General features: G+C 31.1%; 53 protein-coding genes, 1 tRNA gene, 1 other RNA gene and 1 riboswitch (1 of these 56 running past the window's edge). Of the genes, 46 read left to right on the forward strand and 9 right to left on the reverse strand.

All coding sequences use genetic code 11. The features are described 5' to 3' along the window. The first annotated feature begins 138 nt into the window (after nt 1-138). Entirely contained in the window at nt 139-1,485 is a 1,347-nt protein-coding gene (locus tag AB9Q04_RS05010) for a DUF438 domain-containing protein (protein ID WP_410024276.1), read from the forward strand. A 47-nt stretch (nt 1,486-1,532) separates the two neighbouring features. Here AB9Q04_RS05010 and AB9Q04_RS05015 read toward each other — a convergent pair whose 3' ends face one another. After that, nucleotides 1,533-2,387 (reverse strand): AraC family transcriptional regulator, encoded by an 855-nt coding sequence (locus AB9Q04_RS05015; RefSeq protein ID WP_410024277.1) that lies wholly within the window; start codon nt 2,385-2,387, stop codon nt 1,533-1,535. A gap of 224 nt (nt 2,388-2,611) precedes the next feature. Between AB9Q04_RS05015 and AB9Q04_RS05020 the strand changes: the two genes are divergently transcribed. From AB9Q04_RS05020 to AB9Q04_RS05070, 11 genes are all read left to right on the forward strand, one after another. Further along, nucleotides 2,612-3,298, forward strand: a complete 687-nt coding sequence (locus tag AB9Q04_RS05020) for a DeoR/GlpR family DNA-binding transcription regulator (RefSeq protein ID WP_410024278.1) — start codon at nt 2,612-2,614, stop codon at nt 3,296-3,298. Continuing rightward, entirely contained in the window at nt 3,298-4,203 is a 906-nt protein-coding gene (gene pfkB / locus AB9Q04_RS05025) for a 1-phosphofructokinase (protein WP_410024279.1), read from the forward strand. The genes AB9Q04_RS05020 and pfkB overlap by 1 nt, the downstream gene beginning before the upstream one ends. Beyond that, the gene (locus tag AB9Q04_RS05030) at nt 4,193-6,112 is read left to right on the forward strand and encodes a PTS fructose transporter subunit IIABC (protein ID WP_410024280.1); all 1,920 of its coding nucleotides are present in this window, start codon (nt 4,193-4,195) and stop codon (nt 6,110-6,112) included. The genes pfkB and AB9Q04_RS05030 overlap by 11 nt, the downstream gene beginning before the upstream one ends. Nucleotides 6,113-6,232: 120 nt before the next feature. Further along, nucleotides 6,233-7,903, forward strand: a complete 1,671-nt coding sequence (gene dnaG, locus AB9Q04_RS05035) for a DNA primase (RefSeq protein WP_410024281.1) — start codon at nt 6,233-6,235, stop codon at nt 7,901-7,903. After that, the gene (rpoD, locus tag AB9Q04_RS05040; RefSeq protein ID WP_410024282.1) at nt 7,896-9,716 is read left to right on the forward strand and encodes an RNA polymerase sigma factor RpoD; all 1,821 of its coding nucleotides are present in this window, start codon (nt 7,896-7,898) and stop codon (nt 9,714-9,716) included. Before dnaG ends, rpoD begins: the two co-directional genes overlap by 8 nt. After that, nucleotides 9,716-10,399: a tRNA (adenine(22)-N(1))-methyltransferase gene (locus AB9Q04_RS05045; RefSeq protein ID WP_410024283.1), complete on the forward strand. Its 684-nt coding sequence runs from the start codon at nt 9,716-9,718 to the stop codon at nt 10,397-10,399. The genes rpoD and AB9Q04_RS05045 overlap by 1 nt, the downstream gene beginning before the upstream one ends. Beyond that, a complete protein-coding gene (locus AB9Q04_RS05050) occupies nt 10,390-11,160 on the forward strand; it encodes a Nif3-like dinuclear metal center hexameric protein (RefSeq protein ID WP_410024284.1) in 771 nt (256 codons plus the stop codon). The genes AB9Q04_RS05045 and AB9Q04_RS05050 overlap by 10 nt, the downstream gene beginning before the upstream one ends. A gap of 42 nt (nt 11,161-11,202) precedes the next feature. After that, nucleotides 11,203-11,540, forward strand: an RNA gene (gene rnpB, locus AB9Q04_RS05055) — RNase P RNA component class A. Nucleotides 11,541-11,779: 239 nt separating this feature from the next. Beyond that, complete coding sequence (locus tag AB9Q04_RS05060) at nt 11,780-13,612, forward strand: NlpC/P60 family protein (protein ID WP_410024285.1); 1,833 nt, start codon at nt 11,780-11,782, stop codon at nt 13,610-13,612. Nucleotides 13,613-13,657: 45 nt separating this feature from the next. After that, the gene (locus AB9Q04_RS05065; protein WP_410024286.1) at nt 13,658-14,443 is read left to right on the forward strand and encodes a tetrahydrofolate dehydrogenase/cyclohydrolase catalytic domain-containing protein; all 786 of its coding nucleotides are present in this window, start codon (nt 13,658-13,660) and stop codon (nt 14,441-14,443) included. Between the two features lie 9 nt (nt 14,444-14,452). After that, nucleotides 14,453-15,439, forward strand: a complete 987-nt coding sequence (locus AB9Q04_RS05070; protein WP_410024287.1) for a lipid II:glycine glycyltransferase FemX — start codon at nt 14,453-14,455, stop codon at nt 15,437-15,439. 32 nt (nt 15,440-15,471) lie between these two features. On the opposite strand, the gene tpx is transcribed toward AB9Q04_RS05070, so the two are convergent. Beyond that, nucleotides 15,472-15,993 (reverse strand): thiol peroxidase, encoded by a 522-nt coding sequence (gene tpx, locus AB9Q04_RS05075; RefSeq protein WP_410024288.1) that lies wholly within the window; start codon nt 15,991-15,993, stop codon nt 15,472-15,474. 126 nt (nt 15,994-16,119) lie between these two features. On the opposite strand from tpx, the gene AB9Q04_RS05080 reads away from it, so the two are divergent. From AB9Q04_RS05080 to AB9Q04_RS05105, 6 genes are all read left to right on the forward strand, one after another. Next, the gene (locus AB9Q04_RS05080; RefSeq protein WP_410024289.1) at nt 16,120-16,776 is read left to right on the forward strand and encodes a 50S ribosomal protein L25; all 657 of its coding nucleotides are present in this window, start codon (nt 16,120-16,122) and stop codon (nt 16,774-16,776) included. 68 nt (nt 16,777-16,844) lie between these two features. Continuing rightward, complete coding sequence (gene tmk / locus AB9Q04_RS05085) at nt 16,845-17,468, forward strand: dTMP kinase (protein ID WP_410024333.1); 624 nt, start codon at nt 16,845-16,847, stop codon at nt 17,466-17,468. Beyond that, complete coding sequence (locus AB9Q04_RS05090) at nt 17,469-17,798, forward strand: cyclic-di-AMP receptor (RefSeq protein ID WP_410024290.1); 330 nt, start codon at nt 17,469-17,471, stop codon at nt 17,796-17,798. Next, nucleotides 17,795-18,580, forward strand: a complete 786-nt coding sequence (locus AB9Q04_RS05095) for a DNA polymerase III subunit delta (RefSeq protein WP_410024291.1) — start codon at nt 17,795-17,797, stop codon at nt 18,578-18,580. The genes AB9Q04_RS05090 and AB9Q04_RS05095 overlap by 4 nt, the downstream gene beginning before the upstream one ends. Further along, on the forward strand, nt 18,580-19,395 hold the full coding sequence (locus AB9Q04_RS05100) for a PSP1 domain-containing protein (RefSeq protein WP_410024292.1): 816 nt from the start codon (nt 18,580-18,582) through the stop codon (nt 19,393-19,395). Before AB9Q04_RS05095 ends, AB9Q04_RS05100 begins: the two co-directional genes overlap by 1 nt. A 114-nt stretch (nt 19,396-19,509) precedes the next feature. Continuing rightward, nucleotides 19,510-19,683 (forward strand): indolepyruvate ferredoxin oxidoreductase subunit alpha, encoded by a 174-nt coding sequence (locus AB9Q04_RS05105; protein WP_262122347.1) that lies wholly within the window; start codon nt 19,510-19,512, stop codon nt 19,681-19,683. A gap of 149 nt (nt 19,684-19,832) precedes the next feature. On the opposite strand, the gene AB9Q04_RS05110 is transcribed toward AB9Q04_RS05105, so the two are convergent. Further along, nucleotides 19,833-19,908, reverse strand: a tRNA-Thr gene (locus AB9Q04_RS05110). Between the two features lie 103 nt (nt 19,909-20,011). Between AB9Q04_RS05110 and AB9Q04_RS05115 the strand changes: the two genes are divergently transcribed. The 15 genes from AB9Q04_RS05115 to AB9Q04_RS05185 all read left to right on the forward strand — a co-directional run bounded on the left by AB9Q04_RS05115 (nt 20,012) and on the right by AB9Q04_RS05185 (nt 37,129). Continuing rightward, entirely contained in the window at nt 20,012-21,214 is a 1,203-nt protein-coding gene (locus tag AB9Q04_RS05115; protein ID WP_410024293.1) for a hypothetical protein, read from the forward strand. A gap of 1 nt (nt 21,215) precedes the next feature. Continuing rightward, nucleotides 21,216-21,989 carry a TraX family protein gene (locus AB9Q04_RS05120; protein WP_394011613.1) on the forward strand — a complete coding sequence of 258 codons (774 nt, stop codon included), beginning with the start codon at nt 21,216-21,218 and terminating at the stop codon, nt 21,987-21,989. Nucleotides 21,990-21,996: 7 nt separating this feature from the next. Then, nucleotides 21,997-24,078 carry a Tex-like N-terminal domain-containing protein gene (locus AB9Q04_RS05125; protein WP_410024294.1) on the forward strand — a complete coding sequence of 694 codons (2,082 nt, stop codon included), beginning with the start codon at nt 21,997-21,999 and terminating at the stop codon, nt 24,076-24,078. A gap of 158 nt (nt 24,079-24,236) precedes the next feature. Then, nucleotides 24,237-25,982 (forward strand): proline--tRNA ligase, encoded by a 1,746-nt coding sequence (locus AB9Q04_RS05130; protein ID WP_410024295.1) that lies wholly within the window; start codon nt 24,237-24,239, stop codon nt 25,980-25,982. A 15-nt stretch (nt 25,983-25,997) separates the two neighbouring features. Further along, the gene (gene fba / locus AB9Q04_RS05135) at nt 25,998-26,864 is read left to right on the forward strand and encodes a class II fructose-1,6-bisphosphate aldolase (protein ID WP_394018054.1); all 867 of its coding nucleotides are present in this window, start codon (nt 25,998-26,000) and stop codon (nt 26,862-26,864) included. A gap of 62 nt (nt 26,865-26,926) precedes the next feature. Further along, entirely contained in the window at nt 26,927-28,231 is a 1,305-nt protein-coding gene (rho, locus tag AB9Q04_RS05140; RefSeq protein WP_410024296.1) for a transcription termination factor Rho, read from the forward strand. 68 nt (nt 28,232-28,299) lie between these two features. Then, nucleotides 28,300-28,503: a 50S ribosomal protein L31 gene (gene rpmE / locus AB9Q04_RS05145; RefSeq protein ID WP_410024297.1), complete on the forward strand. Its 204-nt coding sequence runs from the start codon at nt 28,300-28,302 to the stop codon at nt 28,501-28,503. 36 nt (nt 28,504-28,539) lie between these two features. Next, nucleotides 28,540-29,334, forward strand: a complete 795-nt coding sequence (gene prmC, locus AB9Q04_RS05150; protein WP_410024298.1) for a peptide chain release factor N(5)-glutamine methyltransferase — start codon at nt 28,540-28,542, stop codon at nt 29,332-29,334. Nucleotides 29,335-29,336: 2 nt separating this feature from the next. Then, nucleotides 29,337-30,407, forward strand: coding sequence for a peptide chain release factor 1 (gene prfA / locus AB9Q04_RS05155; protein ID WP_410024299.1), 1,071 nt, complete (start codon nt 29,337-29,339; stop codon nt 30,405-30,407). Between the two features lies 1 nt (nt 30,408). After that, nucleotides 30,409-31,404 carry a cation diffusion facilitator family transporter gene (locus AB9Q04_RS05160; protein ID WP_410024300.1) on the forward strand — a complete coding sequence of 332 codons (996 nt, stop codon included), beginning with the start codon at nt 30,409-30,411 and terminating at the stop codon, nt 31,402-31,404. Beyond that, on the forward strand, nt 31,385-32,422 hold the full coding sequence (locus AB9Q04_RS05165; protein WP_410024301.1) for an L-threonylcarbamoyladenylate synthase: 1,038 nt from the start codon (nt 31,385-31,387) through the stop codon (nt 32,420-32,422). Before AB9Q04_RS05160 ends, AB9Q04_RS05165 begins: the two co-directional genes overlap by 20 nt. 8 nt (nt 32,423-32,430) lie before the next feature. After that, on the forward strand, nt 32,431-33,063 hold the full coding sequence (upp, locus tag AB9Q04_RS05170; protein WP_410024302.1) for a uracil phosphoribosyltransferase: 633 nt from the start codon (nt 32,431-32,433) through the stop codon (nt 33,061-33,063). Nucleotides 33,064-33,074: 11 nt separating this feature from the next. Then, the gene (gene murA / locus AB9Q04_RS05175; RefSeq protein ID WP_410024303.1) at nt 33,075-34,349 is read left to right on the forward strand and encodes a UDP-N-acetylglucosamine 1-carboxyvinyltransferase; all 1,275 of its coding nucleotides are present in this window, start codon (nt 33,075-33,077) and stop codon (nt 34,347-34,349) included. Nucleotides 34,350-34,353: 4 nt separating this feature from the next. Then, the gene (gene recD2 / locus AB9Q04_RS05180; protein ID WP_410024304.1) at nt 34,354-36,510 is read left to right on the forward strand and encodes an SF1B family DNA helicase RecD2; all 2,157 of its coding nucleotides are present in this window, start codon (nt 34,354-34,356) and stop codon (nt 36,508-36,510) included. Then, entirely contained in the window at nt 36,500-37,129 is a 630-nt protein-coding gene (locus AB9Q04_RS05185; RefSeq protein ID WP_410024305.1) for a ComF family protein, read from the forward strand. Before recD2 ends, AB9Q04_RS05185 begins: the two co-directional genes overlap by 11 nt. On the opposite strand, the gene AB9Q04_RS05190 is transcribed toward AB9Q04_RS05185, so the two are convergent. The 4 genes from AB9Q04_RS05190 to AB9Q04_RS05205 all read right to left on the reverse strand — a co-directional run bounded on the left by AB9Q04_RS05190 (nt 37,126) and on the right by AB9Q04_RS05205 (nt 40,732). Further along, a complete protein-coding gene (locus tag AB9Q04_RS05190) occupies nt 37,126-37,623 on the reverse strand; it encodes a hypothetical protein (protein WP_410024306.1) in 498 nt (165 codons plus the stop codon). The two genes, AB9Q04_RS05185 and AB9Q04_RS05190, sit on opposite strands and share 4 nt — an antisense overlap. A 96-nt stretch (nt 37,624-37,719) precedes the next feature. Beyond that, complete coding sequence (gene scfB / locus AB9Q04_RS05195; protein ID WP_410024307.1) at nt 37,720-39,105, reverse strand: thioether cross-link-forming SCIFF peptide maturase; 1,386 nt, start codon at nt 39,103-39,105, stop codon at nt 37,720-37,722. Between the two features lie 79 nt (nt 39,106-39,184). After that, on the reverse strand, nt 39,185-39,334 hold the full coding sequence (gene scfA / locus AB9Q04_RS05200; protein WP_203126650.1) for a six-cysteine ranthipeptide SCIFF: 150 nt from the start codon (nt 39,332-39,334) through the stop codon (nt 39,185-39,187). 69 nt (nt 39,335-39,403) lie between these two features. Further along, a complete protein-coding gene (locus AB9Q04_RS05205) occupies nt 39,404-40,732 on the reverse strand; it encodes an aminotransferase class V-fold PLP-dependent enzyme (RefSeq protein WP_410024308.1) in 1,329 nt (442 codons plus the stop codon). A gap of 76 nt (nt 40,733-40,808) precedes the next feature. Here AB9Q04_RS05205 and AB9Q04_RS05210 point away from each other — a divergent pair, with 76 nt between their 5' ends. From AB9Q04_RS05210 to AB9Q04_RS05245, 8 genes are all read left to right on the forward strand, one after another. Beyond that, nucleotides 40,809-41,327 (forward strand): adenine phosphoribosyltransferase, encoded by a 519-nt coding sequence (locus AB9Q04_RS05210; protein WP_410024309.1) that lies wholly within the window; start codon nt 40,809-40,811, stop codon nt 41,325-41,327. Between the two features lie 158 nt (nt 41,328-41,485). Further along, on the forward strand, nt 41,486-42,403 hold the full coding sequence (locus tag AB9Q04_RS05215) for a DnaJ domain-containing protein (RefSeq protein WP_410024310.1): 918 nt from the start codon (nt 41,486-41,488) through the stop codon (nt 42,401-42,403). 3 nt (nt 42,404-42,406) lie between these two features. Then, nucleotides 42,407-44,992: an ATP-dependent chaperone ClpB gene (gene clpB, locus AB9Q04_RS05220; RefSeq protein WP_410024311.1), complete on the forward strand. Its 2,586-nt coding sequence runs from the start codon at nt 42,407-42,409 to the stop codon at nt 44,990-44,992. A gap of 144 nt (nt 44,993-45,136) precedes the next feature. Then, nucleotides 45,137-47,257: an anaerobic ribonucleoside-triphosphate reductase gene (nrdD, locus tag AB9Q04_RS05225; protein WP_410024312.1), complete on the forward strand. Its 2,121-nt coding sequence runs from the start codon at nt 45,137-45,139 to the stop codon at nt 47,255-47,257. Next, nucleotides 47,254-47,751: an anaerobic ribonucleoside-triphosphate reductase activating protein gene (nrdG, locus tag AB9Q04_RS05230; protein WP_410024313.1), complete on the forward strand. Its 498-nt coding sequence runs from the start codon at nt 47,254-47,256 to the stop codon at nt 47,749-47,751. Before nrdD ends, nrdG begins: the two co-directional genes overlap by 4 nt. A 27-nt stretch (nt 47,752-47,778) precedes the next feature. Continuing rightward, a complete protein-coding gene (locus tag AB9Q04_RS05235) occupies nt 47,779-48,372 on the forward strand; it encodes a LemA family protein (protein ID WP_410024314.1) in 594 nt (197 codons plus the stop codon). Nucleotides 48,373-48,383: 11 nt separating this feature from the next. Beyond that, complete coding sequence (locus tag AB9Q04_RS05240) at nt 48,384-49,241, forward strand: TPM domain-containing protein (RefSeq protein ID WP_410024315.1); 858 nt, start codon at nt 48,384-48,386, stop codon at nt 49,239-49,241. Between the two features lie 9 nt (nt 49,242-49,250). Next, nucleotides 49,251-49,757 carry a nucleoside 2-deoxyribosyltransferase gene (locus tag AB9Q04_RS05245; protein ID WP_410024316.1) on the forward strand — a complete coding sequence of 169 codons (507 nt, stop codon included), beginning with the start codon at nt 49,251-49,253 and terminating at the stop codon, nt 49,755-49,757. A gap of 19 nt (nt 49,758-49,776) precedes the next feature. On the opposite strand, the gene AB9Q04_RS05250 is transcribed toward AB9Q04_RS05245, so the two are convergent. Next, on the reverse strand, nt 49,777-50,307 hold the full coding sequence (locus AB9Q04_RS05250) for a folate family ECF transporter S component (RefSeq protein WP_410024317.1): 531 nt from the start codon (nt 50,305-50,307) through the stop codon (nt 49,777-49,779). Nucleotides 50,308-50,326: 19 nt separating this feature from the next. Beyond that, nucleotides 50,327-50,420, reverse strand: a riboswitch (THF riboswitch). A gap of 46 nt (nt 50,421-50,466) precedes the next feature. Here AB9Q04_RS05250 and AB9Q04_RS05255 point away from each other — a divergent pair. The 3 genes from AB9Q04_RS05255 to AB9Q04_RS05265 all read left to right on the forward strand — a co-directional run bounded on the left by AB9Q04_RS05255 (nt 50,467) and on the right by AB9Q04_RS05265 (nt 52,753). Then, a complete protein-coding gene (locus AB9Q04_RS05255) occupies nt 50,467-51,078 on the forward strand; it encodes a DNA-3-methyladenine glycosylase (RefSeq protein ID WP_410024318.1) in 612 nt (203 codons plus the stop codon). A gap of 167 nt (nt 51,079-51,245) precedes the next feature. After that, nucleotides 51,246-51,926, forward strand: coding sequence for a thiaminase II (gene tenA, locus AB9Q04_RS05260; protein ID WP_410024319.1), 681 nt, complete (start codon nt 51,246-51,248; stop codon nt 51,924-51,926). 128 nt (nt 51,927-52,054) lie between these two features. Next, nucleotides 52,055-52,753 (forward strand): cysteine hydrolase family protein, encoded by a 699-nt coding sequence (locus AB9Q04_RS05265; RefSeq protein WP_410024320.1) that lies wholly within the window; start codon nt 52,055-52,057, stop codon nt 52,751-52,753. A 396-nt stretch (nt 52,754-53,149) separates the two neighbouring features. On the opposite strand, the gene AB9Q04_RS05270 is transcribed toward AB9Q04_RS05265, so the two are convergent. Continuing rightward, nucleotides 53,150-53,911: an NADPH-dependent oxidoreductase gene (locus AB9Q04_RS05270; RefSeq protein WP_410024321.1), complete on the reverse strand. Its 762-nt coding sequence runs from the start codon at nt 53,909-53,911 to the stop codon at nt 53,150-53,152. 65 nt (nt 53,912-53,976) lie between these two features. Here AB9Q04_RS05270 and AB9Q04_RS05275 point away from each other — a divergent pair, with 65 nt between their 5' ends. Then, nucleotides 53,977-56,328 (forward strand): ATP-dependent DNA helicase, encoded by a 2,352-nt coding sequence (locus AB9Q04_RS05275; protein WP_410024322.1) that lies wholly within the window; start codon nt 53,977-53,979, stop codon nt 56,326-56,328. Then, nucleotides 56,309-57,671, forward strand: partial view of a 23S rRNA (uracil(1939)-C(5))-methyltransferase RlmD gene (rlmD, locus tag AB9Q04_RS05280; protein ID WP_410024323.1) — the 5' portion only. It continues 5 nt past the right edge of the window; 1,363 of the gene's 1,368 nt are visible here — the first part of the coding sequence; the start codon lies at nt 56,309-56,311; its stop codon lies beyond the right edge, outside the window. The genes AB9Q04_RS05275 and rlmD overlap by 20 nt, the downstream gene beginning before the upstream one ends.

Below are 57,671 nucleotides of genomic sequence, written 5' to 3' on the forward strand. Positions count from 1 at the left end.
GTTCGTTCAACTCACTTAAGTGAACAAACAAAAAACTGTAGTAAAATTTTACTACAGTTTTATTTTTTTGAATTTTTGTAACAATTGTTACTGATAATGATATTCTTTATATGTTAAGATAATTGTGGAGGATGAACTATGAGAATAGATATAAATGAAAACATTGCTAAGTTAATAGATTCTAATGAAACTTTAAAAAATGATTTAATAAATATTGGATTTATCGGTTTAGATAATCCATTGATGATAGAAAATATGGCAAGTAAAATGTCAATAAAGCGTGGAGCTAAGTTACTAGGAATTTCAGATGTTGAATCAAAGCTTGAAAGTCTTGGCTATGAGGTTATGGATTCATCCATGAATGATGAAGTTGTAGAAAGACAAAAATTAATTAAATCTTATATAAGAAGATTATCAGATGGGGAAGATATCGAAAAAGTCAGAAAAGATTTTAAAGAGAATTTTGATGGTGTATCCTCATCTGAAATTATGGATGCTGAGCAAGCGCTATTAAGCGAAGGTATGGATAAAGAAGAAGTAAGAAAACTGTGTGATGTCCATTCAGCGCTTTTTCACGGAATGACTAAAAATGAAAATATCACAAAAACCTATGAAAATGATGTTTTAAAATATTTTAACCATGAAAATAACAATATCAAGAAAGCCTTGAAAAAATACGAAGAATTATCTTTGGAAGAAAAATTTACAGAAAGTAAAGAATTAAAAAAATTATTAAATAGTCACTATAGGAAAAAAGGTGATTTAATCTATCCTCTGCTTAAATCAAAATATAATAAGCCAGGTCCTTCAGAAGTAATGTGGGGTGTGGATTATGAAATCTTAAAAAGTTTTAGTAAGGCTATAAAAAATAAAGATTTAGATTTATTAGAAAATACTCTTGCTAGGGCAGAGGAAATGACCTATAAAGAAGAAAATATATTGTTCCCATTATTAGAGGAAAATCTATCTGATGAAGATTATTCAAATATATATAACGATTTAAGTGAATATGACCAAAATATAAACATCAATCAGGCTGAAGATTCTAATAAAGTATTAAAACAAGAAGATGAAAATACAGATGGTTATATATATTTTTCAAAAGGAAAATTAAGAGTGGATCAACTTGAAGCGCTGCTAGATACAATGGACATTGAAATAACCTTTGTAGATGAAAAAGATATAAACTCATATTATAATGATCATAATGGAGATAAAGTTTTTAAAAGACCAAAGTCCTCTTTAGGTAGAGAGGTGTACTCTTGCCATCCACCTCAAGCTGAACGCAAGGTTAGAAAAATTATTGCTGATCTTAAATCAGGAGCTAGAGATAAAGTTGTAGTGATAAGAGATATAGCTGGCAGTGATTATACAGTAACCTACTATGGTGTTTGGGATAAAAATGGTAATTACAAGGGAATATTAGAAACTGTACAGAACGTGGACTTTTACAAAAATTATCTAAAAAAATGGAATAAGATGTAGCTAAATAAAAAGTCGAGTATTTAATTACTCGACTTTTATCTGTTAGATTACAATCTATGTTTTTTTCTAAATTGGGATGGAGTTTGTCCGACTTTCTTTTTAAATACCTGGTTAAAATAAGATTGGGAATTAAAACCTACTATTGATGAAATTTCCTCCATAGAATGATTAGTAGAAATTAGTAAATTTTTAGAAATTTCAATTCTTTTAAGAATCAAATATTCGATAGGGGTGACCCTATACGATTGTTTAAATTCTGATATTAAGTGAAATTTATTCATATAAGCCATTGCTGATAATTGCTCTAACTTGATATCCTCAGAATAGTTACTATCTATATAGTTTTTTATATAGTCAATCTGCCTATTAACTTTCCTGTCATGTTTTACAGTAATAATATTTTCAAATTTTCTTAAAAACTCTATTATAAATATTGCAGCCTTTGAATTGGCCATAGCTTTTGAAAATATTTTTTCAGAATGAAATTCATCAAAAATTTCATCAAAATATGTTGCATCTAGCTTGTTTTCCTCAATATTTGCTGAAAAAAAGTTAGTAGACTCAACTTTCCCATTTTTCTTATTTATTTTGGATAAAGATAACGATTCAACTCCAAAACCTATTATTTCACAAGTACCACATGCACCATCCACGTAAATTGTATGACCTATATTAGAATTAATCACAATTATATCATTTTGGTGAACACTTAAAGTTTCGTTTTCTACAGAGAGCTTTCCAAATCCTTGTTTGACATAGTAAAAATAAGTAAAAGGGTGAAACTGAATCCTTGAAGAATAATTTCTGCTGTAAATATTTTTTTGAGCATCTAAAACCTTTATATCTACATTTGATATGTCATTTTCTTGTTCTATATCTCTAAAATAAGTGTTTTCAATCATAATATTAGTTTCCTTTAATTCCATCCTTTATTAACATTATAATATATCTAATTACATTTTTAAAGTCATTTTAATAATTAGATATTTTTTCAATTTATTATTAAATTAGTTAAATATATTTATACCCAATAAATTCTTATAAAAATTTACTTTCGTTTAATAAATATTTAACAATTATGACTGTTTTTGATTGATAATGATTGAATCTGAAGTATATTATTTTTATGATTCTAGAAGAAAGATTAAATCTTATAAGAAATATACTAAAAAAAGAGGGAACAGTTTCTAATTCTCTTTTATTAGAAGAGCTAGATATAAGCGAATCAACATTAAGGCGAGACTTAGTTTATCTTCAGGATAAGGGAGAAATAAGACGAGTCCATGGAGGGGCTACCTTAAATAAGCTGCTTGAAGAGACAAACTTTCATTTTAATGAAACAACTAATATTGAAGCAAAGAAAAATATTGCAAAAAAAGCAAGTCTATTAATTGAAAATGGTGCTTATATATTTTTAGATGCTGGAACTACCACTCATAGCTTGATTGACTTCCTACATGATAAAGATGTCACAGTGGTAACAAATGGTCTGATGCATTTAGAAAAATTAAGTGCTCTAGCTATTCCTACGATTTTACTAGGAGGCAAATTAAAGGCATCTACATTTATAAGTTACGGTGAGCAGACTTTAAATGAAATAAACGATTTGAATTTTGACTTAGCATTTATAGGTGCCAATGGCGTAGAAAATAAAACTTATACTACTGCCGATATAAATGAAGCTTTGATAAAAAAAGCAGCCATAAGGCAAGCAAATAAAGCTTTTGTTCTAGCTGACTCTTCGAAAATAGATAAAAAATATTTTGCTAATATATGTACTTTTGAGCAAGCGAAACATATTAAGGAGGATTAATGATTTATTCACTCACATTAAATCCATCTATAGATTACATCATGAAACTTGATGAGTTTAAAGATGGAGCAACAAATAGGAGTTATGAAGACAAAAAATTCCCAGGTGGTAAGGGAATAATGGTTGCAAAACTTCTTAAAAATCTAGGGGAAGATCCTATAAATTTAGGTTTTATAGGTGGATTTACCGGTTCATATATTGTAGATTCGTTAGATAAACTTGGTATAAAAGAAGAATTTACTAAAATAGATGGGGACTCACGTATAAATGTAAAGCTCAAATACGATGAAGAAACTGAAATAAATGCTGGTGGGCCAGATATTAATGAAGATGAAATCAATAGATTTTTAGAAAAAATATCTGAACTTAATTCCACAGATACTTTAATACTATCAGGATCAATTCCAAAATCGCTTGGCCTAGACTTTTATAAAAAAATTCTGGATAAGAAAAATCTAGAATTTACTATAGATATAGGCGGCAAAGAATTGCTAGATTATTTATCTTATAAACCCTTATTAGTAAAACCAAATATCGATGAACTTGAGGCAATATTTGAAACTAAGATTGATGATAGAAACATTTTAACCTATGCTAAGAAGCTTTATGAACTTGGTGCTAAAAACGTAATTATTTCACTAGGGAAAGATGGATCTATTTTTGTAAGTGATGATATTAGTTTAAAGGCTAAACCTATTGAAGGAAAATTAATAAACTCAGTAGGAGCTGGCGATAGTATGGTGGGTGGTTTTATCTATGGTATAAAAAATGGTTTATCTAAAGAAAAAGCCTACAAACTTGCAGTAGCTTGTGGAACAGCAACTGCCTTTAGCGAAGATATAGCAAGTAAAGATTATATTTATGAAATATTAGAAAAAGTAGAGGTAAATGAATATGGAAATTAAAGATCTACTAAAAAAAGAGCTAATGATTCTAGATTTAAAGGCTGATAATAAAAAAGGTGCTATAGAAGAATTAGCTAGTAAATTTTATGAACACGGATATGTAAATTCTAAAGAAGAATTTGCAGATGGTTTAAGAGATAGAGAAGAACAAGGCTCAACAGCCCTAGGAGATGGAGTAGCTATTCCTCACTCAAAAAATAAAACTGTTAAAGAACCTGCAGTTTTATTTGCTAGAAAAAATGATGGACTAGACTACGAAGCCCTTGATGGTGAAGATACCTTTATATTTTTTGCCATTGCAGCTCCAGATGGAGAAAATAACCTTCATGTAGAAACTCTAGCAGAATTATCAAAAATGATAATGAAAGCTGGTTTTGTAGATGATCTTAAAAAAGTAAATAGCCCAGATGAAGTATACCAAGTAATAGATAAATATTCTGAAAATAAAGAAAAAACTGTTGTAGAAAATACCTATACATCAGAAACTACTACATCAAAAACTGAAAAAATATCAAATGAATCACCAAAAGATTTAATAGTAGCCGTAACTGCTTGTCCAAATGGTATAGCTCATACTTATATGGCTCAAGAAGGTCTTGAAGAAGCTGCAAGAAAAGCCGGAGTTGATATAAAAGTAGAAACAAATGGATCAGATGGTATCAAAAATAAATTAACTGATGAAGATATAAAAAATGCCAAGGCTGTAATAATAACTGCTGATAAAAAAGTAAAAACTGACAGATTTGATGGTAAAAAAGTAATCCAAAGACCAGTATCTGACGGTATAAGAAAAGCTGATGAATTAGTAGCTCACGCGATAAAAGGAGATGCAAGTATCTTCCATAGCCAAAATAATACCAGTAAAGATCACGCAAAAAGTTCTGATGATTCTCAAACCCTATGGCAAAAGATATATGGCGATGTGATGAATGGTATTAGTCACATGCTTCCATTTGTTATAGGTGGGGGGATACTGCTAGCAATTTCTTTCTTATTTGAAAGATTTATGGGAGATAGTTCACCAGTATTTACAGTTTTAAATGATCTTGGCTCTGATGCTATGAGCTTCCTAATACCAATTCTTGCTGGATATATAGCAATGTCTATTGGAGATAGACCAGCATTAATGCCTGGTATGGTTGCAGGACTTATGGCAAGTCGTGGAGCTGGATTTATAGGTGGGTTAATCGGTGGTTTTGTCGCAGGTTATATAATTAATTTTATTAAAAAAATCACTAAAAATTTACCAAAATCAGTTGAAGGTCTAAAACCTATGTTAATTTACCCAGTATTAGGTTTACTATTAACAGGACTTGTAATGTATCTAGTAGTAGACCCTATATTTACTGGAATAAATACAGCAATAAATAATTGGTTACTAAACTTAAGTGGGTCAAATAGAATCTTACTTGGAGCATTACTTGGTGCTATGATGGCAATAGATATGGGTGGTCCAATAAATAAAGCTGCTTATGCCTTTGCTATTGGAGTTTTTACAGATACAGGTATTGGATCATATATGGCAGCTGTAATGGTTGGAGGTATGGTGCCACCAATTGCTATAGCCCTAGCATGTACTTTATTTAAAAATAAATTTACAGATAAAGAAAAAGAAACAAAAATTACAAACTTTATCTTAGGACTAAGCTTTATTACAGAAGGGGCTATTCCTTTTGCGGCTAGTGAACCACAAAGTGTTATTCCTTCAGTTGCAATAGGATCAGCAATAGCTGGTGCTATAGTCGGAGCCTTTAATGTACAATCGCCTGCCCCACACGGAGGAGTATTTGTCCTTCCTGCTATGAGTAGCTTAAACCAAGCCTTGTTCTTCCTTTTAGCAGTAGCTGCTGGATCAATAGTAGGAGCATTAATTTTAGGAAAACTTAAGAAAAGACCAGAAGAAAAATAGCATAAATTATTCATAAAAGAGATTTTACAAAATAAGATTGTAGAATCTCTTTTTATTTTGAAGGTCTAAAATTGATTACAAAATTATTATAAGTATAATTTAGGTAATAGAGGTGATTATATGGCTATGATTTCAGAGCAAAAAATTGATGAAATTAGAGCAAGTTCTAACATTGTAGATATCATTGGAGAATATGTTGATCTCAAAAGAGCAGGTTCATCATATAAGGGCTTATGTCCCTTCCACAATGAAAAAACACCTTCTTTTACTGTTGATGAAAAGAAACAATTATTTCACTGCTTCGGCTGCGGAGTAGGAGGAGATGTTGTTTCTTTTATTATGCAAAAAGAGGGTTTATCATATCCTGAAAGTTTGGAATATCTAGCAAATAAAGCAGGTATAAGAATGGAATATTCTAATAACTATGAGGCCAATCCTAGAAACAAAGAACTTTATGAAATTAATAAAGATATTATGATGTTTTATTATAAGAATTTATTGACTAACAAAGAAGCTATTAACTACCTAAAAAATAGGGGACTTAGCGGTAAAATTGTCAATAGATTTATGCTAGGGTTTGCTAAAAATAGCTGGCAAGACTTGTGTGATTATATAGAATATAGGGGCTATGATAAAAAGGATTTAGAAGATATAGGACTTATAAAAAAATCTAGCAAGGGCAACTATTATGATAAATATAGAAATAGGATAATTTTTCCGATTATAAATCACTATGGTAATGTAATAGGTTTTGGTGGTAGGGCCATAGGTGATGAGATGCCAAAATACCTTAATTCACCAGAATCAGATATTTTTAAAAAAAGATTTAATCTTTATGGTCTAAATATTTATAAAAAGCAAAAAGGGACTGATATTATCCTTGTAGAAGGCTATATGGATGTAATTGCTCTAAATAATTTTGGTATCGATTATGGTGTTGCAAGTCTAGGAACAGCCCTTACACCTGATCAAGCTAAACTTATAAAACGTTATGCAGAAAATATTTATATCTGCTATGACAGAGATAGCGCTGGAATAAATGCAACTAATAAGGCCATAGAAATTTTTTTAGATGCTGGTGTTAAACCAAAGATAATCACCTTGGAAGAAGGGCTAGATCCTGATGACTTTATAAAAAAATATGGCAAGGAAGCCTTTCTAGAAAAAAAAGAAAATGCTTTGGATGCCTATAATTATAAGTATAATCAGATATTGGATTTATATTCAAAGGCCAATCCAAATGAAAAATATGAAAAACTTGATTTATTCGTAGAGTTTCTTGCAAGTATCGATTCAGATCTTACTCGTGAAATATTTACAAATAATGTATCGACTCTATTTAAGATAGACAAAAGCACTTTAAATCAAGCAGTCGACAAGTATAATACTAATATTAATGAAAAAGAAAGCCGCAAGAATTATTATAAGCAAAAAAATGATTCTAAGGTTATAGTAAAAAGCAATCCTCAAAAATTTAATTTCCTTGAGCTAGAAGTTTTAAGACTAATTTTTAATCAAAAAGAAGATTATTTGAAAAATCAGGAAATTTTTGATAAAAGTCTTACAAATTCTAAGCTTATAGATATGAAAGACTTTATTGTAGATAAAAATCTAGAAAAGTTTAATAAAAATGATGAGGATCATATATACATTTTAAATTATATAAGAGATAATACTAATCCTATTTATCCAAGTGAACTAGTCGATAAGATAGAATACTATGAAAAAATTAAAAAGCTGGATAAGTTAAGGTCTCTTAAAAATGAAGCTAAGGGGAGTTTTAATGAGTAGCGATAGCGATAAACTACTTGATGAAGATGTTTTAAATGAGATAATAGAAGAATTTCAATCTATCAGTGAATCTCAAGATGGAATGATTACCTATAGTCAAGTATATACATTTGAAACATTTAAAGAAATAGAAGATGATGGCAAAAAATATGTTATCTCACAAATAATCAGCAGGGGAATCGAGATAGTCGAAAAATCTGAGGCAAGCACTGATGATGATATAGAAGATGACAAAGATTTAAAAGATGATTTAGATGATGATATATCAGAAGAAGAGGATATCGACGAATCAAAAATTGAGGAAGAAGTAGTCGATGATGATGTCGATAATATATCAGGTATAAAACTAGATGACCCTGTAAAAATGTACCTAAAAGAAATTGGTAAAGTCTCTTTACTAACAGCTAAAGAAGAAATTCACCTAGCGCGCCAGATGGAAATGGGAGAAATAGCTAGAAAAAAATTAGAAGGTACTAATCTTAATAAGCAAAACAAAATGAAATTATCAAATGATATTTTCTTTGGAAACCTAGCTAAAGTTATAGAAATAGCCAATGATGAACTAGTAAATAGTGGTAGAATATCAGAAAGTTCTATAAATAATCTAGATGGTATTATTGCCATGGGCAAATTATTTGATGAAATAATGGTTGAAAATCCAGATGTAGAAAAAATTGAGGAACTAAAGGCCAAGGTTTTAATTTGTAAGATAGCTAGCCAATCTATAGAAGAAAAAGAACTATCAATAAGTGATGCAAACTCCTTATGTGATCTTTTTGATTCTTTTGATCATTTGATAAACTTAAATGAAAATGAAGAAGTTGTAACCTATAACTATGAGTTTTTTACAGACTTATTATCTACAGCTGCTAACAATGAATATATAAAAACCAACGATAGGATGATTATCGATAATTTTAAAGAGGCGGCAGCAGTTTCTCAAAGTATAAAAGATGGCAAAGAAGTAAATAACGAGTTTGAAAAAGATATAAAAATATATTTAGCTGATAGCAACCTAGCTCACATGATTTTAAGGTCTGATCAAATAAGCAGTGAAGATGAACTAAATCTAAAAAGAGCTATTTTAAAGGCTAAGAGAGCTAAGCAAAAATTAGCAGAAACAAACTTAAGATTAGTAGTATCTATTGCTAAAAAATATGTAGGGCGTGGTATGAGTTTCTTAGATCTTATTCAAGAGGGTAATATGGGTCTTATGAAAGCAGTTGATAAATACGATTATAATCGTGGTTTTAAATTCTCAACCTATGCTACATGGTGGATAAGACAAGCAATCACCCGTGCCATAGCTGACCAAGCCAGAACTATAAGAATACCAGTTCATATGGTAGAAACTATAAATAAACTCGTAAGGACTCAAAGACAACTTGTCCAAGACCTAGGACGTGACCCAACAAACGAAGAAATAGCAGAACAAATGGGTATAGAAGTTTCTAAAGTTCAAGAAATCAGAAAAATTGCCCAAGAACCTGTTTCTTTAGAAACACCAATTGGTGAAGAGGAAGATTCTCACTTAGGAGACTTTATAGAAGATGAAACAGCAGTTAATCCTGATGATGCGGCAAATTATACCATGTTACGTGAACAGTTAAATGATGTTTTATCATGTCTTGGCCAAAGAGAAAAAAGAGTTTTACAATTAAGATTTGGTCTTATAGACGGTACTCCTCGCACCCTAGAAGAAGTAGGTAAAGAATTTGATGTAACTCGTGAAAGAATTCGTCAAATTGAGGCCAAGGCCTTAAGAAAACTAAAATCACCAAACAAAAGCGAATCACTGAAAGACTTTTTATAATGAATGATAAAAAAAGATTAATGGAAATTGTAAATATAATTGACAGCGGAAAAAGTGTCATAGATGTAGGAACCGATCATGGATTGGTTCCTTTATATTTGGCAAAAAATGAAATAAGCACAGATATATTAGCAACAGATATATCAGCCCCATCCTTACAAAAACTAGAAGATAAACTAGATGATGATTTAAGGAAAATAATCAAAACGAGGGTAACTGATGGTTTTAAGGGTATAGAAAAAAAAGAAAATCAAGTCGCAATTATTGCTGGTATGGGTGGCAATACTATTATAGACATAATAGATGATAGCCTAGACTTTGTAAAAACTCTAGATTATATGGTACTGGCTTCAAACATTGCTACTGAAAAGCTTCGTTCATATTTAAATCAAAATAATTTTGAAATAACTAGAGATTTTCTAACCTTTGAGCATGGTAAATATTATGATGTTATTAAAGTATCTTACGGTAAAGCCCAAGACCTTTCCCTCGCGGACTTATATTATGGATACGAAAATATTGATAAGAGAAGCAAGCTATTAGAAGAAAAATTAGCTATTGACTACAAAAAAAATCTATCATTTAAAGAGGATATTATAAAAAAATCAGCTAATAATGATGGGCTTGATAAGATAAATAAAAGGCTAGAAGCTATAGATGAGGTATATAAAAGATGGAAATAAGAGATTTAATTTATAAACTAAATGAAAAATACCCCCTAGATCTTCAGGAAAATTGGGATAATTCAGGATTACAAATTGGAAATTTAAATAATGAATTAAAAAACATCCTAGTTAGCCTTGATTTAGAGGATGAGGGAGTAGATTTAGCTATTAAAAATAATTGTAATCTAATAATAACTCATCACCCATATTTATTTAATGGCACAAAGTCTATAGATTTATCTGATCAATTTTATAAGCGCTTAGAAAAAGTAATTAAAAATGATATTACAGTTTTTGCTATGCATACTAACCTTGATATAGCAGATGATGGATTAAATGATAATCTATGTAATATTCTAGAGATAAAAAATCCTAGAGTTTTAGAAGTAGGCAATGAAGTAGGACTTGGTAGATTTGGGGAAATAAATCCAACTCAGGCTAAAAATTTTGCAAGTATTGTTAAAGAAAAATTAAAAGCAGAAGAATTAATCTACTATGGGGATATGGAAAAAACCATTTCTAAAATTGCAGTTTGCGGTGGGTCTGGTTCTTCACTTTTAGATGACGCCCTTGAGCATAGCTGTGATCTTATGCTTACAGGTGATGTTTCTTATCATATGGCTATGGATTACTCAAATAGAGGTCTTATTATAATAGATGCAGGTCATTTTGCTAGCGAAAACCATGTTATTTATAAATTGAAAGATGTAATAGCAAGTATGACAGAAAAAGATGTATACACTTATTCTAAAGAAGATAGTTTTAGAACCTTTATCTAATATAGATTTTACAAAAGTTTAATAAACGGTAAAATAAAGCATGGAGTAAATCAGACAATCGCGGCTAAGTACGAGGAAAGTCCGTGCACCACAGAGCAAGGATGCTTGATAACGTCAAGTAGGAGTGATCTTCAGGCTAGTGCAACAGAAATATACCGCCGAGTTTACTCGGTAAGGTTGGAAAGGCGAGGTAAGAGCTCACCAGCTATATGGTGACATATAGGCTATGTAAACCCCATCCGGTGCAAGAACGAAGGGATGATAAACAAAGCTTGCTCGGCTTTGATCCAGAATGGTTGTTCGCTTGAGCTTATTGGCAACAATAAGCCTAGATAGATGATTGTCTAATACAGAACACGGCTTATAGATTTGCTCCTTACATAAATATTACAAAATGTAATTATTTTGTTTATCATATTATAAAATCTTACACTTTTAATTTGTTTTTTTAGTTATATTTATAATGTATAAGATATTTTTACAATATAGCTAAATATTCCACTTAAAAGTGTAATTTTTTTGTAACTTTTTCTTGACACATTTGTTAAGTTAGTATAAAATTAACACAGATTTAATTTCAGGACTATTTAATACAGTAAAGAAGGGAATCTATTTACCAATGAATAAGAAGAAAATTGGAGCAGCTTTTTCTTTAGTTGCTGCAGTAACTGCAGGAGCTACAGCCTATGCTTCAACTATAAATAATTTAGAATCAGACAGAAATACTAACGCTATGTTTACACCAAACTATAGTGATAATACATATGATTACAACTTAGTAAAATCAGATTATACAAATGATCTAAAAAATACTGCTATTGCAAACGAAACACGAGTAGTACAAAATACAGCTGAAAAAGAAGAAGCTGTTGCAAAAGTAGAAGAAAATGCAAAAGAGATACTTAAAACTTCTGTAATCAATGTTGTTGCTAAAGAATCTGTAGAAGAAGAATCTCAAGATGTTAGAGCAGATGAAGAAACAGAATCAGAAGAAACAACAGAAGTAGCTGATGAAGAATTAAACACTTCTGATGATGAAGTTATTTTATACGATGACTCTAATTTACCAGAAGTTGATGAAGAAAATACTGAACTTGCAAGCACTGAAAAAACAGAGGAAGAGCAAACAAGTGAGGAAGTAGTAGATGATCAAGGCGATGAAGTTTTAGCCTATGATGATACCAAGCTAGATGAAGCTTTATCTGACCAAAATGAAGAAGATTTAGAAGTAGCTGAAGCTGACGATGAAGTAGTAAATTACCTTGATAATAATGCTGAAGAAGTAGAAACAGAAGAAAAAGAAGAATCTAACCAAGTGGTTAGTAAATTTGTCAATGTAGAAGCTCTATATATCAGATCTTCAAAATCAATGGATGATAACACAAATGCTATAAGAACTCTAGCAGCTGGAGATAAGGTAGAAGGTGTTATTGAAGGGGATTGGTTAAAAATAGAAGAAGGATATCTAAACTTAAAATATCTTTCAAATGAGTATCCTCAAAATTTAGTTGACACTATCCAAGCAAGAAAAGCTGCTGAAGCTAAAAAAGAGGAAGAAGCAAAAATTGCTCAACAAGTCCAAGCCAAAAAAGAAGAAGAAGCTAAAGCCGCTCAACAAGAACAAATCAAAAAGGAAGAAGAGGCTAAAGCTACTCAACAAAAAGAAGTGAAAGAAGAAAAACAAGAGACTCCAGCAAAATATGGAACTCCATTTAGTGGATGGGTTCATAATACAGCCGTAATTAATGTAAGAGATAAGGCTAAAACAGGAAATATCATCGGTACTTTAGCAAAGGGTGCAATAGTAGAAGGTGAAATAGCTGATGGTTGGGTTAGAATAAATTACAATGGAAAAACAGCTTTCGTTTCTTCATATTATCTAACAACTCAAGCTGCTCAAGAAGCTGAAAAACAAGCTTTAGAAAATGCAAAAGCTCAACAACAAGCACAACAAGCACCTGTAGTTGAAGAAAATAAAGAGACATCAGCTGAGGCTCAAAAAGCACAACAAACCGTGGTTGAAGAAGTAGTTGATGAAGAAGAGATAGTAGCAGAACAAACAGCTGCACCAGTAGTAAATCAAAATGGTCAACAAGCTGCAAATATAGCAAGTAGATTTGCGGGTAGCCCATATGTATGGGGTGCATCAGATCCTTCAGTAGGTTTTGACTGCTCTGGTTTAGTAACTTATGCTTACAGACAACTAGGAGTAAGCTTACCTCACTCATCACAAGCACAATTTAATAACGGTTATGCTGTTGGTATTAATAACTTACAACCTGGGGACTTAGTATTCTTCTCAAATCACAGCAGTATAGATCACGTTGGAATAGTTACAAGTTCTGATGGTACATTTATCCACGCATCAACACCAAAATCAGGTGTAAAATACGATAATGTATATAGCAATTACTATCAAAAAGTATTTGCTGGTGCTAGAAGAATATTCTAATTAATAGAGATACGCCCAAATGGGCGTTTTTTTATTGGAGTAACTATGAAAATACTTGATACAAAAAATGATAAAAAATATTTAATTGACAAACTAAAAAATAATAAAATTCAAAATAAAATTTTATTATTAACCCATAACCCTAGTGATGAAGAACTATCTTATAAAAACTTTATTATCAAAAGATGTGAAGAATTTGATATAAGCTATATTGACCATGAGTTTGATGAAAATGTATCAGCCAGTGAAATGGTTAAATATATTAATAGCTTTAATGAAGATGATGGTTTTATAATATTTTTACCTTTTGGTGACTTTGAGGATATGGAATATTTGCGCAAAAATATCAATATAAAAGACCTAGATGGGTTTACTTATAAATCAATGGGCAGATCTACAAGCGGGCAAATAGATTATCTACCAGCTACACCCAAAGCTGTAGCAAAATTTTTATTAAATAATTACGATTTGAAGTCAAAGAATATAGTTATTGCTAACAATACAAATTTAATTGGCCTACCTTTAGCAACTTTTTTATCCAAAAATCATGCTACTGTTACTATTTTAAATCAGCATACTACTGATGATAAAGAATTTATAAAAAATAGTGATATATTTATTTCCGCCATAGGTAAGGGGAATTATTATGACAAAAGTTACTTTAAAGATGGACAGGTTATAATAGATGTTGGAACTTCTTATGTAAATGGTAAGATAATAGGTGATGTCGATTTTAATGATTTAAAAGATTTAGACTTAGAAATATTAACAAGTAAAAATGGAATAGGGTCAATAACTACATTGACCCTTTTAGAAAGTTTGATAGAGTAGGGAGAGGCAATGCCATTAGTAGAAACTAAGGAAGAGTTAGAAAAATATAAAGAATTTGTAAGAAATTGTGAATATGCAAGACCAATGCAGGACCCAGCGTGGGCTGATGTTAAGGAAAATTGGTCTAGTGACTATATTTATATAGAAGAAAATAAGCAAATTATAGGGGCTATGAGTGTAATTGGAATTAAAAATCCTAATGGAAAATATTTTCTATATGCTCCACGTGGGCCAGTTTGTGATTTTAAAAACTATGAGCTTGTAGATGCTTTGATAAAAGAAGCAGATGTATTAAAAGAAAAATACGATGCTTTTTTACTAAGGATGGACCCAGAAGTAAAATTTGATGAAAAAGCTATATATGAATACGAAAAAAGGGGCTATGATTTTAGAACCTATGGTACTGATCCCCATTCATTTACCCAGCCAAGATATAATATGATTTTACCTATCTCAGGGATGAGTGAAGATGAATTGTTTGAAAGTTTTTCATCAGCTACCCGTAGAAATATTAGAAAATCATATAGAAATGATATAAAAACGGTAGAAGAAACTAATGATAAAATCCTAGACCAATTTTATAATTTGACCAAAATAATGGCTGAAAGACAAGAAATAGGTCATAGACCAAAAGAATATTTTAAAAGATTATTAGAGTATATGAATGGGAAGATTTTTACTTCTTACTATGAAGATGAGGCCTTATCTGCTTCACTTCTAGTTCCATACGGTAATAAAGTTTATTATCTATATGCAGCTAGTTCAAATGAAAAAAGAAATAAGATGCCAAACTTTAATATGATTTGGGAAGAAATTAAATGGTCACGTGAAAATGGCTATGAGTACTTTGACTTCGGTGGTACATTTTCATTAGACTCCAAAGATGGTTTATATCGTTTTAAGGAAGGATTTTGTTATCCAGATAGATATACAAACTTTATTGGAGAACTAGATGTTGTCTATGATAGAGAAAAATACGAAGAATTTTTAAAATAAGAAAAACCCTTAGGATTTAAAATCTTAAGGGTTTATTTTTCGTTTGTAAGACTTAATGCAACTTCCAAAGCCTTCTCAACATTAGGTAATTCTGTATTGTGATCCAAATACTCTACATGTCTTATAACATTTTTTTTATCCACAACAAACATAGCCCTATTTACAAGTTTTAATTCATTTATAAATAGAGAATATTCTTTGGCAAAGTCTTGGTAAAGATAATCAGAAACAAATACTAAGGTTGATATTTCTTTATCCTTTATAAAGCGTTTTTGAGCAAAAGGCAAATCGTTTGAAACTGTAACTACTGATAAGTCTTTTGGAAAATTCTCCTCATTTTTAGATAGCAAGAATGTCTGTAGTTCACAAACAGATGTATCTACAGAAGGAACGGCAGATATAATTTTTACCTTACCCTCTTCATTTTTATAAAAATCATAGTCTGATAAGTCTTCTAATTTAGCTTTAAAATTTGGAGCGGTGTCATTTACCTTTAGCTTATCACCATTAACTGTTAATTCAAGTTGTCCAAATTTTACAACTCTATTTGTCATATTATTCTCCTTACATTACAGAACATGTTATTTATCTATTTTATATCTTATTATAAAAACTAATCATTGTAAAGCGTGAGATTTTAGGGTATAATTAGTCAGTATGAAAATATAAAAGGAGGGAATATGGCAGACTTAGTATTAAATGCAAATAACAGAGAAGTTACTGGAAAAAACAAAGTTAATAAATTAAGAGCTGAAGATTTAATTCCAGCTGTTGTTTATGCCAAAGGTGAAGATAATCTTAATGTTCAAGTTACATCAAGAGACTTCGATAAAATTTTAAGACAAGCTGGTACATCTACAATCATTACTTTAGATGTTGATGGAGAAAATAAAGATGTACTTATTAAAGACTACCAAACACATCCATACAAAAATCAATTTTTACACGTTGATTTCCAAGCTATTAACCAAAATGAAGCAATTAGGGTTAATGTACCAATTGTACTATTAGGAAGAGATGATTTAAACATCGACTCAGCAGTATTAGTACAAAATATGGATAGCGTAGAAGTAGAATGTTTACCAAAATACATTCCACAAACAGCTGAAGTAGATATTACTGAAATTGAAATCGGTGATTCTAAAACTATCGCAGATCTTGATATCTTTGGAAATGAAAACATCACAATTCTTGCAGAAGAAGATGAAGTTATTTGCTCACTACAAGAAGCAACTGAAGAAGAACTTCCAGAAGATGAAGAAGCTGCTGATGTTGATGCTGCTGATGTACCAACTGTTGAAGAAACAGAAGGTGAAGAAGCTGACGACGCTGAGTAATAATAATTTAAAGGCCTTAGGGTCTTTTTTTATTGCCAGAAAGTAGCTATATTTGCTATAATAGATTTATGAATGGAAAGCTAATTGTTTTTGAAGGACCAGATGGATCTGGAAAAACTACGATATTAAAAAAAGTTAATGAAAAACTGACTGATGAGGGCTATAAGTTAACGCTTGTCAGAGAACCCGGCGGTACTGATATTTCTGAAAAGATTAGAGAAATTATTATCGACAATGATAATATAAATATGGCAGCAAAAACTGAAAGTTTACTTTTTGCAGCAAGTAGAGCCCAACTAGTAGAAGAAAAATTAAGACCAGCCCTAGCAAATGGTGAAATAATTTTATGTGATCGCTTTGTCCTAAGCTCCCTCTTATATCAAGGAGTAGGTCGTGGCTTAGGAATAGATGAAGTAAAGGCTATAAATGACTTTGCCATAGGTGATGTGAAACCAGACCTGACTATATTTTTTAATATAGATTACAAAACAGCTTTGGTTCGTAAAAGAGCAAATTTTTCAGCAGATAGGTTAGAAAATGAAGACTTTGACTTTCATAAAATAATTTTTGATGCCTACTTAGATATAGCTGATAGATATAATGATGACATAAAACAGGTAGATGCCACTCGTTCTATAGAGGAAGTTAGCACTGATGTTTTAAAACTTATAAAAGATTTATTGGAGGATTAGATGAAACTATTAATTTCGATTGTACAAGATGCAGATGTAAATTTCTTGATGGATTCCCTTACAGAAAGTGGCTACAGAGTTACTAGGTTATCTACAACAGGTGGATTTTTAAAAAAAGGTAATACAACCTTATTGATAGGTGTTGAAGAAGAAAAGTTAGATGATGTTTTATCTATTATTGAACACAACTGCAAAAGAAGAAATACCACTACAACAATCATTAACCCGTCAGCAGAAAGCTCGCTTTTATCAAATACAGTACCTGTAGATATTACCGTAGGTGGAGCAACAATATTTATTCTAGATGTAGACCAATACATTAGACTATGATAGATTTAGATACACAGATTAATGAAAATTCCCTTTCACATGCCTATATTTTCGAATCAGCCAATGAATCATATAACTTAGAATTTGCGAATGATTTTGCTAAAAAAGTATTTGAAAGTAAGGGCGTTTACATAGAAAATAATATAAACCCAGATTTATACATAATAGATAAGGGAAATGATATAATCGATATTGAAAGCGTAAGAGTTCTGCTAAAATATACAGCCCTAAAACCTTCTAATAATACAATAAAAATTTACATAGTTCACAATGCTCATAATATGAGGACAGAAGGTTTTAATGCTATGCTTAAGACTATAGAAGAGCTAAAAGATTACAATATAATAATCTTTACTACAAAAAATAAGGACTTACTCTTGCCTTCCATAAGGTCTAGGTGTCAGATTATTAGACTAAATGCTGATGAGATAAAAAGTGATATTGATTTAGATAGATTATCAGAAATCCTTGCTGAAACTTATAGGGGAAATATTAGCCAGTTTTACCAAAACAAGGCTTTTTTCGATAGCTATAAAAATGATAAGTCTTTGATGTTTGATGGGCTAATTGATATATTTGAAATGGTTGTAAAAGAAAAATATATGCCGGGGTTAGTAAATTCAAATTTAAACATAAAGAAATTAGCGGATATTAATCTAAGTCAGATAGAAGAAATAATTAACTTGATATACACTATTAAAATTGGTTTAAAGAATAATATTAACTATGATTTAGCTATAGAAGAGGTAATCTTTAGTGTATACAAGGGAGGGATAGGATAGTGAATGTAATAGGAGTTAGATTTAAAGAAACGGGTAAAATATATTACTTTAAAGCTAACGATGAAAAATATAACTACAAACAAAAAGTAATTGTAGAAACAGAAAATGGAATAGAACTTGGTGAAGTAGGTCTGGTTAATGTAGATAAAGAAAAAGAAAATTTTGACCAAGATTTAAGAGAAGTTATAAGACTTGCTACAGATGAAGATATGGATCAGCATTTTAAAAATGAATTAGATGCTAAAAATGCCCAAGAAATTTGCCAAGAAAAAGCCGATGAATATAATCTAAATATGAAGATAGTAGATTGTAATTACACTTTTGATAGGTCAAAACTTACTTTTTATTTTACTTCAGCTAAAAGAGTTGACTTTAGAGAATTAGTAAAAGACTTAGCCAGTACTTTTAAAAGCCGCATAGAACTAAGACAAATTGGTGTAAGAGATCATGCAAAACTTATAAAACATTATGGATCTTGTGGCCAAGAGTGTTGCTGCTCTAGATACTTAACAGAATTTGAGCCATTATCTATAAAATGTGCCAAAGATCAAAATATTAGCCTAGATCCATCTAAGATTTCTGGAGTGTGTGGTAGACTTATGTGTTGTCTAGCCTATGAAGAAGATCATTATTTAGAAGTAAAAAAAACTATGCCAAAATACGGGCAAACAGTTGCAACTGAAGACGGTGAGGGTGTAGTAATTGCGAATAATATGGTTCGTGAATGTTGTAAGGTAAGAATTCAAAAAGACGATGATGAAACTATAGAAAAACACTACAAGATATGTGACTTACATAAGACTAATAACAATTGATACTCATTATCATTTTGGATAATTATTTAAAATGATAAGCTAAAAGAATAATTATACTTGACAAAAATAAGGAACAATTGTACAATTTTAATATAAAATAAATAGGAGGTAATTATGGCATACGTAATAGACGAAAATACATGCATTAGCTGTGGAACATGTGCAGGAGAATGTCCAGTAGACGCAATCTCAGCTGGAGATGATGCATACGTAATCGACGCTGATACTTGCATTGATTGTGGAACATGTGCTTCTGTTTGTCCAGTAGACGCAATCGATCCAGAATAAAAATAATACATACAACTTAGACATATTATTATAAATAAAAGATGTTAGCCTTAGCTAGCATCTTTTTTATTTTATAGAATAAAAATAATTATAGACTGATTAGCTTCATAATAAAAAACCCTTGCAAAGTATACTTGCAAGGGATAAGTTGGAGCTTCAAACAGGAGTTGAACCTGCAACCTACGGTTTACGATACCGTTGCTCTGCCAATTGAGCTATTGAAGCGAATTATAAATAAACTATACTTATAATTTCTGAATAGACAATTGAAATAATTAAAAGCTTTGGCAAAAGAATCATATTTGATATAATTAGGTAGGAGTTTATTATGGATTTTTCATTTATTTTAAGACAACTACAAACAATTCTAATGAGTAACAGGCTAGCTTTGTTACCCCTAATTTTTATATTATTGAATTTTCTTATTTTTATTATATCTAGGACTTTTAGAAAAACAGGACTATTTGTTTTGGCCCTAGCCTTTGGAATCGATTATGCAATCAAATCTATTCCTTATGATATATATTATAATTTCCCACAGGTTTATAATTTTGTTACCATACTTTACATAGTGGGTTTTATAATATTTTTCTTAAAGATATTTAAGATACTAATAAGAATGAGCAATTTAGGAATATCTACATCTAAAAAAAGCGATAGTAAGGTGGGTAATTTTTTCAGATACACAGGTATCCTTCCTTTTTTAATTATGCTATTTTTAAATTTAGTTCATTTAGATTGGATAGTAGATGGAAAAATTATTAGGATTCTAACATCTATTACTTTTATCTATATGCTCGTTAAAACAATATATTCTACTTATAAGTACCTTAGCACTAAAGAAAGTATTATCTTAGGGGATAAGATGGACTTTAAAGAGATAAAAGATTATTTAAGTTCAGATGAAAGCAAAAAAAGTTATCATAACTCTAAAAACCAGGGCAGGAGAACTAGAAAAACTTTAGAAAAAAAAGTGGATCCAAAAGAAACCACTGAAACTATAAAAATTGACAAAAAAGATATAGAAGAAAAAATAAGTGTGGCAAATATTGAATCTGATAAGAAAAAAAATGAAAAAATCGGACATGGTGAATACGATAAAGAAGCTTCTCATTCTCTTTCAAATACTGATCTTTTAAAACTTGTTAGTAGCGATTTTTCTAATAATCACAATCAAACAACTATGATAATCATTAGCTTGAAATCAGGCGAAAAAATATCTTACACAAGTTCTAGGCCTATTCTTAAAATCCAAGAAAATAATGAATATAAGATTGACTTAGAATTTGAAAATGTAAACGAATATGACTATGGTCGATTTATAGATATTTTGCTTATGTACTCAAAAGCTAAAGACTCGTATAAGTTTGAGTTAATAGTAAGCCCTAATCAAAATCCATCCAGCAAGGTTGTCTTTTTTGATCCATCAAATATATATGATATAGACGAAAAAGACTACGCCAATGTTGGTGGAAAAATTATTAGCATGAATTTTCCAAAATATAAAATAAACTTTATTACAGGAAATTAAAATGAATTTTTTAGAATACAAACCAAAAGAAGTGTATACGAAAGTTTGGTATAGGCAAAGATCATATTTAACAGGGGCACATTTAAAATATATTGCCATGTTTTTTATGCTCTTATCCCACTTAGCACAAACAGGATTTATATATGGTCTAGGTAATAAATATTACGTTCTAGCAGATATATTTGTTTTTCTAGGTAGGATATCAATGCCTATTTTTTGTTTTTTTACTGTTCAAGCAGTTATTTATACCAAGGATTTTAGAAAATATATGCTAAGGATGTTTATATTTTCCCTAATATCAGAAATTCCATTTGACTTAGCACTTTATGGGACGCCTTTTTATTGGGAAAGTCAAAATGTTATTTTTACACTATTAATGGGGGCTATTACAGTATATGGGATAGACTACTTAAGAAAGAGTAATTATAATGTTGTAATTAAGGTCCTAGCTGGTTTATTAATTATAATATTAGCCAGAAATCTTTCTTTAATTATGAGGACTGATTATAACGTAAATGGGATAGTTGCTATAGTACTTTTATATTTGGCAAAGGATAATAAACTTCTAACCGCACTAGCTTTATTAATAGCTTTTTATTTTGAATTTAGAGTATTTGGATATGCTATACCTATTAGCTATGGTTTTGTTTATTTATCAATCCCGTTAATTATGCTCTATAATGGACAAAAAGGAAAACAAAACAAATGGGCTTTTTATATTTTTTATCCAGCCCATCTTTTACTTATTTACTTACTGAAACTTTTAATTTTATAAGGATATTATGAACATTACACAAATTTTATCAGAACAACTAAATATAAACGAGAAAAATATTTCTAATGTAATTGAACTTTTGGATGAAGGATCCACAGTTGCTTTTATCGCAAGATATAGAAAAGAAAAGACTGGCAACCTTACAGATGTTGATATTAGAGATATAGAAAAAAACTTAAATAAACTTAGAAATATAGAAAAAAGACAAGAAGAGATTATTAACTCACTAGAAAGTCAAGAAAAGCTTACAGATGAATTAAAAGAGCAAATCTTATCAGCAAATTCTCTAACTCTTTTAGAAGATATCTATGCTCCATTTAAGAAAAAAAGAAAAACAAGGGCTGATAAGGCGAAAGAAATGGGCCTTGAACCTTTATATAAATATTTAATGGCTGAAGCTAAAGATAGAGAAAATGCTCTAGAATTTGCAAAAGACTTTGTTAATAAAGATGTTGATAGTCCAGAACTTGCAATAGAAAAATCTTTGGATATCCTAGCAGAAGATATATCAAACAATATTGATGCTAGAAATATTATTAGACGAGATGGGATGATTAGGGCAAAGTTAATTGCAACTGAAAAGGATGATTCCGAAAGAACCTATGAAACCTATTATGATTTTAGTAAAAAACTCAAAGATATAAAATCTTACCAAATTTTGGCTATCAACAGGGCAGAAAGAGAAGGTGCTTTAAGTGTCAAATTAGAATTTTCAAATGCTTATAACAAAAAACTTATTGCCGATTTATATCAAGTAAATAATGATTTTCAAAAAGAACTGCTGGAGCTAGGTATTGATGATGCTTACAAAAGATTAATTTTACCTTCAATTACAACTGAACTTCGTAATTTCTTAACAGAATCAGCGGAAGATGAATCAATTAAAGTTTTTTCTAAAAACTTAAAACCATACTTTTTGCAAAGACCTATAAAAGGTAAAACTGTTATGGGTCTTGACCCTGGTTTTCGAACTGGTTGTAAGGTAGCTGTTGTGGATGGCAATGGTAAATATCTTGATCAAGCAGTAATTTACCCAGTAGAGCCTCATAAAAAGGAAAAAGAATCTATAAAAATATTAAATGATTTGATTGAAAAACATGATGTTAACTTAATTGCCCTAGGAAATGCTACAGCAAGTAGAGAAACAGAAATATTTGTAAATAAACTTATAGAGCAAAGTGATAGGGATCTGGCCTATGCAGTAGTTAATGAAGCTGGCGCTTCAGTTTATTCTGCATCTGCTCTAGGAGAAGAAGAGTTTCCAGATTTAGATGTAACAATCCGTGGGGCAGTTTCTATGGCAAGAAGACTTCAAGACCCTATGGCAGAACTTGTAAAAATTGAACCCAAACATATTGGAGTTGGCCAATACCAGCATGATTTAAATGAGAAAAAATTAGATGAAGAATTATCTAAGGTCGTAGAAGATGCAGTAAATGAAGTAGGAGTATCCATTAATAATGCTTCTTACAAGCTCCTTTCCTACGTTTCAGGTCTAAACTTAACCCTTGCTAAAAGAATAGAAGATAGTTTTAAAGAGGGGTCAATCATTTATAGAAAAGATTTAAAAAGTATAAAAGGATTGGGCGATAAAACTTATAAACTTGCTGCAGGATTTCTGAGATTTCCTGATTCACCAGAATTACTAGATAATACTGGAGTTCATCCGGAAAGCTATGCAATAGCTAAAAAACTTGCTAAATATGATTTAGATAAGATAGATATTAGCGAAGTGAGTAAAGATTTAGATGTAGGGGTTCCAACATTAGAAGATATAATAAAAGAACTTCAAAAACCAGGACGTGATCCTAGAGATGAGAATCCAGAAGTATTAACAAAATCTGAGATTATGACTATAGATGATATAAAAATTGGGGATGAGTTAAAGGGTAAAGTTAGAAATGTAACTGACTTTGGAGCCTTTGTTGATATAGGTGTAGGGACTGATGGGCTAGTTCATATATCAAAAATGAGTGATAAGTTCATAACTGATCCTAATGAAATTTTAAAAAATTCGGATATAATTAATGTTAAGGTTATCGATATTGATAAAGAAAAGTCAAGAATATCTTTATCGATGATAAACTAAAGGAGATTATATGGATAATCATAAGTCAAATTATATTAATGACAAAAAAGCAAACACAAAAACATATTATAATAAGTGCGTTGCTAAAGCCCCCGAATTCTAAATTTATATAATAATTAAATAGACTTAGCAACAAATTTTTATAATAGGAGATATGAATGAAATTAACAAATTACTATATGCCAACCCTAAGGGATGACCCAGCAGATGCCGAGGTAGTAAGTCATAAGCTACTTGTAAGAGGAGCATTTGTTAGAAAACAAGAAACAGGTATTTATTCTTACTTACCACTTGGTATGAAAGTTAAGAATAAAATTTATCAAATAGTTCGTGATGCTATGGAAGATTATGATTCTATCCAAGTTGAAACTTCTATGATTCAACCAAAAGAATTATGGGAAGCATCTGGTAGATGGCAAACATTTGGTCCAGAAATGCTTAAAATGACTGATAGACTTGGTCGTGATTACTGTTTTGGTCCAACAGCTGAGGAATATTTTGCGGATTTAGTAAAAAACGAATTGATTTCTTATAAACAGTTACCTTTAAATCTCTATCAAATCGTTGAAAAATTTAGAGATGAAAGAAGACCTAGAAATGGTATCATCAGAGCTCGTAGCTTTCTTATGAAAGATGCTTATTCATTTGATGAAGACTATGACCAATTACAAATTTCTTACCAAAAAATGTGGGATGCTTACATCCAAGCCTTTGATAATATGAGACTTGACTATAAAATCGTACAAGGTGATACTGGAGCCATGGGGGGTAGGGTTTCACACGAATTTATAGCTACAGCTGAAAATGGTGAAGGTATAATTTTTTATACTGATGAGTCAGATTATGCAGCAACAATTGAAAAAGCAGCCTTTATCAAAGAATATGAAACTGAAGAATTAAAAGATCTTGAACTAGTAGAAACAACTGATAAAACCACAATAAAAGAAGTTAGTGAATTCTTAGGCGTACCAGAAGAAAAACTAGTAAAAACTGTAGACTTAAAAGTAGAAGGCGAACCAGTTTTCGTATTTGTACCAGGTGATAGAGAACTTAATATGGCAAAACTTATTGCCTACCTACAAGTTCCAGAGCACGAAATTGAAATGATGGATGATGAAATGATCCTAAAATATACTGGAGCAGAACCAGGATATACTGGACCAAAAGGATTATTAAATGAACCAAGAGTTATTGTTGATAAATCAATTACTAAAATGACAAATACTGTTATAGGTGCAAATAAGAAAAACCACCACTACATCAATGCTACATTTGGTCGTGATTTTGAGGGAGAAGTTGCAGAAGATTTACTAACAGCTAAAGAAGGAGACATGGCTATAGATGGGTCTGGCAAATTAAAAGCTGCCCAAGGTATAGAAGTAGGAAATATATTCCAACTTGGTACAAAATATTCTGAATCTGTCGGTGCTTATTACTTAGATAAAGATGGTAAGCAACAGCCTATAGTTATGGGTTCTTATGGTATAGGTGTTAGCCGTTCCATCGCAGCTATTATTGAACAAAACCACGATGAAAAAGGTATCATTTGGCCAACAACAGTTGCACCTTTTGAAGCAATCATCACAACAATAAATACAAAAGATGAAGAACAACAAGCACTATCAGAAGAAATTTATGAAAAACTTCAAGAAAATGGTATAGATGTCTTATTAGATGATAGACAAGAAAGAGCTGGAGTTAAATTTAATGATAGAGACCTTATAGGAATTCCATATAGAATAACTGTAGGTAAGCAAGCAGCTGATAAAAAAGTTGAATACTCTACACGTCGTGAGGGTATAAATGAATCTGTAGATGTTAATGAAGCTATTAAAAAAGTTATTGAAAATGTCAAGTCAGATTTAGTTATGACTAGACATAAACCAGGAACTTACGAAGCTTAAAAGGAGAGAAAGAATATGTTAGTAAATGCAAAAGAAATGTTAGACAAAGCTTATGAAAATGGATATGCTATAGGTCACTTTAATACAAATAACCTAGAATGGACAAAAGCTATTCTTCAAGCTTGTGAAGAAAAACAAACAGCTGTAATCATAGCTTCATCTGAAGGTGCAGTAAAATACATGGGTGGTTTTAATACAGTAGCAGCTCTTGTAAAAACAATGCACGATGATTTAGGAATCACAGTACCAGTTGCTCTTCACTTAGACCATGGAACATATGAAGGGGCTAAAAAAGCAATTGAAGCTGGTTATACTTCTGTTATGTTTGATGGATCAAGTCTACCACTAGAAGAAAACTTAGAAAAAACTCGTGAAATTGTTGAGTTAGCTCACGCTAAAGGCATCTCTGTAGAAGGAGAAGTTGGCGGTATAGGTGGAGAAGAAGATGGTGTTACAAGCGCTGGAGAACTTGCAGATGTAGATGAATGTAAGCAACTAGCTTCTTGTGGACTTGACTTTATTGCAGCAGGTATTGGTAATATCCACGGTGTTTATCCAGCTGATTGGCAAGGATTAAACTTTGATAGATTAAAAGAAGTGTCAGATGCAGTAAATATGCCTATAGTTCTACACGGTGGTACAGGAATTCCAGAAGATCAAATCAAAAAAGCTATTGAACTTGGAGTTTCAAAAATAAATGTAAATACAGAATGTCAATTAGCATTTGCTAAAGCAACTAGAGAGTATGTTGAAGCTGGTAAAGACCTAGAAGGTAAAGGCTTTGACCCAAGAAAACTATTAGCACCAGGAACTGAAGCTATTAAAGAAATTATATATCAAAAACTTGATATGTTTGGTTCTGAAGGTTCTGCTAATAAATAATTACTAAAAAAGGGCCATTTTGGTTTAACCAATTGGTCCTTTAATTTTTTCACAGGATACATATGGAGAATTTAGAAGAAAAACTTGTAGCTGAACTTAGGGAAATAGCAAAAGATCTAGAAATTCCGTCGGTTACAAAATATAAAAAAGATGAATTAATTAAATTAATAGAAGAAAAAAGAAGAGAAAAAGAAGAAGAAGAAAAAGAAAAACAAGACAATGATCTTGGAGATAAGTTTGATTGTGAAGGTGTCCTAGAAATCCTTCCAGATGGTTTTGGATTTTTAAGATCTGATCTTTATGAGCAAGGCGATGATGATATTTATGTCCCACCTAAGCAGATTAAAATGTTTAGGCTAAAAACAGGTGACTATATAAAAGGTATTGCAAGAGAAAAACATGATAAGGATAAATTTGCTCCTTTAATCTTTGTTTCAGATGTAAATGGAATCAAGCCAGGTGAAGCCTTTAATAGATTATCTTTTGAAGACTTAACCCCTATTTATCCAAATCAAAGAATAAGGCTTCAAACAAATCGAGAAAACGTTCCTGGACGTATTATAGATATGATTGCACCTATTGGGCGCGGTCAGAGGGGACTTATTGTTTCTCAACCTAAAGCTGGTAAGACAACTCTGATAAAAAATATTGAACGTTCTATAGAAAAAAATTATGACGATGTTAAAATCTTTGTTCTTTTAATCGATGAAAGACCAGAAGAGGTTACTGACTTTATAAGATATGTAAATGAATATCGTGATCCTAATAATGATTATATGAGGACAGAGGTAGCATCATCCACCTTTGATATGCCTCCACAAAATCATATAGATATCGCAGAAATGATTTTAGAACGTGCAAAAAGATTTGTTGAGGATAAAAAAGATGTAGTTATCTTACTAGATTCTATTACAAGACTTGCCCGTGCATATAATATTATCACTCCTCAATCAGGTAGGACTCTGTCAGGGGGGTTAGATCCATTAGCCTTAGTTGGACCCAAACAATTTTTTGGAGCTGCTCGTAATGTAGAAGATGGTGGATCACTTACAATACTTGCTACTGCCTTAGTAGATACAGGTAGCCGTATGGATGATATGATTTTTGAAGAGTTTAAGGGAACAGGAAATATGGAAATACATCTTGATAGAAGACTATCAGATAGAAGAATATTCCCAGCTATAAACATAGAAAAATCATCTACAAGACGTGAAGAATTACTTTTAAGCAAAGATGAGCTGGAAGCCATATATAAAATTAGAAAATCAGATATGGATACAACTGAATCTATAGTTGAACTGATCGATTTAATTAAAAGAACACCAGATAATGAAAATTTAATGAAGCTTATAAATAATTCTTTATAAGTTGATATTAGTATTTCAAGATGGTATAATTTATTATGCTTATTGAATCAAGAAATAGAGGTGTTTAAATGAATAAAGAAATCCAACCAGAATATCACGAAGCAAAAGTAACATGTATTTCTTGTGGAAATGAATTCACAGTAGGATCTACTGCAGAAGAAATCAAAGTAGAAGTTTGCAACAATTGCCATCCTTTCTACTCAGGAAAACAAAGAAATGCTGAACGTGGTGGTAACGTTGAGAAATTTAACAGAAGATACGGTAGAAAATAATAAGGTTAGGCAACTAACCTTATTTTTGTGTAAATAATGAAAATAAAAGATATTTTAGCTAAGAATAATCCAGACTTAATAATTGCTCTTAGCTATTTAATTGATAAATCAAAATCATTTATATATTTAAACCAAGATTTCACTTTAAATGAAGAAACTAGTTATGATTTAAAAATAATAGAACAAAAGCTAGCAAAGGGTGAGCCTCTCCAATATGCTATAGGTCATTGGGATTTTTTTGGCTTGGATTTATTAGTAGATAAAAGAGCCCTAATACCTAGATTTGAGACAGAAATTTTAGTTGAGTATATATTAGATAGCCCTATAAATAAAAAATCTATACTAGATATAGGAACAGGAACAGGAGCTATTAGCCTAGCCTTAGCAAATAATTTGGATGAATCCAAAGTTATTGGGGTAGATATATCAGATAAGGCCTTATCTCTTGCAGATGAAAATAAAAAGAGATTAGCTTTAGATAATGTTAATTTTTTAAAAAGTGACTTATTTACTAATGTTAATGAAAAGTTTGACCTTGTAGTTTCAAATCCACCTTATATTAGTGAAGAAGATTATAAATCTTTAGATAAAAAATTATTTTACGAGCCAAAAACTGCCCTAGTAGGTGGTATAGATGGCCTAGATTTTTATAAAGACATTATAAAAGAAGCTTCGAATTATTTAAATGATGATGGCCACCTTATTTTTGAGATTGGATATGACCAAAAGGCAGCCATAAATGACCTGTTGATCAAATCTGATTTTAAAAATATAGATAATATAAAAGATTATAACGGCTTCGATAGAATTGTCGTGGCCCAGAAAGGATAAATATGTTTGAAAATTTAGATCATATTAGAGAAAATTATAAAGATTTGGAATTAAAACTTGCTGATCCTGAAATATTATCCGATATAGATAAGTATACAAAAATTTCTAGAGAGTATAACTCACTAAAACCAATTGTTGAAAAATACGAAGATATCTTACAAGCTCAAGCAACTATTGAAGAAAACCAAGAATTAATGAGCGAAACTAATGATAGTGAAATGCTTGATATGCTAAAAGAAGAAATTAGTGAGAATAAGAAAAATCTTGAAACCTACAATGAAGAGATGAGAATCTTACTTATACCTAAAGACCCTAACGATAGCAAAGACGTTATCGTAGAAATTCGTCCTGGTGCAGGTGGAGATGAAGCTGGACTTTTTGCTGGTGATCTTTATAGAATGTATAACATGTATGCTGATAAAGCAGGATTTAAAACAGAAGAAATAGATGTAGACAACCAAGGTGTTGGTGGTATTAAAGAAGCTACTTTTGTTGTAAAAGGCGAGGGAGCTTATTCAAAATTAAAATATGAATCAGGAGTACATAGAGTTCAACGTGTACCAGAAACTGAATCTGGCGGTAGAATTCACACCTCAACAGCAACAGTTGCGGTTTTACCAGAAGTTGATGATGTAGATATTCAAATAGATCCTAATGATGTTAGAGTTGATGTTTATAGATCAAGTGGTAACGGTGGTCAATCAGTAAATACAACTGACTCAGCGGTAAGATTGACTCACGAACCAACAGGTCTGGTTGTAACATGTCAAGATGAAAAAAGTCAGATAAAAAATAAAGAAAAAGCTATGAGGGTTTTAAGAGCTCGTCTTTATGAACTTGAAGAAGAAAAAAGAAATAAAGAGATAGCTGATAACAGAAAATCTCAGGTGGGTACTGGAGATAGAAGTGAGAGAATCAGAACTTATAACTTCCCACAAGGAAGGATTACTGATCATAGAATAAATAAAACTATCTACCAACTAGATGACTTTTTAAATGGTAATATAGAAGAGATGATAAACTCACTAATAGCTGAAGATCAAACTAGAAAGCTTGAACAAATAGGAGAATAACTTGTTTAACTTTTTAGCAAGTAAGTTTATAAAAAATTATAAGAATCATAGTAATCCAAGTGTCAGATTAAAATTAATATCACTATCTTCTATTATAGGAATAGTCATTAACCTTATTTTGGTTATATTTAAGCTACTTGTAGGTTATTCTACAAATTCATCAGCTATAATAAATGATGGTTTTAATAATTTATCTGATACTGTAGTTTCTATAATGGCCCTTGTAGGATCAAAAGTTAGCCAAAAACCAGCTGATAAAGATCACCCATATGGCCATGGGCGTAGTGAAAGTTTGATATCACTTTTAGTTGGAATATTAATTATGTATGTGGGGGCGCAATTATTTATAAATGCCCTTCAACATTATGCAAATGATAGTGTTACCGATTTTAGTACTATAGCAATTATTGTTCTTTCCTTTAGTATTCTTACTAAAGTTTACATTTATTTTTTAAATAAGAAACTATATAAAGATTTAGATTCTGACTTAAACTTTGGCGTAATGGCTGATGCTAGAAATGATATTCTTGCTACTTTAGGTATTATTATAGGTGCTTTGTTTGAAAAATACTTGGGAATAAAAGTAGATGCCATAATGGGAGCAATACTAGCTGTATTTGTATTTATGCCAGGTCTTGATTTATTTAAACAATCTGCAGCTTATCTTTTAGGAGAGCGAGTAGACCCTGAGATTGAAAAAAGAGTTGGCAATATAATACTAGCAAATGATTTTATAATAGGTTACCACAATTTACACCTTCATGAATATGGGAAGGGTAACTTAGATGGATCAGTTGATGTCGAAATTGCAGAAAATTTATCACTACTTGTAGCTCATAAAATTGTTACTGACATACAAAGAGAAATTAAAAAAGAAATTGGATTAGATCTTAGCATTCATATGGATCCAACATATTCACTAATAATGAACGAGAGGGTAGAAGCTGAGATAAAAAAAATAGAATTGCAGGCTAGGAATGATTACGAAGATTTTTAGTTTAGATAAAGACAATATTGATCAAAATATTCTAAACATAGCAGCAAACATAATAAATGAGGGAAACTTAGTTGCTTTTCCCACTGAAACCGTTTATGGACTCGGTGCAGATGGTCTAAATGAGGCTGCATGTCAGAAAATTTTTGCAGCAAAAGGCAGACCATCTGATAATCCATTAATTTTACATATTTCAAATCAAGATATGCTATATAATTTAGTAGATAGCATAAACGATGATGCTAAAAAATTAATTAAAACTTGCTGGCCAGGACCACTAACTTTGATTATGAAAAAAAAATCAGTAGTTCCTGATGCTGTTACTGCAGGACTTGATACTGTTGCTATAAGAATGCCAAGTGATAAAATTGCCTTAAATTTTATAACAAAAGCAAATACCCCTATAGCAGCACCCAGTGCTAATACATCGGGTAAACCATCTCCTACTAGAGCTAAGGATGTTTTTCAAGACTTAAATGGAAAAATACCTATGATTTTAGACGGTGGCTCTTGTAAGATAGGTATTGAGTCAACAGTAGTAGATTGTAGTGAGAAAAATCCTGTTATTTTAAGACCAGGATATTATACCTATGAATATTTAAAAGAAATCATACCATCAATTACCCTAGATGATGCATTGGTAAATGATGGTAAAATACCAAAATCTCCAGGTCAAAAGTATAAACATTACTCTCCAAATGCAAAAATGAAAGTATATATAGGAGATAACGCTTCTAAGAAAATCTTAGACCAAGCTATGAAATATAAAAATCAAAATTATAAGGTGGGAATACTAACCTTTGATGATTCTATAGCATATTTTGATGACTTTAAAACTATATCTTTTGGTAATAGGGACAATCTTTCATATATGAGCCATGTCCTCTTTACGGCACTAAGAGAGATGGATAGTGTAGGAGTAGATATTATCCTAGCAGAAGGAGTTAATGATATCGACTTGGGTAAGAGTATAATGAATAGAATGAAAAAATCCGCATCTAATAATATATTTTATCTTTAGGAGGAATTATGCAAGAAAATGTAAATGTACTAAACCATCCAGTTATCAAACATAAAATCTCAATTTTAAGAGACGTTAGTACTGGGGCAACTGAGTTTAGATCAATTATAAAAGAACTTTCTATAATGTTAGCTTATGAGGCTACCAAAGATTTAGAATTGGAGCAATACGAATTAGAAACTCCAGTAGCTAAAACAACTGGTTATAGGATTTCAGGAAAAAAATTGGGCATAGTTCCTATTTTAAGAGCAGGCCTAGGCATGGTTGATGGAGTACTTGAGGTAATTCCTGCAGCTAAAATAGGTCATATAGGTATGTACCGAGATGAAGAAACTTTAATGCCTGTAGAATACTACTCAAAATTACCAAAAGATGTTGAAAGTAGAGATATATTAGTTGTTGACCCAATGCTTGCCACTGGTGGATCAGCTTGCGATGCTATTGGAAGATTAAAAGAAAAAGGATGCAAAGATATTAAATTGTTAAGCATAATTGCAGCTCCAGAGGGTGTTAAAAAGCTACAAGAAGAACACCCAGATGTTGAAATATTTATTGCACAATTAGATGATGGACTTAATGAAGATAGTTATATTGTACCAGGGCTGGGAGATGCTGGAGATAGACTATTTGGTACAAAATAAAGGGATTTTAAATGGATAAAAAAGAAATTTTAGTTATTAATGGTGGTGGGCCACTAGAAGGTGAAGTTACTATTTCAGGTGCAAAAAACTCTGCTTTGCCAATACTTGCAGCCTGCGTACTAGGAACTGAAGAAATAATATTAGATGGAGTTCCAGGACTTAAAGATGTTGAAATCATGATTGAGGTTTTAAGACATCTTGGCTCTAAAGTAGAGTATATTAGTGAAGACTCAGTAAGAATTGATTCATCAGGAATAAACACTTGCGAGACACCTTTTGAACTTATGGATAAGATGCGTGCATCTTTTGTCGTAATGGGACCTCTTTTATCAAGATTTAAAGAAGCCTATACAAAGGCTCCTGGTGGATGTAATATAGGAGCTCGTCCAATAGATTTACACTTAAAAGGATTTGAAGCACTAGGTGCTACAAACATCGTAAATGATGATGAGATTTCAATAAAAACTGATGGCAAATTAATAGGTAATGAAATCTACCTAGATTTCCCATCAGTAGGAGCTACACAAAATATTATGATGGCAGCTACCCTTGCAGAAGGTGAAACTATAATTGAAAATGCTGCAAAAGAACCAGAGATAGTTGATCTTGCGTCATTTTTATCAAAAATGGGTGCAAAAATTAAGGGAGCTGGTACATCTACAATCACTATTGAAGGTGTAGAAAAACTTACAGGAACTCGTCATACAATTATTCCAGATAGGATAGAAGCAGCAAGCTATATGATTGCTGCTGCAATGACAAAAGGAAATGTAACAATTAATAATGTAATAGGATCTCATATAAGACCTGTAATTGCAAAATTAATCGAAATGGGTGCAGAAGTAGATGAAATAGATGATGAAGATATCATTAAGGTAAAGGTTGATAAAAAATTAAAACCTACAAACATTCAAACCCTTCCATACCCAGGTTTCCCAACAGATGTTCAAGCACAATTTATGGCGCTTATGACAATTTGTGATGGAGAAAGTAAAATCCAAGAAACAGTTTTTGAAAATAGATTTATGCACGTAGAACAACTTAACAAAATGGGAGCAGCTATTGCTACAAGTGGTAATAAAGCGACTATTGCAGGGGTTGACCAACTTCATGGAGCAGATGTACGTGCAACAGATTTAAGAGCTGGTGCTGCATTAGTTATAGCAGCACTTACTGCAGAAGGTGAAACTAGAGTATCTGATATCTATCACATTGATAGAGGATATAGCAACCTAGTAGAAAAATTTACCAATCTTGGAGCTAATATCAAGAGAGTAGAAATATAATAAAATGAAAATAGAAGGCATAGTTACTAACATAATTTATAGAAATGAAGATAATGGCTACAATATTATTGTAGTAGATACATCTGATTCAGATATAACTTGTGTAGGCACTATGCCTTTTTTTGATGAAGGCGATAATGTAGAAGTAACAGGAGACTTAGTTTATCATGATAAATATGGTGAGCAGATAAATGTTAGCTCTATTAAACTTTTAAAACCATCTGGCAGGGATGCAATAGTTACATATTTAGCCAATGCTGATATAAAGGGAATAGGCAAAAAAACTGCTGCTCAGATTTATAATAAATTCGGTGAAGAATCTATAGATGTAGTCTACAATAACCCAGAAAAATTAAAGTCTATAGAAGGAATTGGTAAAAAGAAAATAGCAGATATAAAACTTACTACTGAAGAAACTAAAGATTCGAGAAATACCTTGCTCTACTTACAAAGCTTAAATATTTCTTATAATCTTTCTATGAAAATATATAAACTTTATGGAGAAGATACCATAGATATTATAAAAACAAATCCATATAGGCTAGTAGATGATATAAGTGGTGTAGGTTTTACTATGGCGGATAATATAGCTCGTAATATGCAGATATCCTCTAATTCTAGTTTTAGAATATCAGCTGGTATAAGTCATACCTTAAATTACGAATCAGAATTTAATGGACACACTGCTATAAAAATTGATTATTTAACTTATAAAGTAGCAAATTTACTAAGAGTTAAAAATGATGATATTATAGAACAAATAAATAAAGATACCCTAGCAGGTAAACTTTATATAGTTATTATAGAAAATGAAAAATTTGTCTACAAAAAATCCCTATATAAGGCAGAAAAATACATAGCTATGGCACTTAAGCAAAAAAAGGACAGTGCCTATAATTTTGATGTAGAAATAAATGAAGATTTAAGTGTCTTTTCTGATGAGCAACAAGTAGCTATAAATGAAGCCTTTAAAAATATGGTTATGGTAATAACTGGTGGACCTGGCACTGGTAAAACCACTATTATAAATGCCATTAAAAAAATATTAAATAATAATGATTTATCCTACGCCATGCTAGCGCCTACTGGTAGGGCTGCAAAAAGAATCCAAGAATCCACTGGAGATGAGGCTTACACTATCCACAGATTATTAGGAATTAAACCTGATGAAGCACTTGCAGAATATAATGAAGAAAACCCAATAGAAAAAGACTATATAATAGTAGATGAGATGAGTATGGTGGATATCTATTTGATGAAAACTTTACTTAGTGCTATTTCTCCAGAAACTGCCCTTATAATGGTGGGAGATAGCAACCAGTTACCGTCTGTGGGACCTGGGAATGTTTTGGCAGATATTATAAATACTGATATAAAAACTATAAGACTTAAGAAAATTTTCAGGCAAGGTCTAGAATCAAATATAATTGTAAATGCTCATAAAATCAACAATGGAGAATATCCAATCTTAAATGAATCGGGCAAGGATTTTTTCTTTATAGAAGCCAACCGCAATAATTTTAATGATGTGTTGACAAATTTAGTAAATGAACGCTTGCCCAAATTTTATGGTCTAGATAAGATAAAAGATATACAAATACTATGCCCTAGCAAGAAAACACCTTGGGGAGCCACAAATATAAATGAAAATATACAAAATATCTTAAATCCGACTAAGGAAGAGCTTAAGATAAATGATAAGATATATAAGCTACATGATAAGGTAATGCAAGTTAGAAATAACTATGATTTGGTGGCTGAAAACGCATTAACTGATGCCGAGGGAGTTTATAACGGCGATATTGGTTTTGTAAACCAAATCGATAAAGAAGATGAGAAACTAGAAGTAGAATTTTATGATGGATCGGTGGTTACATATAAAAAAGAGGATATTAGAGATTTAGATCTTTCTTATGCTATTACCATCCATAAATCACAAGGTTCTGAATTTGATTGTGTAATCATCCCTATGATGCAGGTAGCTCCCATGCTTTTAACTAGAAACCTTCTTTATACAGGAGTTACTCGAGCAAAAAAGCTAGTTGTCCTTGTTGGAGAAAAACGAATCATCAAGCAAATGGTTGATAATAACAATTCAAATAAAAGATATACCAATCTTAGCTATTGGATAAATGAGATGGAGAATGTAGATGGTGATTGATTTACTATTTTTAGATAAAAATATGTGCTACTCTTGTAAGCAAAACAAGATAGTAGCTCATTTTTTATGCAAAGATTGCCTAAAAAAATTAGACTATGTAGCAAATAAATTTAGCTTAGAAAATTATGAGGCTCATGCAGTATATTTCTATAATGAATCTATGAAAAAGTTAATAGGGGACTACAAATTTAATCGTAATACATCGCTAGCCAAGGTTTTTGCTAGCATTATTTATGACTATGCTAGAGTAAATAATTTATTTGATTGTGATTATATCCTGCCTTCTCCAAGTTCAAAATCCACTATAAACAAGAGGGGCTTTGACCATATAAAAACTATAACTGATCATTTTATAAAAGATACTGAGTGTCTTTATCTAAACGATTTTAAGAAAATAAAGAATACTAAGGCCCAGCATAATTTAAATAAAGAAGATAGGGCTTATAATTTAATAGATGCTTTTTCTTATGATAAAGATCTTACTGGAAAAAGTGTGCTTCTAATTGATGATTTAGTAACTACTGGTAATACTGCTATGGAAATTTTAAGAGTTTTAGAAAATTGTAATATAAAAGAGGTGAAAGTTTTAGCAATCACCTCTGAACATAGGGTTAATTAAATTGTAGCTGGTGTTCTAAAGAAAAAATACCATAGTGCCCATATGATTAATAGTAATATAACCCAGAACCACCAATTTGAATAAAATGGTTTGTCTGCGTCATTTCTACTTTCTCTAACGCTTCTGTTAGTGGTAACTTTATCCTTAGATTCGTGAGTTCTATCACCTTCTGTATTTACTCTTTTATAGTTAGAGGTATCTACAGTTTCATTAGAATGTGTTCTATTTGAATCTTTATGGTGAGTTAGATTATCAAAATCATTCTTTACTTCAGTTTTTGCGTGGTCAAAGTCATTTTCTACCTTTGTTTTAGCATGGTTAAAGTCATTTGTAGTTTCATCTTTAACATGGTTAAAATCACTTTCAACTTTGGTTTTAGCCTGATTAAAATCGTTCTCTAAATTTTCTTTACGAGTATCAAATTCCTTTTTTACATTTTCCCTATTTATATTGTCATTACTACCAGATTCAAAAGTTCTTTTTTCGTCAGTCATAATTTGTCCTCCATTAATTCTTATATTATAAAAATACCCAATAATACATTTATTATTCATCTGTACTATTGGGTATTAAAAGTAATTTATTAAATTTTATGCAAGAACTTCAGTTTTTTCAGCTTCTTTCATATATTCATATATTTTAATAGCTATAGCCATTTCAATTCTTTTTCTAAACAGATTGCAAGAGTATTCGTGAGTTTTATTTATATCTCCGTTGGCATTATAGTTATTTGCTGCGCATCCACCTGAACAATACATGTTTGCCCAGCAAGTCTTACATTCTTCTTTAGAATAGCAATTACATGTTTTAAATTGGTCTACTAAATCATTTCTTACTATACCTTCATCGAGATTTCCTATTACAAAATCATCGTTACCAACAAATTGGTGACATGGATAAAGTGTACCAGTAGGGGTTACTGCCATATATTCTGTTCCAGACCCACAACCAGATAATCTTTTATGAGCACAAGGACCATTTTCTAAATCAATCATGTAATGATAGAAAATAAATTCATCATCATTGTCTATTGCTTCCATCATCATGTCTGCTAGTTTTTCGTATTGGTCATATAAAACTGGTAGGTCTTCATCTTTTAATGCATAATTAGATTCGGAGTTTCCTACAACTGGCTCAAGTGAGGTTCTTTTAAAACCTAAATCTAGATATGTTTTTATATCGTTGGTGAAATCTAAGTTACTTGCAGTGTAGGTACCGCGCATATAATATTCTTTATCTCCACGTTTTTTTACAAAATTTTGGAATTTAGGTACGACTGTATCAAATGATCCCTTACCACCGATTGTTTTTCTAAACTCATCGTGGGTTTCTTTTCTACCATCTAGGGATAAAACTACATTTTTCATATTTTCATTTAGATAATCAATTTTGTCATCATCTAAAAGCATACCGTTTGTTGTGAGAGTGAAGTTAAAGTGTTTGTTGTGTTTTTCCTCAAGGCTTCTTGCATAGGCAACTGTTTCAGTTACAACATCCCAATTCATTAGTGGCTCTCCACCGAAAAAGTCTACATCAAGGTTGTAATGGTTACCAGAGTTTGCAATTAAAAAGTCTATAGCATCTTTTGCAGTTTCCTTTGTCATTATTGCATCTGGACCATGGTATTTACCACCCTTAGCAAAACAATATTCACAAGATAGGTTACAAGTATGAGCGACATTTAAGCAAATAGCCTTTACATTTGTAGCTCTTTTTGTAACATCTATGGCAAGATCAGAAAAATTGTCAGTAGTAAAGAGCATACCTTCTTTTTCTAACTCTTTTACTTCGTTGTAAGCTTCTTCAAATTGGTCATCTGAAAGATTGTATGTAGATAGGATATTTTTAATTTCTTCCTTAGAGTGACCTTCATATAAAGAAATGATTTCATAAGTAACATCATCGACAGCGTGGACTGCTCCACTATATGTATCTAAAACTATATTAAAGCCCTTGGCCTTATATTGGTGTATCATATATTCTCCTTAAAATGTGATAATAATATTATACTAAATTGATAGGAAATAATAAAGAAAAAAAATAAGGGCCAGACCCTTATTTTTCTTTTTTGCTAACGCACTCTTGGTTAGCTACTCCACAGCTAGTTTTACAAGCTGATTGGCAAGATGTTTGGCATTCACCACATCCACCATTCTTTTTTGATTTATGGAGATTTCTTGTATTAAGTGTTACAATTCTTTGCATATGTATTCTCCTTTTAAATATATATGTAAATTTTATACATCTTTATAATAACAGTTAACTAATAAAAAGTCAATCTATTATTAGGATATCATTAATTATATTTACATCTATACCACTTTCTATCATATTATTAATATCAACTATCACTGTTTTATTAATTATTTCCCCAGGAACTATTAGGGGGATTCCGGGAGGGTAGGCATAGACAAATTGACCAGATACTTTACCACAAGCTTCAGATATACTTATGTATTTTTTATTTTTTAATAATGCATCATTTATATTTAATTTACTTGTTGGTATTTGATAGGATAAATTATTTCTATTATCCTTATAAGATAAAGTTTGATCAATCTTTATAAGGGCATCTTTTAACCTATCAAACCCATATTTTTTATCAAATATAGTTGCAATAAGCAAGGCATAAGATGGGTAGGCCATCTCTATTTCTATCTTCTCTTCTTTTAAAAGGTTTTGTAATGCACTTCCATTTAGATCTGCGTTTATAGTGGATAGTAAAATCTTTGACCTATCTTTTTTTGGATGGTCTACTAGTTTTAAATGATTTAAGTTTAGAGAATACAAGTCTTCTAATTCTTTCTCTAAGTTAAGATATAAGTCAATAAATTTAGGAAAATTTTCTACCATATCATCAATAGATTGCATTGTTATATAGGATGGGGAAGATGTTTGAAAGACAGCCATATTTCTTTTTATTTCCGGAGAATATTTTTCATTATTTATCAAAACACAAGCACTAGGTGTAAGTGCAGATAAATTTTTATGAAAAGATGTAATAGCAATATCTAATTTATCGCACCACTTATCATTTAATATAAAATGAGAGCCATGGGCTAAGTCCACTACCAATGGTACATTTACTTTTTGGCACTCTTTATAAATTTTTTCTAAGTCGAGTATATAACCTTCATAGGAAGGTGAAGTTACTATAACAGCTGCAAAATCTCTGCTTCTAATTTTTTTAAAAAAATTGTCGTAATTAATATCAACTACGGCATTTTCCTCACTTAAAACTACATCTATGTAGGATGGATTCAAATTATTTAATTCAATTGCATTATAAACTGCTTTGTGAGAAGTTCTTTGGATGAGTATATTTTTATTTTGATAAGTTAAAGCTCTGATAGCAGCTAAAATTCCACAAGTAGATCCATTTGTAGATATAATAGCATCTTTTACTCCATAGATATCTGCTATTTTTTTATTTAGTTCTAGTAAAATATCTTTTGGGTCATTTAGATTATCAAAACCATCTATTTCTGTAAGATCTCTTTGATAAGGTAAATCTTTTCTCAAAATATCAGTTCTTTTAGAACCAGGCATATGAAAGGGATAGTAATCACTTTTTAAATATTCGTCTAATTTTTTATTTATCATAATAACTCCTATTTATACTTTACAATAGTAATTATAATTAACTACTAATTAGGGTATAATCTATGTGGAGGATAGAATGGATTTAAAATCAAAAATTAGAGTTATTGAAGGATACCCAGTTGAGGGCGTATCTTTTAAGGATATTACCACATTATTAAAAGATAAAGATGCATACAAACAATCTTTAGATATGTTAGAAGAAGAGCTAAAAGACATCGAGTTTGACTACATTGTAGGTATAGAATCTCGTGGATTTATTTTTGGTGCACCTCTTGCTGACAGATTAGACAAGGGATTTGTTCCTGTAAGAAAACCAGGTAAGCTACCAGGTGATATTGAGAAAATTTCTTATGACTTAGAATATGGTAATAATGAACTAGAAATGCACAAAGATGCTATTGGAAGAGGCGATAAGGTAGTAATTATCGATGACTTAATAGCTACAGGTGGATCAGCTCAAGCAGCTGCAAAATTAGTTGAAACCTTAGGTGCTGAAGTAGCAGCCTTTGAATTTTTAATCGAACTAGAAGATTTAAATGGTAGAGAAGTCTTAGGCGATTATAAAGTTATATCACTTGTAAAATACGATCATTAAAAAGGGGCCTTAATTGAAGGCTCTTTATTTAAATATTTTAAATTAGCCTTAACAATCTAAAAAACTTTATAAAGTTACTTGAATTAATATACAGCGATAGTATAATTTAATTAAGGTCAGAGATGGTCAAATAAATACTAGATAACGATGGAGGTAGTATGCAATATAGAGATTATTATGAAGTATTAGGAGTTGATAAAAAAGCAAGTGATGCCGATATTAAAAAGGCTTATAGAAAACTTGCAAAAAAATATCACCCAGACCTTCATCCAGATGATAAAGATGCAGCAAATAAATTTAGTGAAATAAACGAAGCTTACGAAGTATTATCAGATCCAAAAAAACGTAAGAAATATGATAAGTTTGGAAATAATGCAAACTTTTCAGGTGGTCAAAACTTTGATCCAAGCGATTTTGGTTTTGATTTTGGCAATTTTGGTAATGGATCTTATACTTATTCTACAGGATCTGATAGTGGTTTTTCAGACTTTTTTGATGGTCTCTTTGGTGGCTTTGGTAGAAGTACTTATCAAAGGGCAGGCTCACGTAGAGCATCAAGTACAACGAGTGCAAAAAAGAAAACTACTATTGATACAAAAATAGAACTAAGCATAGATGAAGCTCAAAAAGGTGCTAGTAAATCTGTTGCTGTTAAATATAATAATGAAGTTAAAAATATAGAAATAAACATACCAGCAGGTATTAAAAATAATAATAAAATAAAAATAGATGGCTCAAAATATGGTATAAATTCCTATATTGTAGCTAAAATAATCATCAAAGATGAAGACGATAGAAGACTTGATGGAATAGATATAATAAAGAGAGAAAAAATATATCCATGGCAAGCTTATTTTGGAACAAAAAGAAAAGTTGAAACTATAGATGGTAGCTTGATGGTAAACATACCTGAAAAAGTAAACTCAGGACAAAAGATAAGACTAAAAGGCTATGGCTATAAGGATAGAAAAAATAATAAGGGTGATTTAATACTAGAAATTATTATTGACAACCCAAAAGACTTTAATGAAGAAATGACAGACTTATATAAAAAATTAAAGGAAATAGAGGGATAGATTATGGACTACAACAAGTTTACACAAAAATCTTTGGAAGCTATAAATAATGCTAATAGCTATGCAATTAAAAATAGCAATCCAGAAGTAAATGAAATACATTTAAATTATGCTTTAATAGAAAACTCTGACTCCATAGTTGCTCAAGTCATTAAAACTATGGATGTAGACTTTAAATCTTATAGAAGTGAAATAAGAGATATGATGGATAGGTTGCCTCAAGCAAGTGGTGGATCAGATATCTATCCAACCCAAACTCTTTCAAGAATATTACTTAAAAGTGAAGATGAAGCAGAAAATATGGGAGATAGCTTTGTATCTATGGAACATATTTTCTTATCACTTTTAAATGAAAAAACACAGGTGACTGATATAAATAAAAGATATGGCCTAACATATAGAGAATTTAAAAAATCTATAGATAAGGTCAGGAAAGGTCAGAAAGTGACAACAGAAAATCCAGAAGAAACAAACAATCCATTAGAAAAATTTGGTAGAGACCTTACCCAAGAAGCCAGAGAAGGAAAAATAGATCCAGTTATTGGACGTGATAGTGAAATAAGAAATGCCCTTAGAATCCTATCTCGACGTAAGAAAAATAACCCCGTATTAATTGGTAATCCTGGTGTTGGTAAAACTGCTATTGTAGAAGGTCTTGCTCAAAGGATAGTAAATAACGATGTACCAGAGCCACTTCAAGGTAGAACAATATTTTCACTTGATATGGGTGCTCTAGTAGCAGGGGCAAAATACCGTGGTCAATTTGAAGAAAGACTTAAAGCAGTTCTTGAAGAAGTTCAAAACTCAGATGGTCAAATAATAATGTTTATTGATGAAATCCATACTTTAGTAGGTGCGGGTAAAACAGAAGGAGCTATGGATGCATCAAATATTATGAAACCAATGTTAGCTCGTGGGGAAATAAAAGTAATAGGTGCTACAACCTTAAATGAATATAGAGAATACATTGAAAAAGATGGAGCCTTAGAAAGACGTTTTCAAAAGGTAATGGTAAATGAACCTACAGTTGAAGATACTATAAGCATTTTAAGAGGTATCAAGGACAAATATGAAATTTTCCACGGTATCCGTATCCAAGATAGCGCAGTAATTGCAGCTGCAGAATTATCTGATAGGTATATTACAGATAGGTTTTTACCAGATAAGGCAATTGACCTTATGGATGAAGCATGTGCCACAGTTCGTACAGAGATAGACACCATGCCAACCTATCTAGATGAACAAAAAAGAAAACTATTACAATTACAAATTGAAATAACAGCCCTAAAAAAGGAAGAAGATGAATCATCTAAAGATAGACTAGCAATCCTTGAAAAAGAATTAGCTGACTTATCTGAAAAATATGATGAAGACTTCTTAAAATGGAAGGAACAAAAATCTTCCATTGATGATGTAAAAAACATTAAAGAAGAAATTGATAGGGTAAATAACGAAATTGAACAAGCAGAAAGAAACTATGATTTTGAAAAACTTTCCGAGCTTCGCTATGGCACCCTACCAGCTTTAGATGAAAAACTTAGAAAAGCTAGTGAAATTTCTCAAAAAGATAATGAGGATGCCATAAAAGAACAAGTAACAGATGAAGATGTAGCTGATGTTGTAAGCAACTGGACAGGCATACCTGTAAATAAACTTGTAGAAAGTGAAAGAAGTAAAATTTTATCACTTCCAGAAAAGCTACACGAAAGAGTAATAGGTCAAGACCAAGCTATTACTGCAGTTTCAGATGCTATTATTAGAGCAAGATCTGGACTAAAAGATATTTCAAAACCAATAGGTTCATTTATTTTCCTAGGACCAACTGGAGTTGGTAAAACAGAACTTGCAAAGGCATTATCAGAAGCTATGTTTGATGATGAAAATCATATGATAAGAATAGATATGTCAGAATATATGGAAAAATATTCTGTATCAAGATTAATTGGTGCTGCTCCAGGCTATGTAGGCTACGAAGAAGGAGGCCAATTAACAGAAGCAGTCCGCCGTATGCCTTATTCTGTAATCCTATTTGATGAAATTGAAAAAGCTCATCCAGATGTATTTAATATTTTATTACAAGTCTTAGATGATGGAAGACTTACAGATAGTATGGGTAGGACAGTTGACTTTAAAAATACCATAATAATCATGACATCAAATATAGGTAGTCAGTATCTAATTGATGGCCTAAAAGATGATGGAACAATTGATGAGGAAAATAAAAATCTAGTAGAAGAATCATTAAGAGCATCATTTAAACCAGAATTTTTAAACAGGATTGATGATATAGTTATGTTTAGCCCACTTACAAGTGATCAAGTTTATAATATCATTGACCTACAAGTAAATGAAATTAGAAAAAGACTTAAAGATTTAAATATAGATTTAGAAATTACACCAGCTGCCAAAGAATATATCCTAGACCATTCTTACGATTTAGAATATGGTGCAAGGCCAGTAAAAAGATACTTGCAAACTAATGTGGAAACAAAGCTTGGTAGACTAATAATCGAAGGTAAAGTTGGAGCAAAGGATACTGCTATACTAGATCTAGATGAAAATAAAGAATTAAATTTTTCTATAAAATAAATATTTGATAAAAAGAGATGTTTGGCTTTATTCCAACATCTCTTTCATTATGCCTACTTTTTTACTACTGTATACTATATATAGTGCTTAGTTTACTTTTGAAACTATATATGGTATACTTTCCTCAGTAATGGAGGTAATAATATGGTTCAGGTTTTAAAACGCGATGGTAAAAAAGTTGACTTTAATGTAAATAAAATATCTACTGCTATTCTTAAAGCTATGAATTCTCCCATCGGAGTATATTTTAAGGATCAGCCAGAAAAAATAGCAAATATAATAAAAGAAAAATACAAGGATTATGAAGAGATTTCTATCTATGATATAGAAGAAGCAGTTTATTATGAACTAATTAAAAATGATAATCCAGCTGCTGCAAGGGCCTATGAGTCATATAAATCAATCCAAGCCTATAAAAGAGAGCAAAATACATCAGATAATGATATCTTAGGCTTGTTAAATCAAACCAATATAGATGTAATGGATGAAAATTCTAATAAAAATCCTTTGATAGCATCTACTCAAAGAGACTTAATAGCTGGGGAAGTTGCAAAAGACATAGCGAAAAGAAAGCTAATCCCAGCTCATTTAGTAGAAGCCCACGAGGCAGGAGCTATACATATCCATGATCTAGACTACCTTATCCAACCAATCTTTAATTGCTGCTTAGTTGATATGAAAAACATGCTAGATCAAGGCACAGTTGTAAATGGAAAGTTAATAGAAAGTCCTAAATCTTTTCAAGTAGCTTGTAATGTGATGACACAAATCATAGCACAGATTGCATCTAACCAATATGGAGGACAGTCTATAAACATATCATGCCTAAGTCCATATCTAAAAAAATCTTATGATAAAAATCTAAAATTAGCCAATGAAACTTTAGTAAGTAAAGACCAGGCCTTAGCCATGGCAGCTGCTATGACTAAAAAAGATTTGGAATCAGGCATACAAACCATCCAGTATCAAATAAATACCCTTATGACTAGCAATGGTCAGGCTCCATTTGTGACCCTGTTTATGCATACAGATGAAGATGACCCATACCTAGATGAAACAGTAAAAATAATAGAAGAGATCTTAAAACAAAGAATCAAGGGAATTAAAAATGAAGTAGGTGTTTATGTAACTCCAGCTTTTCCAAAACTAATCTACGTATTGGATGAAAATAATATAAAGGACGATAGTAAATACTATCCACTTACAAGGCTTGCTGGAGAATGTACTGCAAAAAGAATGTATCCAGACTATATCTCTGCCAAAGAAATGAAAAAAAATTATGAAGGTAATGTCTTTTCTCCTATGGGATGTAGGGCATTTCTTCCCCCATATAAAGATGAAAATGGAGAATACAAATTTGAGGGAAGATTTAATATGGGAGTAGCTACTATAAACCTTCCTCAAATAGGCATCTTAGCAAAAAATGATGAAGAGAAATTCTTTGAGATATTAGAAAAAAGATTAGAATTAGTAAAAGAAGTAGAATTTTTAAGATATGATCACTTGTCCAATGTTACCAGCGATAGCTCACCAATTCACTTCCAGCATGGAGCTATAGCAAGACTTCCAAAAAATACTCCTATTAAACCACTTCTAGAAAATGGTTATGCGACAGTAACTATAGGTTATATTGGAATCTATGAAGCAAGTAAGCTAGTGACAGGCAAATCTCATACCAGTGAAGAAGGGAAAAAATTTGCCCTAAAAATTATGAATATTTTAAATGAGAAAAAAGAAGAATGGAGTGATGAATTTAATATCGCCTTTGCAGTTTATGGAACACCTGCAGAAAGTTTAACTCATAGGTTTGCTAGTATTGATAAAGAGAGATTTGGGGAAATAGAAGATATAACTGATAAGGGATACTATACAAACTCTTTCCATGTAGATGTTAGAGAAGAAATAAGTATCTTTGATAAGTTTGACTTTGAAGCAGAGTTTCAATCCTTATCAACAGGCGGTTGTATATCCTATGCAGAAATTCCAAATATGACAGCAAACATAGATGCTATTATGACTATGATAAAATACATTTATGATCATATCCAATACGCAGAATTTAACACAAAACTTGATTATTGTCACGATTGCGGATTTGATGGTGAGATTTTATTAAGTGATGCAAATGAGTGGTACTGCCCAAATTGTGGAAACAAAGATAAAAGTTCATTAACTGTAGTTAGAAGAACCTGTGGCTATCTTGGAGAAAACTTCTGGAATGAAGGAAGGACTAAAGAAATAAAAGCTAGGGTGCTTCACATATGAATTATGGACAAATTCGAAAATATGATATAGCAAATGGTCCTGGCATCCGTACAAGCATTTTTGTTACAGGTTGTAGTTTAAATTGCAAAAATTGCTTTAATAAAGAATACCAAAATTCAAATTTTGGAGAAAAATGGACTGATCAAACTACCAAAAAAGTCATAGACTATTTATCAAAAGATGAAGTGGCAGGGCTTACTATTCTAGGTGGAGAACCCTTTGAAAGTGCAAAAGATTTGATTTCTATAATAGATGATATAAAAAAACAAATTGATAAGTCTATATGGATTTATTCTGGCTATACCTTTGAAAATTTAATAGAAAATCCTACTTGTAAGAATCTTTTGAAAGAAGTCGATGTACTTGTAGATGGTCCATTTAAAGAAGCAAAAAAAGATTTGAAATTAAAATTTAGAGGTTCCTCTAATCAACGCATTATAGATATAAAAGAAAGCTTAGCTAATGATAGCATTATTCTATTAAATGGGTATTAATATCCTATAAAAGACTTAGGAGGAATGATGAATAAAACATATAAAAAGAAAAAAGGCTTTGGAGCGATTGCAGGTATTATAGCTGTCTTAGCTATCATACTTATTCTTACAGTTCCAACCTACAACAGACTTGCAGGTAGCCGTGAAAATGTAAATGAGGCTTACGCACAAGTACAAAATGTTGTACAAAGAAGAGCAGATTTAATTCCAAACTTAGTAAATACAGTTAAAGGTTACTCTGATTATGAAGGAGAAACATTAACTAGAATTACAGAGGCTCGTTCTGGGATAAGTAATGCTGAGTCACCAAAAGAGTTAGCAGAAGCTAATGAAGAACTAACCCAAGCAGTTCGTGAGATGAATGTAGTAGTAGAAAATTATCCAGAGCTTAAGGCAAATACTCAATACACCCAGTTAATGGATGAACTAGCAGGATCAGAAAACAGAATTTCTGTAGAACGTGGTAATTATAACCAAGCTGTAAAAGCATACAACACAGATTTAAAGAAATTTCCTACTAATATTATAGCTGGTTTTACTGGCTATAAAGAAGCAGAATACTTTGAGGCAAGCGCTGGTGCCCAAGATGCACCAACAGTAGACTTTAACAAAAGTAATTAAGAGGAGTTTATATGAAAAGGAAAAAAATACTACAACTTAATTTAATGGTTTTACTAATGTTAACATTTTTTCCTTTAAACTCTTTTGCAAGCCTTCCATCTGCACCAACTAGCTTTTACCTAGATGAGTTGGGTATGATAGATAAAGATACAAAAGAAAACATTACTAAAACTAATAGAGAATTGGAGCAAAAAACTGGCTCTCAGATAATGGTAGCTACCATTAAAAACCCTAATGGCTTACCAGCTAGTGACCTAGCCCCAAAAATATTTAACCAATGGACCATTGGTGATCAGACTAAAAAAAATGGGGTGTTGATGCTTATCACTGAGGATGACTTAACTGATAAAAAAGAAATATTTATAGCAACAGGTTATGGCATCGAGGGTAGGCTAAATGATGGTAAAGTAGGTAGAATTATTGATAACTTTATGATCGATGATTTAAAAAGTGGTAATTATTCTAAAGCTATAAATGAAGGATTTAAAGCCATAGTTGCAGAGGTAGCTGATGAATATGGTGTAGAATTAAAAGGAAATTACGATTATTATTTAGATGTAAATAGCCAGTCCTATTCAGGTGGTATTAGTCTTGGAAGTCTACTCATTATGTTAATATTTTTTATAATCCTATCTAATATGTTTACCAGAATGAGCCTATATGGCGGTGGAACTCGTAGGTATTATAGAAAGCATCCACGCTATGGTAGAAGATACTATAATGATCCTTTTGGTGGTTATTATAGAGGAGGGTCTAATCCGTTTGGAGGTTCTTCATCATTTGGAAATTCTTCAGGTAATTCTTACTCTGGAGGCTTTAAAGGAGGCGGAGGTACCACTGGTGGTGGTGGAGCTGGTAGAAGTTTTTAAGGAGAATAAATGTACGGATATTTAGCAAGTCATTTTTTTAATGATGCTATGTATAAATGGACAGAAAATCTTGCCCAATATATAGAAGAAAATACAGAATTAGAACTTTATGTTCCTCAAAGAAATGCAGATATCAATGATAAAAAAAATAACGATGATATTATAACAGACATAAAAATTGCCCAAGCCGATACAGCTGAACTTAAAAAAGCAAATATTTTAATAGCTTGCCTTGATGGTTTAACTATAGATGATGGAGTAGCTGGAGAGGTCATGGCTCATGGTGTTATGGCAGAGCTAGAAGAAGAATATAAGGTTGATTTTCCAAGAATGATTATTGGCGTAATAACTGATATGAGGTATCTAGGTACGGGTGAAAATAAACTTTATAGAAATCTTATGATAGTTGGAAAAGTAAAAGAACATGGTCATTTAGTTATCGGATACCCGGGAGATGATTCGTACTTAGAAGAGATAGCAAAACTCGTAAATGACTTTATAAGTGAAAATAAATAAGCTCTAAGAATATTAATTCTTAGAGCTTTTCATATGCATATTTTGTTACCTTTGGAATCAACATTATTAAAACTATAGCGTTAATTCCAGCTTCTACAGCATCTTTTATAAAGTTTCTAATAACATAGAATAAATATGGGTTGGAATATAGGTGGGTTAGCCATAATGAATCAAGTAAGAGTCTAACACCCATAAATACAAAAATGGTGCTTAAAATACAGATCCAATCTAATTTATTTTTAAAATCTCTTTTAAAAATATTATAAGAAATAAATCCAGGTACAGCTCCAATTAAGATACTGCTTAGGGTAAAACCAGGGTGAAACACACCATCAGGTTTCATAAGCATTCCAACAACATCTGCTACACCACCGGTGATACCTCCGGCTATGGGACCATATAAAATCCCCGCCATCATAGTAGGTAAGTAGCCTAGGCCGATTTTTGTGCTAGAGAAGATAGTTATAGTTAAAAATCTTCTAAAAATAACTGTAAGTGCTGCAAAAATAGCCATTTTTGTGAGCATGTTTACTGTAAGTTTATTTTTCATTTTTCCCCTTTCTATCAGAGGCAGCGGTTGCGATAGAAAATCACAGCTAATAAGCTTTCGTTTAAGAACAACAACCCATTTCTTAACACTTAACGCTTTCTATCTACTCTGATGATTATATGATATCATAAATAAAAATAAAATTCATTAGAGGAGCTTATGTTAAATAAAGAATTTTTTAATAGAGATACATTAACTGTTGCTAAAGACCTACTTGGTAAGATTATTATAAGAAATGATAATGGAATAGTTTATAAAACAAAAATAGTAGAAACTGAAGCCTATTTAGGTATAGCAGATAGGGCTGCCCATAGTTTTGGTGATAGGAAAACTGAAAGAACAAAGATTATGTATGAGGATGCTGGAACTATTTATGTTTATCAAACATATGGTATTCATTTTATGCTAAATTTTGTAACAAAAGATGTAGGGATACCTGAAGCTGTTCTTATTAGGGGAGTTGAACCACTAAACGAATTAGAAAATATAAGTATAAATCGTTTTGGGAAAACTTATAAATCCCTATCTACATATCAAAAGAAAAACTTAACTAATGGACCAGGAAAGCTAACCAAGGCTTTAAATATAAATAAAAGTTTAAATGGGAAAAATTTATTTGGTAATGAACTTTACTTAGAAGATGATAGTAGCATCTTTGATATAATAACAGATAAGAGAATAGGAATAGACTATGCCAAAGAAGCCATAGACTATCCTTATAGGTTTTATATAAAAGATAATCCCTATGTATCCATTTTAAAAAAAGACTAGAAGTATAGTTATTTGTTTAAAATTTAGTAATTAGATATAATATAGCTAACACAAGGGGTGCATTAGCTAGACGAGAAATCGAACTCTTTAACCTGCTTCAGTTACTACTAGCCTAGGGATGTGATTTATATTTATTATGCATTCTTGTGAAAAACGAGGAGGTTTTTATGTCAGAAAAATTTACGGATAGAATTTATCCAAGAGTAAAAGAAATATGGGAAGCTTGCTTTAATCACCCATTTGTTCAAGAAATGGGAGATGGAAGTCTAGACTTAGATAGTTTTAAACACTGGGTAAAACAAGACTATGTTTATCTAATAGAATATGCAAGACTTTTTGCGATAGGTACTGCAAAATCACCTGATTTAGAGTCTATGAATTCATTTGCAAAAGGACTTGAAGGTATATTATTTATGGAAATGGACCTTCACAGATCTTATGCAAAAAATTTTTCTATAAGCGAAGATGAGCTAGAAGCAACTGAACCATCAGCTATAAATACTGCTTACACTTCATATATGCTAAATAAGGCTCAAGCTGGAGGAGTAGAAAATGTTGCTGCAGCACTACTTGCCTGCTCTTGGTCTTATAGCTATATTGGTCTTAAGCTAGCGGAAATTCCAGGGGCCTTAGAAGATGAAAACTACGGATCATGGATAGAAATGTATTCTTCAGATGAATTTACTGAGTTAAATGATAATGCCATGAAACTTATGAATAAACTCACAGAGGGAAAACCTGAAAGAGAATTAATAGCTCTTGAAGAAATAATTGTAAAAACAGGATATTTTGAGTATATGTTCTGGGATATGTGCTACAACAAAGAAACTTGGCCAATAGATATCTAAGAAGAAATAATTTTTTAAAAATTTAAAAATTTTCTACTGTTAGAGAAATCTATGATATAATGTTATTAAAGGAAAATGTTATCATATAAGGTTAAACTTTTAACCATTAGCTAGCTATGGAGGTATATATGAAATTAGACAGAAAGTTTGTATCAAAGTATTATGAGCATGTTGAAGAATTCCCAGATTTAGATATTGACCTTTCAAAAACTATCTTACTAATAGTTGACTATCAAAATGAATTTTGCTTAACAGATTTTGGTGAAGCTAAAGAGTTTAAAGAACAAGGCCTATGGGATGATTGGAAACCATATTTTGACAAGATGCACCAAGTAGCCTTACCTAATACAGAAAGAGTTTTAAATTACTTTAGAGATAATGACCTATTAGTCTCATACGGGCTTATAGCTTGCCAAAGAGAAGATGGTAGAGATAGATCTCCAGTTCAAAAATCTGAGGGTTGGAATAATATGCTGATGCCTGTTAATTCATATGCGGCAGAAGTAGTTGACCCACTAAAACCAATTGAAAATGAAATAGTTGTATATAAAACAACAGACTCTGTAACAACTGGTACAAATTACCTACACTTATTAGACAACATGGATATCGAAACTGTTGTTGTATGCGGTATGGTAACTGACCAATGTGTAGCATCTACTGTAAGAGGCCTTGCTGATGGAGGCTATAATGTAATTACAGTTCACGATGCTTGTATAGCAGCGTCAGAAGAACTTCATGATGCAGAGCTTAAAATAATGAATGTTATTTATACCTATGTTTTAAGTACGGATGATACCTTAAAACTACTTGAAGAAAGTAGATAATAACAGTTTTAAGGAGGAGTTTATACTCCTCTTTTTTTATTGTTAAAATAAGTTTATAAGTAAAATAACTTTATATGAATACGGTCTTAATTATTAGTACATGTTAATTTATAAGATAAAGAAAGGAGATTTATTTGTAAATAAAAATATAGCTATCCCTGCAATTAGCTTAGGTTTAGCCCCATTTATTATGCAAGCTACTGAATCTATCCTTATTCTTTGCTTTAATTCTCAGCTACTAAGATTTGGAGGGGATTTGGCAGTAGGAACTATGACTATTACTTTCTCACTGATGCAATTTGTACTACTTCCAATCCGAGGTTTGACCCAGGGTGGGCAGGCAATATTAAGTTATAATTCTAAATACCAAACTTACACGTAAAAAAGATGAAATCACTATGATTTCATCTTTTTATCTATTATAAATCCTTGATCTAGTAACGTTTCAAACATTCTATCTCTATTTGCTATAACTGTTCCCTGTTTTTTAGGAATTTGAATCGAAAATGAATCGACCCTGCGATTAGCATCTCTTAAATCATAGTAGGTAGTCATTTCTTTATCATAATCAGCAATTTTTTTATTATAGTTGTTAAAAACCTGGTAAGAATTTTCGAAGGTTTTTAGATTTATATCCATCCTAGGTTTTAGTTGGGGTTCTTGATTTGGTAGGCCAAAACCTAGACCTACAGCAGGATAAGTTAGTTTTGGTAAATCAAGTAATTCTATAACTTTTTTAGTATCATTATGGATATTTCCAAAATAATTTACACCAAGTCCTAAGCTTTCACAGGCCACAGCAACATTTTGAGCTGATATTATGGCATCAGTAAATCCTTGGATAAATTTATCAAAACCTATCATTTCATCGTTTTCTTGACCATTTTCCTTTGCTATATTGTAATTTCTATATAAATCAACTATAAAAATCCACAGGTGTGGGGCACGAGCCATATAATCCTGAAGACCATTAGCGGCAAATTTCTTTTTAAGTTCTTGATCTGTCACTTTAATTATTGAAAAAAATTGCATGCCATTACTAGTTGGAGCCATGTTTGCTACATTAAGTAAAGCTTCTATCACTCCATCATCTAATTTTTCATCTTTAAATTCTCTTATAGTCCTATGGTTTAATTGATTTTTAATTGTTTCGTTCATAAAAACTCCTTCTCTAATAATCAATATATACCCTAATAAATAGTATAGTAATAAAAGGTGATTATATGTTAGTTAGAATATCTGTTAGAAATCTTATAGAATTTGTCATGCGTTCAGGAGATATTGACAATAGATTTCGTGACAATGCTAGGATGATTGAGGGAATTAGAGCCCACCAAGCCATCCAAAAAAAATATGGAGATAATTATAAAAGTGAGTATTCTCTAAAGAATACTACAACTATTGACGATGTAGAATTTAGGGTAGAAGGGAGAGCTGATGGTCTACTTAAAGATAAAGATGGCTATATTATAGATGAAATAAAATCTACGACAAGACTTCTTTCTGAAATTGATGGATCAAATAAGCTCCACTGGGCTCAGGCTATGTGCTATGCCTATTTTTTTGCCCTAGATAATAATTTAGATAAGATGAGCATAACCTTAACTTATGTAAGTATTGAAGATTACTCTACAAAAATTTTTAGAGAAGAGTTTACTTTTGAATACCTAAAAAAATTTTACTTTAATCTTTTATATGAGTATTTAAACTTTTCGAAAATTCTTGCAAAAAACAAGATAAATAGGGATGAGTCCATAAAAAAATTAAACTTTCCCTATAAAGATTACAGAAAAGGTCAAAGAAAAATGGCTGTTGCTGTCTACACTGCTATATTAGACTCTAAAAAATTATTTGTAGACGCTCCAACTGGCATAGGCAAAACCATATCTACAGTTTTTCCTTCCATTAAATCTATGGGTGAAGATTTAACTGATAAGATTTTTTATCTAACTAGCAAAAATACGCAGGCCAAGGAAGCTCTAAAATCAATAAGAATTTTAGAAAACCAAGGACTATTTATAAAAGCCTTATCAATTACGTCCAAGGAAAAAATTTGTTTAAATGATGAAGTTAAGTGTAATCCAGTAGATTGTCCCTTTGCCAAGGGTCACTTTGATAGGGTTAATGATGCTTTAAGAGATATAATAGATAATGAAAAAATAATGAATTTTGACACTATAACTTCATATGCAGAAAAATACAGGGTGTGTCCCTTTGAATTAGAACTTGATATATCATCCTATGCTGATTTTATTATATGTGATTACAATTATGTATTTAATCCAAATACATATTTAAAAAGATTTTTTGATGAAGTTATTGATAGGTATGTGTTTTTAATTGATGAATCTCATAACTTAGTAGAACGAGCTCGCGATATGTATAGTTTTAGCTTTACTGATAGCCGTTTTACTCATCTTATAGATAATTTAGATGATAAAAAATATAAAACTATAATAAAATATCTCAACCAAATAGCTGATACCTTTGAAGTTTTGTATAATAAGCACGGTAAAAGGCTGTATCATGCTCAAGAAAGTCAAATAGAAGATTTTGATAGCAAATTTATAAAACTTTTAAAACCTCTACAAAAATATTTGGTGGAGGAAAGAGAAGATGAAAATTATGATGAACTTTTAAACCTATTTTTTGACATAAATAAATTTCTTAAAATAGGAGAATATTATACCAAAGGTTTTTACTCGGTCATATCTTATGATGAAGAACTGGATGATAAAATTTTTGAGATAAAATGTATAGATCCATCCCTAGTATTAACCAATACTTATAAAAACGCTATGTCAACTGTATTTTTCTCTGCAACCCTTTCTCCTATGATTTATTTTACAAAAACTTTAGGAGCAGAAGATAGCTTAAAACTAAGACTAGATATGCCTTTTGATGAAAATAACTTTGAACTATTTAATAGAGAGATTAGTACTAGGTATAGGGATAGAAATAATAATGTAGTCCATATTAGTGAAGCTATCAATGAATTTATAAATTCTAAAAAAGGAAATTATTTTATATTTTTTCCATCATATTCTTACTTAGAAGATGTCTATGAGGACTATAAAACTCGTTTTGATGATGAGATTATAGTTCAAGATAGATTTATGAATGAAAAAGAGACCAATAAGTTTTTAAAGCAATTTGATAAAGATTCAGCAAAAACGGCCTTTGTAGTTCTTGGAGGTATTTTTTCTGAGGGAGTAGATTTAGTAGGTGATAGACTTATTGGATCTATGATTATATCTGTAGGAATGCCTGGTGTAAGTAATGAGAGAAATTTAATTAAAACTCATTTTGATAAAATGGGTTTAAGTGGTTTTGATTATTCCTATACCTATCCTGGCCTTAATAAGGTCTATCAAGCAGCCGGCAGAGTTATAAGAAGTGATAATGACAAAGGAATAATCTATTTGCTAGATGATAGATTTAACCAATATAAATACAAGAACCTTTATCCAAAGCATTGGAAAAATAAGGGCCTTAAGATAGTAAATGAAACAAAAGATTTTAAGAAAGAAGCAGATAAATTTTGGGAGGGTTTAATTGAGAAAAAAGAAAAATAGCGAAGTAAAAATAAAGGATGTAAAATATCCAAATATTTCTATTGGTGAAGATCAAGATGGAAATATTGTTGAATTTAAAGGAGGGGTCTTAGGTCAAACTTGCAAGGTTAAAATTACTCGCAATAGACATGATTATAAAAAAGGAAAATTTATAGAATTACTAGACCATTCCCCTCTTGAAAATAGTAGGCATTTTTGCCCTCAAGCTGATGCCTGTGGGGGATGTGCCTATCAACGATTGCCATACGAAACAGAACTAATGCTCAAACAAGACATGGTAAAAAAATTGTTAGCTGATAATGATATCTTTTATGAGGGTGATATACCTATAAATAAATCTCCAGTCATAGAAGGATTTAGAAATAAAATGGAATACACCTTTGGGGATGCCTATAAGGGTGGAGAATTAATCCTGGGACTACATAGACAAAATAGATTTTATGAAATAGTTGACACTGTAAATTGTAATGTAGTTGATGGTGATTTTAATACCATAAGGAACGCAGTTCAAAATTATTTTAGGGAAAAAAATACTAGCTTTTATCATAAGTCTATGAAAGAAGGATTACTAAGACATTTTATAATTAGAAAAGCTCATAGAACTGGCGAAATTATGGCAATCCTTGTAACCACAAGTGATGAAAGCTTTGATCAGATGAGAAAAAAACTTTTTGTAAATTTTCTAAATGATTTAAGGCTTGATGGTAAGATAGTATCTATTTTTCATGTAACTAATGATTCTGTAGCTGATGCGGTGGTTCCAGAAAAAGTTGAGCTTTTATTTGGCAAAGACCATATAACAGAAAAGATGCTAGATTTAAAATTTAATATATCTCCATTTTCATTTTTCCAACCAAATGTATTTGCTGCTGAAAAACTTTATCAAAAAGCCTTTGATTTTGCAGGTATAGATAAATCTATGAATGTCCTAGACTTATACTCTGGGACAGGAACTATAACCCAAGTTATGGCAAGTGTAGCTAACCATGCCACAGGTATAGAAATAGTAGAAGAAGCAGTAGAAAAAGCTTACGAAAATGCAAATCTTAATAAAATAGAGAACATAGACTTTCTATGTGGAGATGTATTAGAGGAAATTGAAAAGGTTAGAGGAGATTATGATGTAGTTATCCTAGACCCTCCAAGGGCTGGCATAGCACCAGAATCTTTAGAAAAAATAATAAACATAAATCCTAAAAAATTTGTATATATATCTTGTAATCCGAAAACTCAAGTTGATAATCTAAAAACTTTTATAGAGAAAGGATATAAGGTTAAAAAATACGAAATATTTGACCAGTTTCCAAACTCTAGACATGTGGAGACTATAGCTCTACTTGAAA

It is taken from the genome of Anaerococcus groningensis (genome assembly GCF_046365465.1).
GTDB classification, from domain to species: domain Bacteria; phylum Bacillota; class Clostridia; order Tissierellales; family Peptoniphilaceae; genus Anaerococcus; species Anaerococcus groningensis.

Coding starts and splice junctions, on each gene's coding strand:
- AB9Q04_RS05010 (WP_410024276.1), top strand. CDS start 139: ATGAGAATAGATATAAATGAAAACATTGCTAAGTTAATAGATTCTAAT.
- AB9Q04_RS05015 (WP_410024277.1), bottom strand. CDS start 2,387: ATGATTGAAAACACTTATTTTAGAGATATAGAACAAGAAAATGACATA.
- AB9Q04_RS05020 (WP_410024278.1), top strand. CDS start 2,612: ATGATTCTAGAAGAAAGATTAAATCTTATAAGAAATATACTAAAAAAA.
- pfkB (WP_410024279.1), top strand. CDS start 3,298: ATGATTTATTCACTCACATTAAATCCATCTATAGATTACATCATGAAA.
- AB9Q04_RS05030 (WP_410024280.1), top strand. CDS start 4,193: ATGGAAATTAAAGATCTACTAAAAAAAGAGCTAATGATTCTAGATTTA.
- dnaG (WP_410024281.1), top strand. CDS start 6,233: ATGGCTATGATTTCAGAGCAAAAAATTGATGAAATTAGAGCAAGTTCT.
- rpoD (WP_410024282.1), top strand. CDS start 7,896: ATGAGTAGCGATAGCGATAAACTACTTGATGAAGATGTTTTAAATGAG.
- AB9Q04_RS05045 (WP_410024283.1), top strand. CDS start 9,716: ATGAATGATAAAAAAAGATTAATGGAAATTGTAAATATAATTGACAGC.
- AB9Q04_RS05050 (WP_410024284.1), top strand. CDS start 10,390: ATGGAAATAAGAGATTTAATTTATAAACTAAATGAAAAATACCCCCTA.
- AB9Q04_RS05060 (WP_410024285.1), top strand. CDS start 11,780: ATGAATAAGAAGAAAATTGGAGCAGCTTTTTCTTTAGTTGCTGCAGTA.
- AB9Q04_RS05065 (WP_410024286.1), top strand. CDS start 13,658: ATGAAAATACTTGATACAAAAAATGATAAAAAATATTTAATTGACAAA.
- AB9Q04_RS05070 (WP_410024287.1), top strand. CDS start 14,453: ATGCCATTAGTAGAAACTAAGGAAGAGTTAGAAAAATATAAAGAATTT.
- tpx (WP_410024288.1), bottom strand. CDS start 15,993: ATGACAAATAGAGTTGTAAAATTTGGACAACTTGAATTAACAGTTAAT.
- AB9Q04_RS05080 (WP_410024289.1), top strand. CDS start 16,120: ATGGCAGACTTAGTATTAAATGCAAATAACAGAGAAGTTACTGGAAAA.
- tmk (WP_410024333.1), top strand. CDS start 16,845: ATGAATGGAAAGCTAATTGTTTTTGAAGGACCAGATGGATCTGGAAAA.
- AB9Q04_RS05090 (WP_410024290.1), top strand. CDS start 17,469: ATGAAACTATTAATTTCGATTGTACAAGATGCAGATGTAAATTTCTTG.
- AB9Q04_RS05095 (WP_410024291.1), top strand. CDS start 17,795: ATGATAGATTTAGATACACAGATTAATGAAAATTCCCTTTCACATGCC.
- AB9Q04_RS05105 (WP_262122347.1), top strand. CDS start 19,510: ATGGCATACGTAATAGACGAAAATACATGCATTAGCTGTGGAACATGT.
- AB9Q04_RS05115 (WP_410024293.1), top strand. CDS start 20,012: ATGGATTTTTCATTTATTTTAAGACAACTACAAACAATTCTAATGAGT.
- AB9Q04_RS05120 (WP_394011613.1), top strand. CDS start 21,216: ATGAATTTTTTAGAATACAAACCAAAAGAAGTGTATACGAAAGTTTGG.
- AB9Q04_RS05125 (WP_410024294.1), top strand. CDS start 21,997: ATGAACATTACACAAATTTTATCAGAACAACTAAATATAAACGAGAAA.
- AB9Q04_RS05130 (WP_410024295.1), top strand. CDS start 24,237: ATGAAATTAACAAATTACTATATGCCAACCCTAAGGGATGACCCAGCA.
- fba (WP_394018054.1), top strand. CDS start 25,998: ATGTTAGTAAATGCAAAAGAAATGTTAGACAAAGCTTATGAAAATGGA.
- rho (WP_410024296.1), top strand. CDS start 26,927: ATGGAGAATTTAGAAGAAAAACTTGTAGCTGAACTTAGGGAAATAGCA.
- rpmE (WP_410024297.1), top strand. CDS start 28,300: ATGAATAAAGAAATCCAACCAGAATATCACGAAGCAAAAGTAACATGT.
- prmC (WP_410024298.1), top strand. CDS start 28,540: ATGAAAATAAAAGATATTTTAGCTAAGAATAATCCAGACTTAATAATT.
- prfA (WP_410024299.1), top strand. CDS start 29,337: ATGTTTGAAAATTTAGATCATATTAGAGAAAATTATAAAGATTTGGAA.
- AB9Q04_RS05165 (WP_410024301.1), top strand. CDS start 31,385: ATGATTACGAAGATTTTTAGTTTAGATAAAGACAATATTGATCAAAAT.
- upp (WP_410024302.1), top strand. CDS start 32,431: ATGCAAGAAAATGTAAATGTACTAAACCATCCAGTTATCAAACATAAA.
- murA (WP_410024303.1), top strand. CDS start 33,075: ATGGATAAAAAAGAAATTTTAGTTATTAATGGTGGTGGGCCACTAGAA.
- recD2 (WP_410024304.1), top strand. CDS start 34,354: ATGAAAATAGAAGGCATAGTTACTAACATAATTTATAGAAATGAAGAT.
- AB9Q04_RS05185 (WP_410024305.1), top strand. CDS start 36,500: ATGGTGATTGATTTACTATTTTTAGATAAAAATATGTGCTACTCTTGT.
- AB9Q04_RS05190 (WP_410024306.1), bottom strand. CDS start 37,623: ATGACTGACGAAAAAAGAACTTTTGAATCTGGTAGTAATGACAATATA.
- scfB (WP_410024307.1), bottom strand. CDS start 39,105: ATGATACACCAATATAAGGCCAAGGGCTTTAATATAGTTTTAGATACA.
- scfA (WP_203126650.1), bottom strand. CDS start 39,334: ATGCAAAGAATTGTAACACTTAATACAAGAAATCTCCATAAATCAAAA.
- AB9Q04_RS05205 (WP_410024308.1), bottom strand. CDS start 40,732: ATGATAAATAAAAAATTAGACGAATATTTAAAAAGTGATTACTATCCC.
- AB9Q04_RS05210 (WP_410024309.1), top strand. CDS start 40,809: ATGGATTTAAAATCAAAAATTAGAGTTATTGAAGGATACCCAGTTGAG.
- AB9Q04_RS05215 (WP_410024310.1), top strand. CDS start 41,486: ATGCAATATAGAGATTATTATGAAGTATTAGGAGTTGATAAAAAAGCA.
- clpB (WP_410024311.1), top strand. CDS start 42,407: ATGGACTACAACAAGTTTACACAAAAATCTTTGGAAGCTATAAATAAT.
- nrdD (WP_410024312.1), top strand. CDS start 45,137: ATGGTTCAGGTTTTAAAACGCGATGGTAAAAAAGTTGACTTTAATGTA.
- nrdG (WP_410024313.1), top strand. CDS start 47,254: ATGAATTATGGACAAATTCGAAAATATGATATAGCAAATGGTCCTGGC.
- AB9Q04_RS05235 (WP_410024314.1), top strand. CDS start 47,779: ATGAATAAAACATATAAAAAGAAAAAAGGCTTTGGAGCGATTGCAGGT.
- AB9Q04_RS05240 (WP_410024315.1), top strand. CDS start 48,384: ATGAAAAGGAAAAAAATACTACAACTTAATTTAATGGTTTTACTAATG.
- AB9Q04_RS05245 (WP_410024316.1), top strand. CDS start 49,251: ATGTACGGATATTTAGCAAGTCATTTTTTTAATGATGCTATGTATAAA.
- AB9Q04_RS05250 (WP_410024317.1), bottom strand. CDS start 50,307: ATGAAAAATAAACTTACAGTAAACATGCTCACAAAAATGGCTATTTTT.
- AB9Q04_RS05255 (WP_410024318.1), top strand. CDS start 50,467: ATGTTAAATAAAGAATTTTTTAATAGAGATACATTAACTGTTGCTAAA.
- tenA (WP_410024319.1), top strand. CDS start 51,246: ATGTCAGAAAAATTTACGGATAGAATTTATCCAAGAGTAAAAGAAATA.
- AB9Q04_RS05265 (WP_410024320.1), top strand. CDS start 52,055: ATGAAATTAGACAGAAAGTTTGTATCAAAGTATTATGAGCATGTTGAA.
- AB9Q04_RS05270 (WP_410024321.1), bottom strand. CDS start 53,911: ATGAACGAAACAATTAAAAATCAATTAAACCATAGGACTATAAGAGAA.
- AB9Q04_RS05275 (WP_410024322.1), top strand. CDS start 53,977: ATGTTAGTTAGAATATCTGTTAGAAATCTTATAGAATTTGTCATGCGT.